Source organism: Nakamurella antarctica, from assembly GCF_003860405.1.
Classification (GTDB): domain Bacteria; phylum Actinomycetota; class Actinomycetes; order Mycobacteriales; family Nakamurellaceae; genus Nakamurella; species Nakamurella antarctica.
On the sequence record NZ_CP034170.1, the window covers coordinates 3280930 to 3338600 of the forward strand.

The window sequence follows — 57671 nt, forward strand, 5'->3', positions numbered from 1 at the left end:
TTCCCTCCTTGAGTTCATAACCTTAGCGCCCGATCATGCGGCTTGATGGCGGGCAGGGTAGAGGCACCACCGCTGCCCATGAACGCATCGACGCCAATGGTGGCGTGGGAGTGCCCGGTGGCCGCCCTGTGTGTGTGATTAAGTGGGGCGTCAGCTAGAAAGGTGGATCAACCCGGCTGGTGTTGCACGAAATCCGCACGCCGCAATGTAGAACGCGGTCAGTGACGGCTCGAAATCGACGAATAGCCACTCGCATCCTGCCGCACTTGCTTCTTCAGCTGCTCGGGCGACGATGGCCACTCCGAGACCTTGTCGTCGGTGGGTTGGTCGAGTCCTCGTGTCGATGAGGAACGCATGCCCCCACCGTCCCAGGCAACGTTGACGAAGCCAACGAGTTGGTCGGCCGCAGTCCGAGCCGTCACCCACCCCAACGAATGTTCTCGCACCTGATCCCACCAACCAGCCTTAGGGGAGCCGCCGTGTGAGCGGGTTAGCTCACCAACTTCGCCGTCCGACACGGGCGCCCGCCACTCGATCTTTAGGTCTTTGTTCGACATCTCTCGAAGGTGTCGCGCGATGAGTCGCGGCGCAAGCTGAACATTTCCCGGGACTCACCTCACCACCGGGGAATGCGAGCGACCTGCGGTACACGATCGCCGTTGCCGTTCCTTAGCGGGCAAACAAGCAGCCTATTGTTCAGCTCCTCCCCATCCAGAGATTGCCTTGACTTCGGTCGCAATGGCGCAGACTTCGCGTCGGTCGGTGGATATACGGTGCACCGCCGACGACGCGTTGAGCTGAAGTTTCGCCGCAGCTGCCTTACTGCGCTTGATTGCATCTTCTAACCCTGACCCGATTTCGCGTTGCGCCAACCGATCGGCAGCGGTGGAATCGTTCGCCGTGAGGAGCGCACCTATTGCGCTGACATCCGCACCGAGGGCTGCGGACAGACTCGGCATCTCCAGCACGCTCACAGTGTTTGTGAAGATCAAGCGCGAGTAACCTGCAGCTCGGTAGTTTCTCCACATCGCGGCAAGGTTTTGTTCGGCGAGATCGATGCCGTCCCGCCAGGGCTCGGGATGCGCCTGATCAAGGTTGTCGCCCTCGATCAGAGCATGGACGATGTCCTCAATCGCAAACAACCGCGAGAGTTCCGCAGCTACTGAGGTTTTCCCAACTCCAGAGCGCCCACTGATGAAAATCACCTCGGTCGTTTTCGCTGGTTGCATTCCCTTAGCGTGACACGGTGCGGCGCAAATGGTCCTGATCAATATGAACGAGCAGCGCCCAAGCCCATCGCCACGTAACCGGGCGCCCTCAGGTCCTGAGTAAAAGGTGCTCATCGGTGATAGTTACGACAACGCGTTGGCCGAAACCGTGAACGGTCTTACAAAGCTGAGTTGGTGTACTGGGAAGGGCTGTGGCGCAACGCATCTGACCTAGAACTGTCGACCGTTGGATGAGTCGACTGGTTCAACAACACCAGCATCCACTCAGCCCTGGGCTACCGGACACCGCCCGAGGCCGAAGTTGAGTACTACAGTCAGCAAAATACTCCCGCCGAGCATCAGCTTGTTGGGTAAACCATCCTCCACAAAACCCGGGGTGAATCACATTGCGAACCAAAGCCACCCCGACCATCGACCGCACAGGTGACACCCACGACCGGGTCCGTGAGGACCGGGTCAACAAATCAGGCACCATCACCCTGCGCCACAACGGGAAGCTGCACCACATCGGAGTCGGCCGAACCTACGCCGGAACCTACGTCACAGTGCTCATCCAAGACCGAGACATCACCATCGCCGAAACCACCACCGGGCAGCTCATCCGAGAACTGATACTGGACCCCACCCGCGACTACCAACCCACCCGCCAAACAAAAAACTCCTGAACCTACAAAACGTAGGTTCAGGAGTTTCCGATGTCCTGAGACATCACAGTTCCGGTGGGACGGTCACCATCACCTACATTCGGGACACCGCAGACCGGGTCACCGCGAGGATCATCGCCGGTTCCGCCACCCCGGCGGAGAATGGCACTTTCCTGTACGGGTTCACCTCCACCGATGATTCCGCTGACCTGGACCTCGGCGCCGGCAACGTCATGATCACCCGAATCAATAGCCTCCCCGGGGGTGTGACATACACAAAGAACTACCAAACCGTCGCAGATAGCAGGTGGCATTACCCGAACATTCACGGCGACAACATCATCACCACCCTGCCCACCGGAACCATCGACGGGACGGTGAAGGTCTACGACCCCTACGGCGCCCCCATCACCACCGGCGGAACCCCAGACTTCGACGCTGTCCCGAACACCAACCCCTCCGCCTACGACACGGGGTGGCTCGGTCAGCACCAACGGATGGCCGAACACACCGCCAACCTCACCTACACCCACATGGGCGCCCGCGTTTACGACCCCACCACCGGCCGGTTCAACAGCATCGACCCCGTCGCCGGCGGCGGCGCCAACGACTACGCCTACCCCACCGACCCCATCAACATGACAGACCTCGACGGCCGCTTCTGGTGGTGGGTACCTATAGCAACGTATCGAGTGTATAAAGCAATCAAAGCCGGTCCGCCAAAGCCGACCGGAGTGATAACCAAAGGCAATGCGCTAGGTAAAGTCCTCAGTAAGATGGAAGTCGGTGGGGTGTATGTTTCCCGTCATTCAAACAAATGGCCAGGCATATCTTGGGGTTACCAAATAAACTACGCGGTAAATAAGAACGGGTTAGGAGGTATAGTATGGAAATATGGCATTACATCAGTGGATTCAGCACCGAATGAGAGGGCCGACTCTCAAAAGCCTACGTGTGAAAGGCGGACTGGCACAAAATGCAGAGTTGCTTACCAAATTACTTTTCCAAATAGGCAAGCTGCCAGAAATTGGGAGCTAGGTATTTGTGGCGCTTATCTGAGTAGATACGGCGGAGTTCCGCCAGGTTCTACTCGATGCTAATGGTTAAGAAAATTGCAAGGGGTTGTGTAAATGAAATACCCACGAAGGCTAAAATCAATAGACCTCTATCCCAACCCTTTCCCAGATGGAAACGCTCCCACTGCGAAGGAAGAACAATATAACTGGGTTTCGCATACGGTTGTGAATTTATACAATCGGCAACTTACCAAACTGGGGGGTGTTCCTGCCATGGCATCGCACCTGCGTGTATTTATCCGGGAGAACCAAGACAATTTACGATTAGGTGACCCTATCATTCGAACAGATCTGGGCGTCTTCGAAGCGGCCTTCTCCGGCATCGATGAAGAGGCGCGGACCTTGATCGGCTTCGAGCGGAATTTGTACCTGTTGAACTGGCTTCAAAACATTCTGCTGACCATGGCAAAGGCGCGAGATTGGGATAGAACAATCTTGGACAAAGCCTATCAAGGATGTATAGATGAGGGCCTCGAATTTACCTTGGAATCAAAACCCAAACTAAGCCCAGATCGAAAGTATAAATCCAGTTTCAAAATTGCTTTTGATGATTTAGATACAGTAGTCAGTCTAAGAGTTTTGACCAGGTCTGGCATTGAAGTCGCAGCGCAGCAAGCGCGGGATCGGAACTCAATAATGGCTCCCTGGGCGATGCGTGAACTGATTGCGAGAGCAACTTGGCGAAATACTGGTATCGAAGAGAAGCCATGGATTTTCTCGAGCGGTTGGTTGGGGTGGCACTTCAGTGTCGAGGTCGGATAACCCATGGTGGTCAAACTATTTTTAACTATTGATTTGAACTGCTTACTTGCATCTCTACTGAATTATCCACCAATAAGCGCCAACGTGAGGTTGGGGTTGCAGTCTGTTGCTGAGATGTTGGGTCGTTGTGAGGGGCGGTGTCATACCCTCGAAGCATCAGCCCAATGAAGGGCGGTGTAGAGCCAGTTGATCTGAAATGGGTGCTGGGTTGATGCGCAGGGCTGTGACTTTTAGCGCCCGCGCGAGGATGGGCGGCTGGTTTATATCTTGTCCCTCCCCTGCGCTCTGGTGGGTTTCGCGAGCCTGCCAGGAGTGATACTGGCTTGAAGTGGATGGCACCTCCACTCGGTCCTGAATCGGTGCCGAGACTCACCTTGGGTAATTACATGCCTACCCGTCGAGCGCTAGCCCACCTCGTCCAAATCGTTTAGGGATCCCTATCCGATACTGGTTTTCGGGGGTTCGACCTGCTGGTCGAGGTGTCGGTAGATGGTGGGTCTGGTGACGCCGAATTCGGCGGCGATTTGGGCGACCGTGTATTTGGTTTTGCCGTCTTCGGCGAGTTCGTCGTACATCTGTTGGGCCATTTTGATTTGGCGTGGTCCGAGTTTGGGTTTTTGGCCGCCGACCCGGCCGCGGGCCCTAGCCGCGGCGAGTCCGTCGCGGGTGCGTTCTGACATGAGGGCGTGCTCGAATTCGGCTATTGATCCGAGTATTTGGAAGAACATCCGGCCGACTGCGGTGGAGGTGTCGATGCCTTGGTCCAGAACGACAGGTCGATTCCGCAGTCCTGGAGTTGTTTGGACAGCTCGAGCAAATGGTCTAGGGATCTGCCGAGCCGGTCGAGTTTGGTGATGACGATCTGATCACCGGCGCGGTTGGCCGACAGCAATGCTGCTTTGTCCAACTGCGGGCGGCGGGCCAGTTTGGCGCTGGCTTTGTCGAGGTAAATCTCATCGCAGCCGGCGGCAGTGAGGGCGTCGTATTGGGCTTCTGGGTGTTGGTCCCGGGTGGAGACCCGTCCGTAGCCGATTCGCAGCTGTTTGATGTATCGCAAACGAGGGAGTGCGTGGCATAGGCGCGGACACGGGTTGGGTTACAACATCGACCTGCGGCGATGGCATGGCTTGATGTCGATGTTCGAACTGGTCTGCACGAATGTTCGAAGTCGACTGCACGGCACGCTCGTATCGGTATGTCTTGATTCCCATGGGTTTGGAGGCAGTTGGGTTTCGAGACACAACCGTGACGGGGGCGGGTATTCTTCCAGCGATCTGGTGGTTTCTACCTGACATACCGTCGGATTAGAAATGCAATAGACCCCCGATGGGGAGGGAAGGTTTAATAATGGGCCCCAGTCAACTTGACGACGTGTACAGCGCATTGCGAGGAATCATGCTGAAGCACGCTAAGGATCTTGTTGCGGCAACGGATTCTTCAGGGCATCTCTCGATAGAGGCCAAAGAACCTGGCGGCAATGGAATGAGGTCTTGGTACGGGGGCGTCCAGACGAAAAAAAACTATGTGAGCTATCACCTGATGGCCGTGTACGAGGACCCTGAGCTGCTGAACGATATCTCCACGAAACTTCGCGTACGCATGCAGGGAAAGTCTTGTTTTAACTTCAACGCGCTGAACGACGAGCTATTCGCTGAACTCGATGCGCTTACAGGGGTGGGATTCTGCGAGTTCGCATTGCGTCACAACCCGCCCACGGAGATTCAGTAGGCATCGGGCGCCGGTAGCTGGCGCCGCCCTCTTGAGGGCTAGCTCGCCGCCGTGTCGAAGTGCCTTCTACCTAACATTCCGAGCTGTCCGGTTACATCAATGTGTTCGCTTATTCTCGCATCTGCTCGTGGTACCCGGATTCGCGTAACCCTAGGGTTGCGAGACAGTAGTGAGCTGTTTCGCAGGAAGCCCCGGTCCTGGAATGAACCTGCGGTCGCCGACCTGTGACCTAAGGATTTGCCAGTTGGGTTCGGTTTGCAGGACGAGGGGTGCTGGCGGCCGGGGAACACAGGTGGGCCATCCAGAACAGAAGGTGCTAGTCCACAGAATTAACGTGGAAGTAGCCCACCACTCTGCGACCTTCAGCGATTGCCAGAAGAGTCCCAGGGCGGACGCGCTGTGCACCACGATTCTTCACGATCGACCATGACGCGTCCGCAACGGAAAGCCATGCAGTCGGATCCTCGGCTCGCACCACGAACCCGGCTAGCCCAGTCTCGAAGGAGTGCGGCGGTACGTACGCATTGGCGATGTACACCTCGCCGGTAGGTGTTGGAGGCGGCCCCGTGTCGCGACCGCCCTGCGAGGAAGTCAGCCAAACGACGCGGCCGTGAAAGGGTGTGGGGCCTGAGTAGTGCACGCCCGAAGTATCCCGCATCCCGCTTGGTGCATGGGTCTGCTGCACGATCCGGTGTCACCGCGGCTGGGGTCTCCAAATCAGTGCGTCGCGCCCCCGCAGGCAAGGCGTGGGGAGCTTTGCGCGATGGATGGCACATGTGTCTCATAACTGTTCTGTCTCGAATCTCATGGCTTGTGGGACTGGTGCGCCCGTTGCCGCTGCGGGTGGTGGCGTTTTCAATGTGCATCCGAGGAGAGACATGCGCGCTGGGTGAGTGGACTCTTGTCGGTGCCTATGCTTGACTCGTGGCAAATTCGGCGGAGTTCGCATACTCCCGGCGCGCGGAAGATTACATCAATCTTCTTGGTTCGATGAGTGCAGTGCATCCTTCGGATCAGCAACTCGTGGCCACCTGGGCGGATAGCCTTGAGGGCGACGCCATCGATGCCGGGTGCGGGCCGGGCCATTGGACGGACTTCCTCAGCGAGCGCGGGGTCGCCGCCCGTGGAATTGACCAAGTGCCCGAGTTCGTTGAAAGTGCTTGCTCCACGTATCCCAGCCGTGCGTTCCTAGTGGGAAACCTCGAGACTCTGGATGCCAGCACTTGCTCAGTAGGTGGGGTGCTCGCTTGGTACTCGCTCATTCACCATGAGCCGGACAAAATCCATATCCCATTGCACGAGTTTCATCGTGTGCTGCGGCCCGGTGGTGGACTGCTGGTCGGCTTCTTTGAGGGCGCCACCGTGGAGAAATTCGCGCACGCAGTCTTTCCTGCTTACCGGTGGCCGGTGAGTGCCTTTAGTGAGAAGTTAAGAGCGGTGGGGTTCGACGTAATCGAAACGCATGCACGATCGACAGCTGGTCAACGGCCCCACGGGGCCATCCAGGCGCGACGCAGAGGGCGCCCGTAACCGCATCGACTCAAATACGTAGTCGTCGTAGAGTGTCTCATAACCTAAATGCCTCGTAACCCATGGGTTACGAGGCATTTCGGTTATGAGACACATCGCCCGAAGCGGGATCGCTATACGGCGTCCGTGCCACACGCGAGTGCCCGTTTGACGATGCCCGTGACACTGAGAATCGTGGTCCCAACAAGTCGGACTGGCTTCGTGAGCGTTCAGAGGTAGGCCAGCGACGGTTCTCGTGAACGCGATCCCAGTAGGTGTGCAATAACTAAGTATGAGGACATCTGATGGGGTCTGAACAATTGTTGGATCCGCTGATTCCGGCGCCCGCGCCTAATGACGGCGTCTGGATTCAGGAGCTGTACGATTCGCAGGCAGCCGGATTACTCAAATATCTGAACCGCCGGGTGGGCGCAGCTGCCGAGGATCTATTGAGTGAAATATTCCTCGCGGTGATCGCAAGTGCTGTCAGCTTCGATCCGCAACGGGGATCACCAACTGCCTGGTTGTACGGAATCGCCTCGAATGTGCTTCGCGGTTATCACCGCCAGGAGCAACGACGCCTGGACACCGCTGCCCGACATAACGCTCACACCACCCCTATCGGCAACGGGCCGGACACCTTCGTGCCGGGAACCGTGGATGCCCAACGTCGGATAGCCGAACTGGCCGACCGGATCTCGGCGTTGAGCCCAGGTGATCGGGAGGTGCTGCTGCTCAGCGCCTGGACCGCCCTAGACACGAACGAAATTGCAACGGCGCTGGGCATTCCGGTGGGAACGGTGCGTTCACGACTCCACCGAGTACGCCGACAGTTACGAGAGCAAGGCGTTGGCCAGCTATTCAACTCCTCAAAGAATCGAGCCGATCAATGACCACAAACAGGCGAGGTACTACCTGGAGCGACTCAGAATTGGATGAGGCCCTCGCCGGGTTGAACAACGACAACCCCTCAGAAACCCGGATTCTGAACTCTGTACGGACAAAGCTGTTTACAAATAACGAAACCGCAGCCGATACCAAGACACCCAGAACGCTCGTGGCGTCGAACCGGGCCGACGCCTCATCCGAACTGTCATCGGTGCGACCAATCCGCACACGCGCACGATCGGTATCCGCCGCCGGCATCATCGCCGCCGGCATCCTTGTGTTCTTCATCCCAAGCCTGCTGAAAAGCGATCCAGACCGAGGTTCAGCCACCGCGGCCGCGTCCGGTGCGCTCAACCTAGCCGCATCCTTTGCGGTGACCACCATCGACAAACCGGTGGGACCGGGACAGTACCGGCTGATCCAAACCCACGACTGGCACTACGTTTTCGCAGGTGACCTACCGGATGTGGCGATGTTTGAGACAACTTACGACGTCTGGGCGCCAGCAGACCTATGGAGCGCCGACTCACAGTGGCTCCACACACGCACCAGAACCGGAAATCGAATCTGGGTGGTCGGCAACGAAGAACAAGCCAAAGCCAACGGCTACCTGGACCAGGTGTTGACCGATACCGGAACAGAAAACGGCACCTGGCAGGCACCTTGCGGAGACTTCTTCGGGCAGGAAGGATGCAACCGAGTGGGAAACTGGTCTGACCCCACCGAAGCCTTTCTCGCCTCGTTACCACGTGATCCCAGTGCCCTGTTCAACAGAATGGCACAGGACATCTACACCGACAAAGGACGGACCCTGGGCCCGCAGGTGTTCGACATGGCCTTAGACGCGTTGCAGTCCGGGCTCTACCCGGCCGACCTGCGCGCAGCGATCTATCAGGCACTCACTTTCGTGGACGGTCTGGATGTGACCAGCGACTCGGTCAACGTCGACGGCAGAGCCGGTCTGGGCCTCGCTCTGGACGGCGACGGCCCCACCCGCACCGAACTAGTCATCGACCCCAACACCGGCGACTTCATTGGCGAACGAGAAATCAATATCGACGAAACCACGAGCATCCCAATGGGAGCCACTATTGCATTCACCGCAGTCCGCACCGACGTAGTCGACGAAGCAGGGCAACTACCACCAAACTGAGAACCCCATCCCTAACTTGCCTGACATGCTGACCGGACAAATCAGGGCATCCACCGCCACCGACCACTGGAAACCGCTATCAGATAAGGATCCGTCGCTGGGACTGCTATTCGAGCGGGGGCGTCGTCGGGGTTGGATCCGTGGTCAGGCGCCCGTAGGTCAGGACGTCCACGCTGTTTCCTGCGATGAGGAATTTCCCGCGCTCCGCGCCCTCGCGCATGAACCCGGCGGCTTTAGCCACGACCCCGGACGCGGGATTGGTGGCCCGGTGTCCTAGCTCGAGTCGATAGAGCCGGCCTGGACCCAAAGCCCAGTTCGCGACGGTGGCGGCCGCTCGCGATGCAGTCCCGCGGCCGCGATGCTCACGGTGCAACCAATACCAGAACCAGCCGGTCAAATTTTCCCGGTCGATCGAGGTGACACCGACCGCGCCGATCGCCGTTCCGTCCAGGTCGATGGCGAAGACGTGACGGTGGCGGGTTCCTGACGCCATGGCGTTGATCCATGCTCCGCCTTGGTCGAGGTCGGCGACGCTTCCTTGCCGAGCCATGTCCGGATCGGCGAACGCATCCACTACGGCCCCGGAATCGGCGGAGCGGAACTGCCGGAGGATAGGTGGCACAGGATCGAGGTAACTCGTTTGCGGCGGCTCGACTGCGCTCTCCCGCCATCGAGCGGTTGAGCTTATTCCGAGAGCATTCAGGCTTCCGCCCTTGTGCAGTCCTCTGCTTGAGGGATCGAGAGCGTAATGGCTCTGTCTCGTAACCCTAGGGATACGAGGTGACTCATCGACTCCGCCAAGCTATTGGACCGACGACGACTGTGTCGCAACCTATGAGTTACGAGGCACTTCGGTTACGAGACACCGGGTACCTTGCGAAAGCAAGTCAGCTGAACAGATCAAGCGGGGCGGAACCGGCGAGATCGTTGTCGATCTCGTCGGGCTCATCCCAGGGCCAGGTGTGCTCCCCATACTTCCGAAAGAACAAGAACGCCCGATCCACTAATTGCACGCGCTTTCCAGCACGATGGTAGGTCAAGACTGGAGGACTGATCTGGATCTTGACCTGTAGCTGGTCGACTCGCTCCAATGCTTGGGTCAAGTCGCTTCCCCGAAGGGATATGCCTTCATCCTGGATTGCCTTTAGGAGGTCACGCGAATCCACCCCTTTGGCCAGCAAGTCCGCATCATCGGACGCGGTGAAGGCTCGAAGTAAGTGAAGATAAACGACCAATCCCTCGGGCATTCGGCGCATCCCGCGAACGAAATTGGCAGCGAAGGTTTCGAATCTTCCTGACATCTGCGCCGCCACATCACGGCGAGCGTCGGTCAACGATGCGTTACGGCCAATTTCAAAACCGGCTTGGGCGTCGTCAACCTTCTCCAGGATGCAAATTTCGTGCGCCAGACGATGCAATAGGCCAACGTTCCCGTAAGCGTCGCTGATAAGTGCGTTCGAAAGTGTTTCACTGAAGGAGATTGCTAGAGCCTCAGCGCCCTGAGTTAGCACAGCGTGGAGGTCTTCATTCGACCATTCAAGATGGATATCATCGACCCGTCCTTCTAAATCACCGTTGAAGTAACTCAGCAAGTGGCTCTGGGCCCAGACGCCGATGATTACGAGGTGGCAACCATATTCGCCGAGCGCCTTCATCCACGAGGCGAAGATGCGTTGTTCTTCTTCAGGAAGATAGTGAAAATCCTCAATGACGAAGCGTTTCTGCGATCTAGTGACAGCCTCAGCGACCCAGTGCAGGTTCGCTGCTGTCTGCGCAAAAAATTGCTCTTGAGTTTCGGACTCAGAGGCTTTCGTGGCCTTTGCCGTTGCGCCGGCTTCCCCAGAAGCCTGTCCTAGAAACGGCACGGAGAACCTTGCTTTGACCGCACTGCTCAGGCCAACCTCGCCGGTGAGGCTGCCGGTCTGAGTTCTCCCTAGCTTTGCGGTCACTCCAAGCTGCGCCAGCGCTTCTTCAAGAATTGACACAGAAGTCGAAGTGGTTGTGCATTGGACGACAACGGACTCCTCGGGCTTCAGGCCCCGCTTTCGAAGCCAAGTCTTCCCCTGCTTGCTGCCACCATGAACGCTCACGTGACGGCTGGCCTCAAGGCCTCTTTTGAAAACGGAGTCAAGGTTGCCTCGGTCGACGTAGGCCGGCGTACTGTTGCCCACGCCGACTCCGAAGACTTCATCGACTTTGTATTTGCGCGTCATTAGACCTCCATGTTGGATCCACCTTATCCAGTGAGACGCGCCCACCTTCGTCGCCCACCGGTATCTGACCTATTACCCCGGCGTTTCGGACTGTCTCGAAACCCTAGGGATACGAGGTGTCTCATCGACCGCTCCAGGGCGGTGGTGCTGACAGTCCAGTTTTCGCTCTGTTGAGCGTGCTTTCCACAGGCAGCGATTCTCGTAACTATGTCTCGCAACCTTCTGGTTGAATCTGTCGACACACCATCACTTATGAGACACCCCGGAGGAGACCATGTCGAAGCTGATCGGCTACGCGCGTGTTTCGACGAAACAGCAGTCAACTGACCGCCAGGAAGCGGACCTCCTATCCGCTGGGGTTCGGCGCGATGACCTCTACGTTGATCACGGAGTCTCCGGGGCGCAAGCATCGCGTCCCCAGTTCGCTCGAGCACTCGATGCGCTAATCCACGGCGACACCCTCGTGATCACGACGCTTGACCGGCTCGGCCGATCTACGCAAAATATGCTCGCGTTCGCTAACAAGCTGCGAAGCCGCGGTGCCGGGCTGCGTGTACTGAACCTGGGCGGAGGTGATGTTGATACGTCATCACCGATGGGGTCGATGCTGTTCACAATCATGGCCGCACTGGCGCAGATGGAACACGAGATTAAAAGTGAACGCATCACCGACTCAATCAGCAAACGCAAAGCGGCCGGCAAGAACCTCGGCGGTCGGCCTCGACGCATCACTGACAGCCAGATCGGCAGCGCCCTCAGCCTCATCCAAAGTGGCACACCAGCCGCCCAAGTAACGCGCGACCTCGGGATGTCCCGCGCGACGTTCTACCGAAGGTCACGAGCACTCAACAACGAACCGATGACCTCATCGTCTTCGACCTTGTTGCCGCAAGCTTCATCATAAAACAGCACTAGCGCAGAGAACTTCGACCATTCAGATATCCGCACTGGCCTGCACAGCACCGACCATGACACGGCAGACCTTGCAGGCCACTTCGGACATCGACATGAACGAAGAGGTCCGCACACCGTCTCGGTAGATGATCGACTACCGAACGGATGCGTCAGTCGTAGACGCTGCTGCGATTTCCCACGTCGAGGGCGATGATGACCAGCTCTTCTCGCTGGATGTCGAGGATCACGCGGTAGTCGCCGACCCGTAGCCGCCACAGGCCCGTGTAAGGGCCCGATAGGGCCTTGCACCGTTTCGTGGGGTCGTCCAGGCTCTCCAGCGTGATGAGTGTTTTCAATACTCGCGTGGCGACCTGCCGGTCCAGCTTCTTCAACGCTCGGTCAAAGTCGCGATCCGTGCGGATGACCCACGTCATGCAGTCTGATCAGGCATCGCGTTCAGTTCCGCGCGGCTGATGTCCATCTCTGACATTAGGTCTTCAAGCGGCCGGGTCTCGCGTCGACCGGCCCGGATGGCCTCGGCGTGCGTGATCAGCCCGTAGGCGTACTCCAGGTCGTCAATCCCGGCGGTGACCAGCTCGCGCAGGTAGTAGCTCTTCGACCGTCCGGTGGCAGCTGCCAGCCTTGAGAGCCGTTCGTCGACCTCCACGGGGAGACGAAGGGATCGGGGAACCTCTTTTACCGCCACGTGAACCTCCTGACTACATGTAGTCACAACTATACGTCACCCAGATTGCGCCCACACAACAACCGTCCCGCTGATCCATCCTCTGCCGGGACTGCTAAACGAGCGCGCCAAACGATACCGATATGCCGAGTGGGGATACCGAGCGCATGAGACGCTCCGTCACGGCGCGACTAACCTTTTCCCGGTGGGCGGGAACGGACAGCGGCTACCTTGCCCTCAGTCGGCTTGCTGGAAGTGACTATCTTGATGTGGTACGTCAAAGCTGGGCAGCGCCAAGTGAGGCCTTGGGTACGCATCACGGGACCGGGTCTGGCCAGCCTCGGGGAATCGCGGTTAGGACTCTCAGCCCACGGTCACTTGGCGCGTTCCACCTGCTCGGGCTCCCGCGAAATGGACTTGGTAGCCGTGCGGTCGGCGTGGCCGCCCTTGCGAGCGAAATCGCGCTCCAAAATTGGCCGCACTGGGTCCGCGGTGGCTGGCCCCGCGATGGCTTCGAGGCACCGGATGGCGTCGTTGAGCAGGTATCGGTGCCCGGGGGTGAACAGGTGGTCAAAAGCGTCCGCAAGATGCCCTCGGCCGCCCAGGAGCGCCTCGAAACACGCCAGTTCCGCAGTCTGCAGGGTCTCGCGGGCGACTGCAGGTTTGGCGCAGCTTCTGCACCAAGTCGAGGTATCGGGGCACCCAGTCGGGTGGCTGGGTGACGATCTCGTTTAAGGACGGGATGTCGACCTGGACTCGCTTTGCACCGGCTTTTTCGTAGAAAGTGTGGACGCTCTTGGGCATGTACGCCAGGAGATCATCGGCGCGCGCAAGGACGTTGAGCATCTGAGTGCTGTCGGAGCTGCCGGTGGTGAGTGCTCGCTCAGTTCGTTCCTGCAGTTCCCCGGGAGAGCTTGTCGAGGCGGGCAGCGTCGCCGGTTGCTGCCAGTAGCAGCGCGAAGATGGCGTGGGCGGCCAGCACCTCGCGGGTGGGGCTCGGAAGGACTCCTCCACGGTTGGTTACCAGGCCGACGTTCGCGACCGCACGGAGTGTTTTGTTTGGGTAGGTCGTCATGGATCGGCGGCTGCGGTTCTAGTTCGCGCTGGGTGTTAGCAACAAGTTCCTTCGTTTGGGCGGAGATTTCTCTCGCGGCTCAGCCATCGTGCGCGCGAACGCGTTCTCGGATGACACCGACCCGACTGCGACCGGGTCACCTGGTAATAACCGGTAGCGGCGTCGAATTACAGTTGCAACAACCCATTCGGCTTTGACGGCATCGGTTCAGAATTCCAATAGCGGCGCTACGGGAGAAATCCCAATCTGACCGGTTCCACCGGAGAGGTCGAGGTCATAGGTGAAATGCGGCAACAATCCGGCAACGAATTTGTGGTCAGATTCCCACTTTAACCCCTTCTCCAGGTCGCGCGCAAAGCCAACATCAAACATATTGAGGTCGGTAAACACTGTTGAGGCAATCACTAACTTGTCCTTGCGACGGGTGGAAATCAACTCTATTGTCCGGTACCCGTCGGTTTTAATAGAGAAAACCATTTTGCCGGTAAACAGCTTATTCGGACTGATAACTGATCGGGATGATCGAGAAAAGGACAGCGGCGCGTCAAGGCAGGCGGAATATGCCTCCTGAAAAACGGATGGATCCCAAGATCTGGCCTGACATAAATCAAGCATTCGGTCCTTGATCCATCCCAGAATTTCAATAGTCTTCTGATCTCCTTTCAGCTGAGAAATACCTGGGGGCCTCATAGCGAAAATGGTTTCAAAATCATTCGAAGTAGTTGGCTCCGGAATAATTCTCACTCGAGATGGGGAGTCAATAAGCATGATGCTGACCCAAGACGCCATCGCAAGCATGCCACGCAATTTCTTCAGCTGGTATGAGTACAGTGTGGCGGCCAGGCCGGATTCGCAAGCGAAAATGAAATCTTCATCCCGGTCGAAGGCGCAAATATCAACGGTGACGAGCCTGCGTATTGGTTTCATTGTTTCTTTCTCAGCATCGTTGAGACCCTTTTGGTCTATAACCGTTAGCTGTCCTGTATGCGTTGCAGCTCCCAGATTCCCATGCCCGGGCCGCGCCCCTGTTCGGAAATACTTTGATGCTTGAAATATAGCACCCTCTGAATCGCGCCTGGCATTTCGCCATTCCGTCCGCGGGCCGTTGGTTACTGGGCAAAACCGAAGTAATACCGTATTTAAAAACATCTTGCTTTTTTGAGATTGGATCTCGGTAGAGAATGGTGTATCCATAGGATTTGAATTCGTATTTATTAGAATTTTTACTAGTCGAAGTGCGGCCCTGAATTGTACCGACCAACGCTTTGCCTGCCTCCAACGTCACGTAGGTGACGACCGCAGCTCCGACCACTGCTGTCCCAACTGCGCCAGCTACGGCTCCAGCGGACGCACCTCCTCCTATCAGCCAGGGAAGTATCGGTATGACAAACCAAAATCGGCCGTCGAGGTCGGTCATGTTGATGGGGTCGGTGGGGTAGGCGTAGTCGTTTGCGCCGCCGCCGGCGACGGGGTCGATGCTGTTGAACCGGCCGGTGGTGGGGTCGTAAACCCTCGCGCCCATTTGGGTGTAGGTGAGGTTGGCGGTGTGTTCAGCCATCCGTTGGTGCTGCCCGAGCCACCCGGCGTCGTACGCGGACGGGTTGGTGTTCGGGACAGCGTCGAAGTCCGGGGCCCCGCCGGTGGTGATGGGGGCGCCGTAGGGGTCGTAGACCTTCACCGTCCCGTCGATGGTTCCGGTGGGCAGGGTGGTGATGACGTTGTCGCCGTGAATGTTCGGGTAATGCCACCTGCTATCTGCGACGGTTTGGTAGTTCTTGGTGTACGTCACACCCCCGGGGAGGCTGTTAATTCGGGTGATCATGACGTTGCCAGCGCCGAGGTCCAGGTCTGCGGAATCATCGGTGGAGGTGAACCCGTACAGGAAAGTGCCATTCTCCGCCGGGGTGGCGGAGCCGGTGATGATCCTCGCGGTGACCCGGTCTGCGGTGTCCCGAATGTAGGTGATCGTGACCGTCCCGCCGGCACCATTAGGGGCAATGGTTCGCACGTGCCGGTTGGAGGAGTCATACACAAACGTGGTGACCCCGGCGGTGTCGGTGACGGTGGAAACATTCCCGCGGGTGTCATAGGTGTAGGTGGTCGGTTTCGCACCTGTGACGGCGAGGATCCGGTCGGCGGCGTCGTAACAAAAACGCGACGTTTCCCCGACCGTGCCTAGTTGGTAGGTGGACACCGTCCGGTTGGTGTTCGCCGCCGCCCCCACACTGGTCCCAATCGGGCATATCGAGGGCGCCGATCCGGAAAAACCGTAGGAGTATTCAACTCTCGGGCGGGACGTGTTCGCGGCCAGCACCGCCGAACCCAAATTACCGGCGGGGTCGTAGGTGTAGGACCACACGTTGTTGGCAGCGGGGGTGAGGGTGCTGGTTTGGGTGGAACCGGTAACCCGACCCGACTGCGACCTCGTTACGGTGTCACCGATGGTGGCCCCGTTCAACGTCCACGTCAGGGACTGCAACGCCCCATTACCAAACCTACCGATCGCGCCGGCGGTGCTGTTTCCGTAGGCGGCGCCGGTGACCTCACCAGTTCCCGCATCGAAGGTGGTGTCGGAGAGCAACGCCCCGTCGAGGGTGATGGTGTCCACCGCCCCCGCGTCGGTGTAGGTGTAAGCCCTCGTTGATGTTCCCCCGCCGGCGGCTGTGGTCGTTTCGGAGGTGACCCGGGCTGCTTGGTCGTAGGTGGGGATGGTGACAACACCGTTGTATCCTTCGTATTTCACCTGACGACCGAACAGGTCCACGGTGGAAGTAAGGGTTCCGGAGGTGTCGCTGATCTGGTTTCTCAGCGGGTTCCCGGCCACCGCGTAGTTGGTAGTGACCGTCCGCGAAGGCGACGACTCATTGACCCCCACTGTGGCGGGGTTGTCCGGCATCGCCGGCAGCGCTGCCACCGTCGCCCGCGAGCGGACATCGTAGGTGGTGCACGCCCACGGTTCGGCATTGACCTTCGAGGCAACTACCCGTCCGACGACGTCATAGACCTGCTCGGTGGTTTGCCGTGCACCCGACGAGTTCAGCGGCCCAGCAACAGTTTTCAGCCGCCCGGCTTGGTTCACCGCGGGTGACCCCGTGACGCAGGGGTTCACGGCGGTTTCGGTGTTGCCGTAATAGGTGTAGTTGGTGCGTTTGTTGCTGTCGTTGATATCCCCGGCAGGCAACGATGTTGCTGTGGTTCGCCGGAGGGTGTCGTAAGTGCTGCGGGAAGTTAACCCGGCGCCGCCGTTGCTGACAGTGGTCGCTGCGGCTAACCCTTCCCACGGCCTGTCGCCATAGGTGGTAGTGGTGGTTGATGAGGGGGTGGCGCCGCCGGTGTCCGCCCTGGTGGTGGTGGTGGCTAGGCCGTATCCGGGGTTGATGTTCCCCGCGGGGATGGCGGTGAAGCCCTGCCCGGGGGTTTGCCACGTCAGCGACAACCTGGCGGCGCCGCCAAGTTCGCTAGCTTCGATGCGGATCGGCCACGTCACCCCGCCAGGGACACCATCGAGGTAAAAGGCGCGTTCCACCGCGTAGGCGCCGGCATACCAGTGGTCAGCGACGAGGACGTTGTTAATGAACACCCTCGCGCTGTCATCGACGTTGAGTTTGAAGTTATACGTTCCCGCCGCGGGGAAGGTGAGGTAGCCGGTGGCGCGCAACGAGAAGTCGTCGGCGTTCACTCCCGCCGTCGGCGCGTTCAAACCCCAATCCGCGGCGGCCGGTCCGGTCGCGGCAGCGCCGAGCCCGAGGGTCCGGGCGATGGGGGCGCCGGTGAGGGTTTGGTTATTGAACCACTCCACATGCAACCCGGTCAGCCCCTGGTCATATGCGGTCGTGGTGGTGGGCACAGTAGCTGCGCACCCCGGAGTGGGAACCAGGGAGGCGGTGAAGCAACTTTCCGGGGCGGGACCGTAGGAGGCGATGGGGCGGTCGGCGTAGTCGAAGATGGTGGTCGAAACCCGGCCCGCCGGGTCTTTGGATTTGGTGAGTTGGTCTTTGGCGTTGAACCAGGTGGAAGAGGTTTTCCCTTCCGCATCTTTGGTGGCAGTTCCCTGCAGCAGCGTGTTGAAAAACGCTTGGGAGGCATACCCGGATGCTGGGGTGAGCCCGTCGACGGTGACAGTTGTTTTCCCGTCCGCCCCTGGGGTGGCCCCATTGTTGTAGACGTATCGGTGGCCGGGTCTTGCCACCCCAGCCGCAGGGACCGGGCCGACGACGGCTGTTACTTTGCTGCTGCCGTCGTAGGTGATAAGGGAATTTGAGGTGTCATCATTGGCAGCTACCCCAGCGGCAACAGCATCAAAGGCCAACGGGTCGCGCAGTTTCGACAGCCTGCCGTTGGTGTCGTAGGCGAAGTCGGTGGTTTCCCCGCCCGGGTCAACTAGGCGCGCGAGTTGGCCGTTGGTGTTGTACCACAGCAACGACATCGCCCCATCGGGAAACGTGATGCGGCACAACACGTTTGGAGTTGGTGACAAAACCATCCCCGCCGGGATGGGGAACACCCCGCCAGCCGAACCTGGGTCGCCGTAGCAGTTGTCGCCCAACCCGAACCGTTGATAATCCAGTTTCACCTGCAACCCGGAGATGGGGTCTGTTACTTTCGCTAACCTGGCCGGCGACCCATTCCAGGTGTATTGCAGCGCCGTTGCCACACCGGTGACGTCGGCGGCTTGGTATTCGATGAGGTTGCCGTCGACGGCGAACACCGACCGTGACCCGTCCGGGTCTAGCACTGTGATGCGGCCAGCGTTGGGTTCAGCGGCGGCCGCGACGGTGAGGACGCCGTGTTCCCCGGTCGGCGGCGCCCACCCTGTTTTGCCGTCCTTTTCCGTTTTCGCGTAGATATGCGGCGCCCCAGACGAATCGAACAAGGTGATGGAGGAATCAGACACCAACGCCCGGGAGTAGGCGGCGGCGCCGTCGACGTCGGTGGACAACGTCCAGCCCTGCGGCAGGGCTGGCGGGTCGGTGACAGCGAGCCACTGCGCCGGGATGGGCATCATCACCGGGCCACCGGAGTACAGGGCGGCGCCGTCGGCGCGTTTCACCCACACCGAAAAGTAGGTTTGGCCGACGAATTCGGTTAACTCCGCGGTGATCGGAACTGATTGGCCCCCGGTCAAGGTGACGGGTTTGTTTTGCCATTGCAGTTCGGTGACGTAGTTGGCGTTTTCGTAGACGGTGGTTGAGTTGACGACAACTTTCGCCGCGTCGTCATTCAACGCACCGAACAGGTATGTGCCGGACGCGGGGACGGTGAGCCTGCCGTTCCACCGCCCGAGGAAGTAGTCCCCTTCCAACGCCGCCGGATACGGCGACGACCACCCCCAATCATTGTTCAGTTGAGATTCGGTGCGTTGCAACACCTGCGGGTCGCCAGCATCCAGCACCAAGTTTTTGTTTTTGTCCTGGTAATACGTTGCGGTCACACCACTTTCGATGGTGCTGCCCTGGGAGTTGTAGGTGTAATTGAAACCGACACTGGAATTGGCGAATGACGTGGTTGGGGAACCGGTTGCGGCGATGAGGTTGCCGTTCACCAAGTTCACCGTCAGGCCGCCCAACGAGTCAACGGGCGAGGTTTTCGGGTCGCCGGTGCGGATATCGATGGTGAGTTTGTTAGCCCAAACCCCCTGATCGTAGGAGGCACCATCGAAAGCCCGCACCGTCCAAAAGTAGGTGACACCATTTTTGAGATACCCCGCCGGAACAGTCCACGAAGTACCGCTGAGCTTCCCCGACGACACCACCGTCCCGGACCTGCCGTCGGCGCCGGTACCGACCGAAAATTCGTACTGTAATCCCGCTGGCCCACCATCAGGGTCAGTTGTTGCTGTTGTCGACAACGTGGGGGTCAGCGTCGCTTGCGTCCCCGGGACGGGGGTGGACCCGGCGGCTGTTTTAGCCGCCGGCGGATAGTTGGTGGTGAACCACCAGAACGCGCTTTCCGCGGTGGTCCCCGGGTTGTAACCGCAAGGATTGGCATCCTGGGAGCAAAAGTCCTTGGTGTAAACCCGCCAAAAGTACGACGTACCCCCCGAAAGTACATTCGCCGGGAGTTGCACCTGGGAGTTGCCTTGCCACCCCGATTCCCACACCACCACGCCGGGGCTACTACCCACCATCGTCCACACCCGGAAGAAGTAGAAAACCGGGTCGCCGTCAGGGTCGGTGGCCGAAGCGTTCAACACCGGCGACACCGACTGCTGGGCGGCGCCATACCCGGGGGACACCATCGTCGCCGCGGGGGCGGGCCGGTTCACGGTGACATAAATTTCGCCGACAAACGACTTGTAGGTATAAAGGCTCGTATTCACCTCCTGCCCGGTGAAAATGAACCACTGACCACCGACGCCGCCGGTGAACGCCGACCGCAGCAAATCCACCAACCCCTGGCCCTGAAGGTGCGCTTCGTTATCGACGTAGGCATCACTGGCCACCCACGACCCGATGCCGTTATAACCAAACGAACTCGCCCACCACTGGTTCATCCCATACCCGTTGGCGGTTCCATTAACTTTGTAAAGACCCGTCTCGGCGGCCACCACCTGCAGGCCCTGACCGAAGTACTGCTCAAAGTTGAAATGCGCCATCCCCCGCCACACGGTGCCGTTATCGTTCGGGGACCCCGTTTTGATCGCCCCACCAATCTCCAACACCCCATTGGACTTATAAGACCGAATACCGTCCAAGTTCGCCAGCACCGTGGGGTCGACGTTAATCGGGAACACCCGCGCCGGGTCGTTCATCCACTCCCGATCTACCGACACCGTCAACAACCACCTACCGTCCACCTCGGTGAGGGTGTAAGCGCCGTTGATATCCGCCGGTTCCTTTTTGCCATCAATTCCGGACGAATCGAACACGTAGGGGACTGGCAAACCAAACGGCACAGCGCCGCTGGTATCGCGGATCTGGATTGAGCCGGTGTCATCCAGTACCGGGGTGCCGCCCTTGACGTCGAGGTAAAACGACCACTGAACCGGCCCGTCCGCGCCGGGGGCGGTGTCCACGATGATGGTTTCCTTCACCCCATCCGAGGTCACCTCGAACACCAAATCAGCCCCATCCACGGCGCCGTCGTACACCACTTCTTTCCCCACCTGTTGCGGCGCAACAGAACTCGTCGCATCAACCGGGGACAACGCAGCCGAAACATCACCCACCACCACGGAAAGCGCACCAGCGCCAGCTGATTCGCCGAACACCGGCGACAACGGATGCGCCACCGCCGTCAAAGCCGCTTCCTGCACCACCTGCGCACCTGGGCCAGCAGCGACCCCCGGAACGTCAGCGGCAACAGCGGCAACCAGATCGGTGTCCACCGAAACGAACTCACCCGCTGCGTCCTGCACATTCAAAGTGGTCGGAGACATCCGGATGGTGTGCGTGCCGTCAGGGTTAGCGTAAATATCTTCCATCACGGTCTGATCAACCAACACCGAAACACCAGGCTCATACCCCGAAACCTCACCCTGCTCTGCTGGGAGCGGCGGGGCCAGCGGCGCATCCGGGCCCGCATCCTCGAAAGACCCAAACACCGGTGCGTCAGGTTCCTTCGGCGCCAACGGCTCAGACCCCAACCCCCCAGGCACCACCGGGACCGGCTCCACAACAGCACCCCTGGGACCAGCCACCGCAGGGTTCAGGGAATCATCCAGCTCCGCGCGGGCCACCGAAGTGAACCCCGACAACAGCAACGCCGAAGAAACCAAAACCCCCACAGAACGCACAAACCGTCGACGAATACGCACAGCAAAACCCCCCAAGGGTCACAAACAGGAATGGCAGACACGGAAGGTGCGCTCACAGCCCGGGCAGGCACAGCAGTGCACCCACCCGTACGCCGCGGAGAAAGGTAAAGAAAACGTAAGCACATCGGCCCACCAGCCGAAAGACGACACGATGCGGACCGAGCAATCCAGCAGGACCACCGAATTAAGGTAAAGCTAATGCAAAACTAAGGTGTAAGGGAACAGCGATCGGACACCACCACCCACACAGCCCACCACCGACAGGGGAATGCGCGGCCAGTCACGAACCACAACCGCCGACCAATAGGCCATTCGGGTCAACCGGAGGTAAAATCGCAGATACTGCGCACAACCGTAACGAGGCAGCGACCGGTTCTGACCATGCGCCACTTCCAATAGAACCGGCGCCGCCCCGGACTCAAAACACACCCACCCCGGACACCTTCACGATCCTTACCCTCGGGCCGCACCCATAGGACCTAAGAGCACCTCATCAAGCTCGAGCGAGGCGGCGGCAGTACTGATACTCGTAGAAGGAGCCCGTATGGCGATTGGCTCACGGACCGATGGTGTTGCGGTCGACGTTCCCGCTATAGGCGGCGGCGAACAATCGCCGTTGTCGGCGGCGGCGAACAATCGCCGTTGTCGGCGGCGGGTGAGAGAGTCGGACCCATGACCAAAGAAGTGCAGATCACGTTCGACTGCGCCGATCCCGCCGGGTTGGCGTTTTTCTGGGCCGAGGCGCTCGGGTATCAGCTGCAACCGCCGCCCGATGGATTCGATTCCTGGGATGCCGCCCTCGAAGAATTCGGTGTACCCCGAAACCAGTGGAACTCGCGCTCGGCCATCCTCCCCATCGAAGGTCATCATCCGCGCGTGCTCTTCCAGCGCGTGCCCGAGGCCAAGGCCGGCAAGAACCGGGTCCACCTCGATGTACGTGCAGCGCCGGGCCTTGAAGGAAACGAACGGATGAACGCTCTAGAGACCGAGGCGAACCGCCTGGAAGCGCTCGGTGCCGCGCGCGCCTATCGGGTTGAGCCCAACAAGGCCATGATGGAAACCGGCTTCATCACGATGCGCGATCCGGAGGGCAACGAATTCTGTCTCGACTAGCTTCTTCGCCCCCTGAAAAACCCACGCGGCTGAATTCGGGGGTTAGCGGCGGTGACCGATCGCCTTACGGACACCGCACCCTTGAGGCAGCGACCGCCGCCAAGCGGCGCACAATTCCGGAATAGACGGCTCACCAGCGTCTACATCCAGACCACTACATCACTCGTACGGCTCGTCTCTATGCACCTCGAGGTGATCTGCGAAGATAGGGCAATGGTGACGCCAGCTCCGACCGTGGGACACCTGCGAGCTGGCTCAGCTTCGTATATCCCGCGCTTTGCAATGCTCGCGCCGCTGGCGCACCGATTTTCGGGAGTGCATCAAGTGAGGAGGTCATACCCTGAACATACGACGGACCGTCAACAGCATCTAAACATCGACGGTCTAGTCGTGCAGCATCACTGCGGGGATCCGGTCAGTCCTGCTTACTGAAATTCCCCACCTGCGTGGCTCCCTCCCATCGAGGTTGCGAGATGGTCGAGGGCAAACACAAGCTGGGTGAAGCCAAGGCCGCCCGCATTGGGAACCTTCACCGTCTATCGAATCGCTCGATGTCTGTGCGAGCATCTGATCGATTCACGCGCCCTCGTTGCCGTCTTGCAATGCATGGCTCATGCGCCGGAGGGTCTTGAGCGCACTGGCCGTCTCGTCCTCCGACATGCCGGCCAGCATCCTGGTTTCAACGGATCGCACCGCAACGGTCGCCTTCCCTAGGCTCTGTCGCCCGAGTGGGGTAAGCCGCGTCGGTAATATTCGGCCTGCGGGTGCCTCTGCCGGGCGAGTCACGTAGCCGTGCCGCTCCAAGCCCTTGAGCAGAACATTCATAGACTGCCGAGTGACGAAGGTTCCCCGCGCGAGCTCCGAGTTCGACAGGCCCGGGCGTTGCGCAAGCAACTCAAGGCAGGAGTAGTGCGTCACGGTCATCCCGAGCGGCCGCAGCACGGACTCCATGGCCAAGCGAAGGGCACTCGATGTCTCTTTCAGCAGATACCCCAGTGATGTTTCAAGGTTAATGCCGATCTCGTCTTGACGCATGTCAGAAGTCTGACATAGATTGTTCTATGTCAGAAGACTGACACAACAAGAAGGAACAACACCATGCCTGCCACAGGTCCCGACTTTATTTCCCTTCAGGCTCGCGACCTCGACGCGTCGCAGGCGTTCTATGAGAAGTACCTCGGCCTTGTCCGATCACCGGCAGGCCCTCCCCATGCGGTCGTCTTTGAGACCACACCCATCGCGTTCGCGCTTCGAGAGATCGTGCCAGGCACTGATCTTACATCGATTGCTCATCCCGGCATCGGTGCCGCAATCTGGCTCCACGCCACCGACGTGCAGAACCTTCACGATGCACTTGTCGCCGATGGTCACACGATTGTCTCGGCTCCGACTGACGGCCCATTCGGACGCACGTTCACCTTTGCCGACCCCGACGGCTACCAGATCACCCTGCACGACCGCGCCTAAGACGCCCGTCCCGGACGCACAGACCGTATCGAAACCTATGCGATCCAACACGGCGAGAGCGCGGATAGGACGCCGGGCTCACCGGTGACGGCGTGCTCGCCCCGCCGTCGCGGCGCGCGGGAGATTGCCCGGTCGTTAGCTCAATTCGCTACTGTCTAGCCCGCCGCGTGAAAAAGTATTGCACCACCCCGCTGGGTGATCCGGTCGTTTCGATGTTGAAACGCTCCTCCAAGCCTTCCTGTGCGTCCCATGGGCGCACCCCCCCGCCCCAGAAGAACCGGGACGACCACGATGTGTAGCTGGTCGACGAGGTCGGCTTCGAGAAATTGTCGGGCGATCGTCGCACCCGCGCCAAACGCACGTCGAGACCTCCCGCACGTTCGGCGGCGAGATGAAGTTCCTCCTGAGGTGGTGCGATCCGGAAGCGGAAGGTGGTCTCGCCGATCTTGAGGTCGGGCCGCGCGTGGTGGGTGAGTACGATCACCGGCGTGTGGAACGGCCGCTCCTCGCCCCACCATCCGCGCCACGACTCGTCCTCTCACGGACCGGTCTGCGGGCCGAACTTGCGGCTACCCATGATTTCGGCACCGATCCGCACCGAGGTAGCCGCCGCGAACGCATCATTCACACCCGTCGTGCCGGCGCCGCGGCCGCTGCTGCCGCTCGGCTCTTGTTCTTCATTTGCGCGAGGCGTAACGTACAACCACATGGTTGTAGGACACGACGTGAGTGATGCCGATGTGGACCGGATGTTCCGGGCCCTCGCCGACGCGACCCGACGTGACATCGTGGGCCGCACGCTCGTTGCCGAAGTCTCGATAACCCAGCTTGCGTACTCGTACGCCATGTCGTTTGCGGCCGTGCAAAAGCACGTCGCGGTTCTGGAGGAGGCGAGGCTCGTGACGAAAGAACCTCGAGGGCGGGAGCGGATGGTGAGGGGCAACCCGGAGTGCATCCGCCTGGCGCAGCAACTCCTCGACCAGTTTGAACAGCTCTGGCGATCGAGACTCGACCGCCTTGACGTGCTTCTCGAAGAAGAAAACAGCTAGAAAGGCTCACCATGCCCGTCATCTCAGTTCAGAAGAATCTCGACGAACTCACCATCACCTTCGTCGCCGACTTCGGCGCACCCCTGACGCGGCTATGGAATGCGTATGCCGACCCGCGTCAGCTGGAGCGGTTCTGGGGCCCGCCCACCTACCCGGCCACGTTCATCCGGCATGACGTCGCCGTCGGCGGTCGAAGCATTTATCGGATGACTGGACCGACCGGGAACCAACATTACGGCTGCTGGCTCTGGACCAGCCTTGAAGCGCCCCGTTCGTTCGCGATCGTCGACTGGTTCGCCGACGAGACCGGCGCACCGAACACGGACCTCCCGGCGATGCACGCGAGGTTCCAGTTCGACGCGACCGATACTGGATCCCGGCTTACCACCGTCTCCCTCTGCGACACCCTGGAGCAGCTGGAGCAGCTGCTGTTGATGGGCGTACTAGAGGGCACATGCGAGGCAATGTCACAGATCGACTCCGTGCTCGCCGACCTGGCCGCGTTCGCCTCTGACCGAGCGGTAGAGGCGCAGATCCTGAGCGACACGCAGGTGCGGGTGGCACGCGTCATCCGCGGGTCTGCCGACCAGGTGTGGCGCGCACACAACGATGCCGACCTGATGAAGCGGTGGTTACTTGGCCCCGACGGCTGGACCATGCCGGTGTGCGAGATCGCGGCGAACGTGGGCGACAGCTACCGCTACGAGTGGGCACCCGAGGATGGTGGCGAAGGCTTCGGTTTCACCGGTGAACTGCTCGAGAGCGAGGCGCCACACCGCGCCGTCACAACCGAGGCGATGATCGGGATGGACTATCCGAGCACCCTCAACGAGCTCACACTCACCCCCGTCGAGGGCGGCACACTGCTTTCGCTCGTCATTATCTACGCCAGCGCTGAAATTCGCGACGCCGCGCTGGCCACCGGCATGACCGACGGGATGGAGACTAGCTACGAGCGACTCGAGCAGATGCTGGACGAAGCCGCCCCGGTGTGACTCAAGACCTGCCAACCTGCATTCAGACCAACGAGACGTACGTCGAACCAGTAATATTTTATGGAAAGGTCAGTTTTGAAAATGCGACTCGAACTCGTGCCCCTGCCAGTTACCGACATCGAGCAGAGCAAGTATTTCTATACCGATGTCATCGGCTTCCACCTGGACCACGACGTTCAGCCGGGCAACGGGATGCGCATCGTGCAGCTCACTCCTCCCGGTTCGGCGTGCTCGATCGTTATCGGCACCGGCATGGGCGGCGACCCGTCAGGCGGCACCGTGCACGGGATCCATCTGGTGGTAGATGACATTGCTGCCGCCCGCAATGAGTTGCTCGCGAGAGGCGCCGACGTCGGCCCCGTCCAAGACATGGGCGGTGGGCAGTACGCGTACTTCAGCGACCCCGACGGCAACGTGGGCGCTGCAACAAATCGGCAACACCGCATAGCGAGGATGCCCGCCGCGATCGGTGGTGGCTGACTCCACCGTGCCCTATAGGCCGGGCCATTGGCCGTCGAACCTCTTGTTGCATTTAGATGATTGAACCGATTCGGATGTTGTTGCCGAACGGGTCCCTAATGGCGAAGTCCGTGCCATACGGTTGCTCCATCGGCGTCTGGGTAATCTCTACGCCGGCCGCTTCGACCTTTCCAAATGTGGCTGGCACATCATCGGTAGTGAATGCGAGCCATCCGCCTCCCGCGCCCTTCCTAACCAGATCGCGGACCTGAGCCGCGGTGTCCTCATCGTGTGCAGGAGCGCCAGGTAGCTCCAACAGAATCTCTTTCTGATCGCCAGGCACCCGTACCGCGAGCCAACGCATCGGCCCGAAGTTCATGTCCGCACTGACCTCCAGACCGAGTACCTCGGTGTAGAACCTCAGGGCTTCGTCCTGATCCAGCACGTAGATCGACGACAAGTTGTTGCATTTAAGCATGATCGGCTCCTATTAGCAGTCGGTTGTTCTCGTATTCAGACTATGGAATCTGGAGCGCGCTTTCTGATTTCGTTTGGTGCACTTGGCTGTAGCAAGCTGGGGTCGCCTCACTTGTGTGTTTCCGCGCGTCCCTGAGTTGGAAACCGGTCCCAGGACCGATGGGATCTCAGAAAGTCAACAATGTCCTCCGCTACCGAGGGTGCTGCACCGTGCGCTATGCCGGGTGCTTCAGCTGGTATTTGGGCAGCTGAGTTTGAAGATTTGCCAGGTACGGACCCAATGGCCTTGGCGTGGCGCCAAGCTTCGCCGACAAGTTTGCTGACCCTCGGGTCGGTCGGCATTTCCGGTCCGTGACCGGACGCACTTTTGGCATCCAATGAAGGCAGCGCATCAGGTGCTGGTGGGGTGTCACCGACGATAATGATGGCGTCAAATTCTGTTGATGCAGCGTTGGAGTAGGTGCGCTGCACGGTGATCGAGCCAATCTTGCCGCCATGCGGGCCCACTATCAGTGGTATGACGTTGGCATTGAAAAGTGTGCTCCGAATCGCCTCCACATCCGTGGGGTCACTGTCTGGGCCAATGATGACCCCGACGGTGCGGCCAGCGACTGGCCAGGTGTTGCCGAGTTGAGAGACAGCCGGGGTGGTTGGTGTTTGTGAATGGTTGACGGTGGGTGCCGGGGCTTCTAAACCTAAGCCAGTTGCGACCCGCTGGCAGAGATCAGCGTCAATATTTGCTAGGGCCAGCAGCTGCCGTTCCCTGATTACCTGCTCGTAGCATTTGGAAAGCTCGAAGGTGTAGGCGGCCACAACGTGGTCCTGTTCCAGTGGCGTTAGTGATCGGTAAAACATCCGCGCCTGCGAAAAGTGATCTTCGAAGCTGACCGGGTTTTGCCGGACCTTTGCTGATGCTTCAACCGGCACCGGAATATCGATGAATGGGTGGTCATTGGGTCCGGCCAGGAATGGGCAGCCGCCATCTAACGAATTTGGGCGATATGGAGCGACCCCGGAGTGCACCGCGTTTTGGTGCTGGCCATCGCGCAACATGTCGTTGATCGGGGCGTGAGCGCGGTTGATTGGGAGCTGATTCCAGTTCGGGCCGCCTAAGCGCGTAATTTGGGTGTCCAAGTAGGAGAACAGCCGTGCCTGCAGTAACGGATCATTGGTGAGATCAATGCCGGGCACTAGATTCGACGGGTTGAACGCAACCTGTTCGGTTTCGGCAAAGTAGTTCACCGGGTTCGCATTCAAAGTCATGGTGCCAAGTACCTGGACCGGTGCCAGCTCTTCAGGGACGAATTTTGTTGGGTCAAGCAGGTCGATGCCCTCGAAGGTTTGGTCGTTGGTATCCGGGAAGACCTGCACACCCAGGTCCCATTCCGGGTAGGCACCCGATTCGATGGCATCGGCCAGGTCGCGTCGGTGAAAGTCTGGGTCGTTTCCGTTGGTGAGCTGCGCTTCTTCCCACGTCACTGAATGCACGCCTTGTTTCGGTTTCCAGTGAAACTTCACCAGGCAAGTCTGGTCGGAGGCGTCGATCATTCGGAAGGTGTGTATGCCGAAGCCTTCCATGGTGCGAAAAGAACGCGGCACTCCGCGGTCGGACATGTTCCATATCGTGTGGGCCTGCGCTTCGGTGTGTAAAGACACCCAGTCCCAGAACGTGTCGTGCGCGCTCTGGGCCTGCGGGATTTCCCGGTCTGGGTGCGGCTTTGCAGCGTGCACTACGTCTGGGAATTTGATGCCGTCCTGGATGAAGAACACCGGGATGTTGTTACCTACCAAGTCGTAATTGCCTTCGCCGGTGTAGAACCGGGTTGCGAAGCCGCGCGTATCACGCACCAAATCTGCCGATCCCCTCGATCCCAGCACCGTGGAGAATCTCACGAACACTGGAGTCTGTACACCACTTTTCAGGAAACCGGACCGGCAGATGTTTTGCCCCGCTCCGTTTGCTACAAAGACACCGTGGGCTCCGGCTCCACGGGCATGCACTGCACGCTCCGGAATCCGTTCGTGGTCGAAGTGACTTATCTTCTCTCGCAGGTGGTGATCCTGCAGCAAGGTTGGCCCGCGCGGACCAGCCTTCAACGAGTGATCGGTATCGACCAGCCGGACGCCGTGCGCCGTGGTGAGGAAAGAACCCTGTTGGGCAACATCGGCCGCGGCAACTTTTGTGGACGCCCCAGTCGCGGTACGCGTATCCGGACCCTGCTGGTCAGGTTTGGCGGGTAACGGGCTCTGCGGTTTTGTCGGTTCAACCAACATAGGAGGCTCAACGCCCGGCTCTCCCGGCGCCGGCTGCTCGGACTCATCTGTCACACGCCTTTTCGATGCCACACTGCTTCCTTCCCTCGAACCCAATTCCTGACCGGAGATGACGTTGAACGCCTTTATCTCCCGAAGCGGGTGCGGTCAAACACTTTCAACGTCGTCAAAAGCGAAGGGCCTGCAACAACTGAAAACCCTTCCGGTGCGGCCCGGAAACTGCCATCGTCCATGTTCGGCCCATCATCAGAGGATGGGCTATCCGGGCAGCGACACACAGATTGTCGCGTCTACTGAGCGTCTAGTCGATGAGGGTGATGGAGCGGCCGTCAGGGTTGTCATTGATTTCGGCCCCAGCTTTGATCTGCGCGTTATGGGTGGCGCAGACCCAATACTCCCAGGCTCCCCAAGGGGTGGGTTTGCCGGCGATGACCACTGATTCGTGGTCGCAATCTACAACTGCACATGTCTTCATAGAAGGCCTCCGGAGCAAATTCGAAAGGAACTGATGTCCCGCCCCCACCTGGGAGAAGATTCGAGAAGTACCCAGTTGCGCTGCATCTCACGCGAACCCTAGGGCGGCGAACGCGGCAGCTTTCGTGGTGCTTGGGTTCAGCGCTGCGCTTTTGCGTGCGCAGCATTAACCGGCGCCGCCGCCTTGTTCGTTTCTTTTCATTTCTGCCTCCCAGACGTGGGGTTTGCCGTCGCTGAGTTGTTCGCGAACTTTGGCATCTACTGCTTGGAAGGTGCTGTAGTAGCCGTCGTCGTAGTTTTCGACGATCTGGAAGGTCCACATATCGCGTACTACGTCCCGTCCGACTAGGACCTCGTCGATTTCATCGGCTAGTTCTGGGTGGCCGGCTTTTCGCAGCATCTCTAGGCCATCTTGTAGTTGCAGGTCGGCCATGCCGCTCATCCGGTGGAATTGGTAGAGCATCCCTCGGGCGTTCTCAACGACTTCGAAAGCCGCCGAAATTTTTCCTACTGCTTCCACTAGGGCATCGGAATCACCCCGGGGGCGGGGGTGCTCGACTGGGCGTTCGGGATGTTTGGCTGACCCGAACAAGGCCACCAAATCATGGTCTCTGCTCCCACTGGAAGATGTTTCTTTTGCCATTTGTTCTTTCCTCATCTGTGGTGTAGCCGTTGTTCTGCAGTCCGGCGGTGCATCGTCGATGCGCGCGACTAGCCGTTGTTTAGGTGAGCTGGGATCAAGGAATCATGCGCTCGTGAATCGGTTCGGAATATTGCAGCAAGCCGTTAGTTGCGCTGCAGTGAACCTTTGAGGACCTGAACTGGTCGCTGTTGCTCCCCTTGCTGGCTGGCAAGGATGATCAGTCCAGCGGTGGCAGCGGGGGTCACCCATTGCGCGACGCGAAGCTGTTGCTGAGCTGCTGCGACGCCTTTCGGGGTTTCGTCGACGGGAATGACGCCGCCTTCGGCTGAGACCGCTCCGGCGTCGGCGACAATTTTTCCCTGCATCCCGCTGTAGATGGTGCTTGCTATAGCTGCCAGGGTGAGTGCGCTTTTGATGACCGTGTTAGCAGCTACACCCTTTTGGCTGGCCACCCGGCCGCGGTTTGCCAAGATCAAACCAATGCCGCCGACGGCATGGATTCCGATGGCGACAGCGTTTACTGGTGCCCACCGCGCCCACCCGGCGGAGGCGACAACTGTGCGGTCGGATTTGTCCTTGACGACGTTGGCGGCTCCGTTCAGGCCGATTGCGCCCATCAAAGAACCGCCGAACCACCCGGCCAAGCCGAGGTCGTGCATGCTGCGGGTCACAGTGTTACGCGTACTCATAATCGTCTCCAAATAGGTAGTCCCGCATCGACTGCGGGGATGCGATGAAAAGGGTTTTGCCTTGAAGAACACCGAATGGATACCCGGTTTTTTTCGCGACCTAACAGGTGCTCGTTGATCTTTCACGTAATTCGGTTTGTGCTGATCCGACACGCCCTCACTAAGGCACTCGAACCGCCCCGCCGGCTATAAGTGGGCCGGGAGCCGTTGCGGCGCGGCCGATATCGGTATCTGCTGTTGCAAGTTGTTAAGGTAGGCCGCGAAGCCACGTGGTGCCCGGCTGATACGCCTAGCTGAGGTAGTCACCGGCATATCCGTGGCCCACGCCGCTGGGAGGCCAGCTGCAGCGAATGCGGTCACTAAAGCCACATCTTCGGAAGAGGCCAAGGTGGCGAACCCACCCACCTGCTGGTAGGCGACGGCAGTGAAGGAAAGGTTCGTGCCGTGAATGTGGCGATGTGGGCCGCGGTCGTACAGCTTTTCAGCTAGATTTTGCACTTCGGGTGACCGCCCCGACCAGTCAGCAACCGTGACTGTACCCATCACGATTGCGGCCCCGAGGTGCGCATGCCGAAGCTGCGCCGCGAACCAATGGGATGGCACCTGGGAGTCGGCGTCAGTGGTCGCCAACCACAAACCATCTGCATTCTTCTTTGCTAAAGCGCTGTCAAAACCAGCTTTACGTGCCGCCCCCACATTGCTTACCTGCACCGTAAGCATTTCAACTCCGATGGTGGGAAGCGCCGCGGCCTCTCGCACTACAGTCTCTGAGCTATCAGTACAGTCGTCGAGCACCACGATCACAGACACAGGGATGACCACCTCGGCAGCAGCTGCAGAAAGAGCTCGGAGGCAACTTGGCAGCGAAGCGGCTTCGTTTTTAGCTGGCACCACCACCACGACCCGGTCGAACATGGACACCGTCGTCGACGGCCTAGCCAGGCATCGGTGGTGAGCAGAAGGTGTGGCAGCGTCGAGGCTGCGGCGGCCATCTGACTGGTTTCCGCTGCCAGTAACTCTTTCCGTTGTGGAAGGGGCCGAAGGGTGTGGGTCGGCGCAGAATTGCATCACCTGCACTCCTTGTCTTGCCATGGCCCGTGGCATCGTCGGGTTATCGATACCCCTATTGGTCTAGCTGCAATCCACAGCCGGATCCGTAAAAGAATTCGCTCCTGGGTGGTACGGCATGCCTTGATGAGGGGTATGTGAAGGCTCATGACCGTATTGAGCAGATTCACAACCCACTTCAACGATCTGCTGTGCTGCTCTCCCGAATCCCCGGAGACACTTGGCCAGTTGGTAGTCGCAGCAGTAGCTGCGGCGCTGCCGGGTACTGGGGTGTGTTTAAGTGCGGCCAGTGGGTCGCTGGTGAATTTGCTCGGCGCGAGCGACGAAATGGCCGCGCACGCGGATCGATTGCTCTTCACCATCGGCGCAGGACCCACCGAGCGGGCTCGCAGGAACGGAGCGATTGTCATCGCCGGGCCCGGCGCATTAAACGAGTGGCCCGTTTTGAAACAAGAGCTGCTCAGCCAAACTGATTATCAAACTATCATCTCCTGCTCACTCGCACCCGAGCTTGCGTTTTGCACACTCGACTTCTACTTCTCCCGCAAAGAAGATGCCCCACAACTGCCACATCATGAACTCGCGCCGCTGCGTGACCGCGTTGCCCAGATCTTCGCTGGCCAAGCAACCCCAGCCGACCTTCGCCCGCGGACCATTTCTGTCCGTGGTGACCAATTAGCGGCAATTGATGACATTGCGGTGGCTACCGGCTTACTCAGCGTCACCTGCGACATTGACATGTCAGATGCTGTGGCGCTTTTGCGGGCCAAAGCGTTCGTCACCAGCACCACAATCGACGTCATCGCCGAACAAGTCGTCGATGGCGTTGTGCCGCTCGGGCGCACGTACTGGACGTGACGCGACCAGGACGTTAGCTAGGCCTCTGTCTGGGGCAGTTTGCGGGCGGGGATGAAGACTGGCAGTTGCCCGGTAAGCAAAACTTCCTCCGCTACCTCCCGAAGTTTGCGATTGCTGTCCTGCGACACCTTTGTCAGCTCAGCGAATGCTGCATCGATTGAGGTCTTTTTCACTGCCATCAGGACGCCGGTCGCGGCACCGATAAGTCGGTTACTCAACAACGCCGCATGAAGCATCTGAGCTTGATACCGAAGTTCCGCACGTTCCATCGCAAGGCAGGTTTGCTCTGCATAGGCTTGGGCCAAAGAAGCGCGGTCTTGGTCCCACCGATCTTGCTCGACAAGATTAAATCGGAGCATCCCAAACCGGTAAGTGCCTCGCTGTAGATCAAACTCTAGAACGGTCGCTCGCGATTCGCGAGCGCATGGGGTTCTACTCAGCTCCACGTGGGTTTCCGGGAAAGCTACCTGCATTAACTCTCGCGCCCGGCTTTCTACCGAGAGCCGATCTGGTTGGTCAGCCAAATCCAGGGCGAAGCCTGACAGCTCGGTGGCGCGAGTATGAATCTGCAACGGCAACATCAGCTTCTCCGGGCAAAAATTAGGAAAACCGCTCATGGAGATAGTGTGCCACTTACCGGTTTCGGCAATCAGTATCCGACCGGCGCTCAGCAAACATCCCGATCCACGCATGACCGCTCACGCAACAAAAAGGCCTGCACTGACAACCCATTGCTCTGACCTGTGGGAGCACAGTATCGGTCCCGACCAGAATCGGACAGCATGGCCATCACGCCCAATGGGCTCCTGCACTCTCCCCCGATTTGGCATTCCGCTCAGCGGCCAGGCCCATACCTGTTGGATCTCGGTGACGATCTGTGGTGAAGACCTGAACCTTCGACGCTGCCATGTTCGGCCCGGTCAAATATTATCCACCCGAACTTTCGCGACGCACGAGGACATTCGACATGTCCCGCGTCAGTACATGAGCGAGCAACGCTCGATGCTCACGCTATTCTCGCCGCTTGTCGCTACCGATCGCAGTGTCGCCCTCGAGTTACTTGCCAACCCAGCAAACTGGCAGCGTAAAGTCGGCGCGAATAAGTCACCGGACCGAACGGGGGCCGGACCTAAAGAAATGAGCACGTGGTGAACGAACCGCATCACTCGCCGTCCGTCATCAAGACGACCAGACAAATGCGTTGCGAACCCTCAGACGTATTCGCGGTCCTTTCGGACGGATGGTCATACGCTCTCTGGGTGGTCGGAGCGTCCCGCATTCGCGATGTGGACCAGAACTGGCCCGCAACTGGCGCGAGCATTCACCACTCAGTCGGCTCGTGGCCTCTCCTGACCGATGACACCACCACCGTGCTGGACTGTTCCACCAATTCGCGCCTCGTTCTCAGCGCCAAAGCGTGGCCAGCCGGCGAAGCCAAAGTGGAACTAGCTATCGCCCCACACCTGAAGGGCTGCACAGTAACCATCAGCGAAGACGCTGTCAGTGGCCCTGCTCTGCTCATCCCCAAACCTCTTCGACAAGCGATTCTGCGTGCGCGCAATAACGAAGCCCTACAACGCCTTCAATACCTGGCTGAAAACCGAGAACGACCAAAAACAGCGAACGAGTAGCAAGAAACGCAATTACCTGGAAACGACGCTGCGGGCGTTCAACCCAAAGCCGACCCGGCATCCCCTCTTCGACACAATCTGGATCCGGAGGGCGCTGTCAACCCGTGGCATCACTTCGCAAGCTTCACTCCGTGCCCGGGCGGCGGATCACCCTCTTCACATCACCCGAGGGAAACCAGCCCGACGTGGAACTGGCCTGCTCCCCCGGCTCGGCCTGCCAAATCAGGAAAACAACACTGTCAGTCCACTTCGACGCAATTGCAGGAAACCATTCTTCACCGCCTGCGGAAACGACAAAGCGAGCGATCACCGGGATTCGCTGCCCCCCAGCTTGGTGACCGTCAGGTGGGGGTTGCTCGTTCACATACTGCGCCGGCCGTTCGGAGCGGCCGGTGGTCAAAGCGTTTCCTTCCACGTAAGGCCGTGCTCCCACGGGCTCGGACTCCCGCTGTACAAGGTCGCGAGCAGTTGGCCGCGAGACTCCAAAACAGCCGGACCACTGATAGGCATCCGAACAAGGTCCTGATCGGCCAAAAACCGCACCACGGACGTGACAACCACTCCGCGCCAAAAGTGCGGAGCCGTGAAAGACGTATCCCCACCAACCCCGCGCACCACCTCACCGGCAGCTACAGCGACAAGCAGATCCATCCAATCCGCCCGAGCCAACAGGGCAGCATCCGACCTCATCGCTGCTACCCGTCTTCTCGTACCCATGTTCGAATCATAGTGTTCGGCCTGGCACCGTTCGCAGCAGGCGAGTGCGCCGTTTCCTGATTTAATGTCAGGCCAGGGCGGCATAATGGTGACAGCAACCAATAAAGGAGCAGCTATGAGTCTCGCAGTGAAAAAAGAGCCGGTAACCATTGAGCAGCTCCGCGACATTTTCCGCCTCACGGACGTATCGGGTGTCCACGACGTTTTCGCGGAGGCTTACTCCAACCTCCAGGCAACCTACATGCGGGCACAGCGAACCGCTGCGGAGTCATCTGAGAAGGAGCTGTGGGCAGATCGAATCCAGGCGCTCCGCAGATTCCGACGCAACCTCGGGGCCGCCGACAGTGAAAGTCTGATGTCAGCGATTGTCATGATTCAGACCGAACGAATCGCTTTCGAGCAACTCCTCGACTAACGCGCCGCGCAACGAGCAACCGTCGAAACATCAAGCGGCGACCTGCACGGCCTTCGGCGAGAGGGGCCCTGCTCTGGCTGGACAGTCAGCTGACATTTTGGTCCGCAACGCCTGTAATTAGCTTGCTCTTTCGCCCATTGCGCTTAGCAACGGGCCCGATGCGGACCATAGTTTTGAACTCTGCCTAAGTTGACGCCATCACTCTTCCTAGTTACCGCTTGTTGATTAATCCAGGTAGAGGCAAATCGCCGCTGCTGTCACCTTGGATCGGTTGCTGTCGAATTTCAGTGCTAGCCCATCTATGGCGTCGAGCTGGGCATCTGTGACTCTTATCGTGGTTTGAATAGACGGTTCTGACTCCGTCGTGCGCTGTGGAATCTCGAACAGGTCCCCCTTGGGGCTTGCCGAATCCCTGTTCAACAGTTCAGCGAGCCTTGAATGAGTGACGTTGATAGCCAGCAGCATAAGCGCGGTATGCGTCAATTTACGATCAGCGGCTACGCGAGCGAGTGTTTCGTGTGCTGAGCGTGGAAGGTAAACCGACATTGGTCGTGCGTAGTTCCTCGCAACGGCTTGGCTCTCTCCGCGCGCTGTCACCGTGTTGGGCAATGAGCTTTGCTTCGCGAACCCTCCGCCTTCGGCTGTCTCGTCATCTAGGCGGGGGTCAGGCTCGGGGATGGCCTCGATAGTTGGTGTCTCGCGTTGCGGTTTTGTCGGCTTCTGGATTGCGTCGACCCCTGCCGTGGGCGACCTTTTCGCGAGCGCCGTCGCTAGGTTCGGGATACTCATTGGCTGCGCTTTGGCTGTCCTCATACTGTTTCCTCAACTGGTTCATCTGCTAGCTCGAGCTCGTTGATGCGTTGCAATATCTCCTGCGCTAGTGCTCCGTAGTCGCCTGCCAATGTGGGGGCAGATCCGGCTGACGTTGGTCGCCTACCTTCGCGTAGTGCCTGCCAGAATGGTTCTCCTTCTAGCGTTGCCGCATGTTCGTACACGAGGAGTCCGCGGCGGCGGGAATCCATCGCTGCAACGCTGTGTCTGATCGTGCTTTCAAACAGCGGCGCGACTCCCCCGAGCGCTTCGTTGATCTCGGCGGTGATCTCACGACGAACCCTTGTGGCGGATATGGCGAGGTCAAAAAGCACCACACCAAGAAGCTCAAGATCGGGGTTGCTCTCTCGCGCTTGTACGAGGCGTTGCGCGATGCGTGCCATGCCTTTGAGGCTGGCCGCGTCTCCCCTTGTTGGTATGACAAGCCACCTTGCGGCGCCTAGCGCGAGGAGTTGTAGGTTGGGTCCCCTGGTGGGCAGTCGATGATGACCAGGTCGTAGTTGGCTTCTTCGAGTAATTCGGCCAATGGCTGTGCCAGCACATCAGCTATCGCGCCGCCGCGAGTATGACGAGACAACAGGATGCCGGCAAGGTCGTCTAGCGCTTCGCCGCCGCTGATGACATCGAGTCCCGGTCTGATTTGCGGTACTGAGATCGTCAGTGGCGTTCCTGCGGCTAGTGATGCCACAAGGCCCCGGCCTTCATCCCCCGCACCTGCTCGCCGGTCAGGTTCCATAAACTAGCCCACCACGACCTAACCGAGCTCATCAAGCCGACAGAAAGTGGTCGGATCAGGGTCAACTAAAGTAGCGCCAGCCGTCCCTGACCCAGGAACCGACGCGCCAACCTAACTACACCGTGCTTTGCGCAGAGCCGCTTTTCCGTTGACGGCGCCAGGCGACTGTAGCGAGAATCATCATAGGGAGACTAAACGGTACAATCCAGTACCCCACCGTCTCGATACGATCTGGGTGTTCTGTCCACCATCCAGTGCGCGAAAAGACGAGAAAAATTACCGGGAAAAATGCGAGAGCCAAATACACCTTCCATCCCATAAGCTTCAAAGATTTAGTCACCTCAAATTCCCTTCCATATAGACATCGGGTCCCAACTCTTAAAATTCTACCTATTTGAAGGCTGCCGCGACGGCCCTGACGCCTTTACCTAAATAGAAGGAGCTAACACCAGCCGCCACCCCAACGCCAGCTGCCTCTGCCCAGTCGCCACCATCTAGGTCACCGTCCTCTTCGTAGCTTCCGATAAGATTGGCAGTCCCGGTGGCTGGTAACCAGACACGCAGCCAACGTGAACGACCAAGTCCTCGCTACGTCCTAACGAGGAACTGCCTCAGTCACAGTGGACTGCTCAGCGTGCTTGTCGCAGAAGCGCATATCCGTCGATTATCTGGACCGTTTTAAAGCGGTGCGTCGAGGTCAGCTCTGTCACGAGGTCAGCTGCCCACGTTTTGTCAACCCCGTGTCTTGTTGAGGTGAACCGCCCCGGTGTGTGCGGAGACTCCGATTGTTGAGAAAGTTGGAGTTATGCCAGGGAACACTACGAGGCGGTATCCGGCTGAGTTGAAGGCTCGGGCGGTGGAGATGGTTGCCGAGCGGGAACCGAAGGAGTCATCAATGGGCGGCGATGCAGCGGATCGCGCCGTTATTGGGGGTTCCGGTCGCGGAGACGTTGCGTAAGTGGGTGCGTCAGGCGCAGGTCGATGCTGGCGCCCGGGATGGGACTACGAGCACGGAGTCGGAGGAATTGCGTCGATTGCGCCGGGAGAACGCTGATTTGAAGCGGGCGAACGGGATTCTGCGGGCGGCGTCGGCTTTCTTCGCGGCCGAGCTCGACCGGCCACACGGCTGATCGTGGACTTCATCCGGGTTCACGCCGACCGGCGTGAACCCGGTGGTCTTCGATGGGGTGTCGAGCCGATCTGCGCTGTGCTCAGCGAGCGGTTGGCGGATCGCCCCGTCGACCTATTACGAACACGTCAATCGTGATGCGTGGGAGTGGGAGCGGCGGGATGCTTTGCTGATCAACGAAATCCGCAGGGTCCACGCAGCGCACCACGGGGTGTATGGGGCGCGGAAGGTTTGGTTGACCCTGAACAGGGAACGCACACCTGTCGCCAGGTGCACGGTGGAGCGGCTGATGCGCGGTGAAGGCCTCACCGGTGCTGTCCGCGGAAAGGTCAAACGCACCACTATCGCCGATCCGCTGGCGCAGCGCCGCGATGATTTGGTCAACCGGAGCTTCACGCCCACCGCCCACGCGGATAACCTAGGGAAACCTCCAATGTCATGCGCACACGAATGTCCTTACAACACAACGTGAATTGAGCGGTGGCTATCTTGGTCTCAACCGGTCAATGCACCACACTCATTTTCGACAACCACATCGGGGTCGAGTGTGGACGGGTCAAGCATCGCTGGCGGCTGACGAGATCGGTGCAACGGCCGAGATGGACGTGGTGCCACTGCCAGGGGTCGAGCCGCTGTCTGGCAGGCAACTGGCAGGCTTTCTGGCAGTCTGGCGTACTGCTGCGATGCGTGTGAAGCTGTGCGAGTGAAAACGTATCCCTCGCCGGCGCGGTCTCCGTTACAGAAATGGGCGGATCATTGGAACGGCCCCATCTTCGTCGCGCTCGGAACGATCTGGCTTGCTATCACCCCATTGACTGACGGCGCGAAAACCATCCGCTGGGTTATTGGGGTATTGCAAGTCGCACTCGGGGCGACGATGTGGATCATGGCTTGGCGGCACAAGTCCGAAGATTGAGTGTTCGCACGGTAGCGGGCTAAGACCGATGTCAGGAGGGGCTGATTACAGTGAGTCGCCGGCGTGGCCGTGGATCTCGTTCTTGGTCTTCCTTCTGCATTCATCCAACGCATCGCCAGCTAACCACACCACATGAAATGGGTCCAGCACGGCGGTTGCTTTCGGAAGTCCTTCGGTGGCAACGGTTTTGAAGCCGGTAAATCCATCCATAGCAACAATTCCAACCCGGTCTCGCCATACCTAGTCCTGTTCGACGAGCCACCCTTTGAATACTCGTTTGGATCTGCCCTCGACCATGTCCATCAGCCTGGACGGACCGCTTTTGTCACGGGCCGGGTCAAGTCGATGATCACACTGACATATTTGTCGCCTTTGCTGGTGTGCCGCCACACGTGCTCATCCACCCCAACGACTTTCACCCCATCCAAGCGGGTGAGGTCGTCGAACAGCAACTGTTTCCCCACAATCAGAACAGCGGTATTCGCGGTGTTCCACGACACGCCTAGCCCTCAGCGACCCTGGACACCGTCGCTCCTTTACGCCGCGTCGTCGCACCCTGTATGTCGCACGCTCGCGATAGTCTCAGCCATCAAGCAGTCCCACTAGGGGCGACGCTATCTGTGTGGAATAGCTATGCTGCAGGTCGTGTCCAGCAGCCCAGTATCTAGCGGTTGCCCTAATCGCGTGAGACCGTCGGCGGGCTGCTGTGCCCCCTCCGCTTGAGAACCGTACGCCCGACCACCACGCCAACAGCTCCGAACGCCACGTACATACTCAACAGCCCCCCGAATCTGGGAAGAAACCCTCTATCCGAGAACAGCGCGGTCGACAGTATCAAAGCACTAACCCAGGGAACCATCACAAGAAGCTTGTAACGGATCGACCTAGGCTGCTCAGATCTGGCTCTTATCGACAGCCGAAAGCCCCGCGGCCAAGCAGCAAACGCCCAAAAAACGACGCCGACTAAGCCACTCACAATTAAAACCGTTGCGTCTCGGGTGGTCTCAGCTGCAAAAGCGCAGAGCCCACCTGCAGCCGCCACAGATACGCCAAGCCACCAAAGCCACCAAGTTCTCTTCAGGGCAGCCGGGTTGACTTCAGCAGTCGATGTAGGAGGCAGACCATGGGTGAGCCCCCGCCTAGCCAGTTCTGCCTTATAACCAAGCCATCGTGAGCGCGCCATCATCAGAACCACGAGGATGTACCCAACAACCACCACCAAGAAAAGGATCGCGATCCAGCGTCGCGCCGGATCACCAGGTGACAAAACCATTATCGGCACGGCGCCTGCAGCGACTATCAGACAAAGTCCGCAAATCCACCACCACATGGGTCCGGGCGCCATAAAGATTCGCCCGCGCCGGTCGTGCCGGACGAGTGTGCGCGGTTTCTCGACCATGGTCCAAGTAGACCAGACAAGACACTCGTTTGATTGACGCTCAACCGACAACTTCTCCCCAACATCGGAAATCGACCCAGGCCGACAAACGGGCGTTGCCCGTCAGATCCATGCTGTCATCTGTGCCGAATTATCTTCCCCGGAGTACCCCTTCTGTTCCATGCCCAACCACACAGGAGTCCAGTTGGCGTTGATTATTTGACTATCGTCCACTCGAGACTCAACTATCCATAACCGGTGTGGTCTAGCTGCGCCCTCTTGTTGTTGTCTCACAACCCGTGTCTGCATGAAACCGGAGGTTCCTTTTCAGTGTCCTCATCACACGACTTCCCTTACACTGACTCCCCCGGTAGGGGGCTGGGTCGAGGATGCAATAATCTGGAAGTCGACCACAGACACCGATTATCAAACTATCCCTACCGTCCTGTCCTGACGGTTGCGGATCGAATGACCGAATCGAGTTTCGGAGATACGCCGTCGAACCCAACACCGCGACGGCGCACTTTCCCGCGAATGGTACTTGGTGGCATCACTGTTGCGATCCCATCGCTGGCGCACCTGCTGAATCCGCCTGATGCGAGCGCTGCCGCCTGCTACAACCCGGTTCACTGGGTCGCACCCATAATTGGGCGCTACAAGAGTGTTGGTGGACTTATGTGTATGGAGGCGCCATTAGACACAGGTACATGTGCCGCTGGAGCATTCGCTGCCGCAGATGTGGCGCGCTCTGCAGAACAGTGATCACGGATGAGACCGGTGGTGAGGTCTGAGATGTGTCGTTCGTCGAACTTTTCGCGGAATGTACGGAGGTTTTAAGATGGCAGTAGTCAGACCAATTGCTGAAATCGTCGGACAGGAAGAAATATTGCGGCCAATTGCCCAGGCTCGGATCGATAAGAGCGCCGCTTCCGGTCGGAGGCCAGGTCGAACATATGACGAACTAGTTGCTGCAGCTGGTGGGAGGACAGAACTGGAGATTGAGATCGCGCCCAAGGAGCGCGAGACGCTCAATCAGCTCACCAAGCTAACTGGTGATCCTAGCTACGCGCGCATCGCGGAACGGGGCTCAATAGCAGTACCGTTTGGTCACCTGTGTTCCGCGCCTGCGGGAAGTCTCTTGATATGCGGGTACTCAATCGATTTTACCCTTGAGGAGGCCGTGGCCTTAGAAGGCAGATAGGCGTGACAATACCGGCAGCTGTAAATGTCATGCTGGGATCAGTTGTGTGCTTGACCCTCAGTTCGACCGCGTTGGTCAAACTAGTCTCCGCAACTTCGACCGCTGCCAACTTGGTGAGGCAGGGAATTTTTCACCATTCGATTGCCAAAATCGTAGTGGTACTGACTAGCCTGGCCGAGCTCGCTACTGCATTTGAGATGATCTCGTGGCTTTTAATCGGCGGTATCGCGGCAACGGCCTTGCTCAGTGGATTCGCAGTTGATTCTGCCCTGGTGTTGCTGCGAGGGGACAACCAAGGGCCATGCCGGTGTGGTGGGCAGCGAGCGGCGGAAACAGTGGTCGGTCATTCCGCTGGTGCTCGGGCCGTTTCAACGCTCCTTCTAGCGGTTACCGCGCTCGTCTGAAGTTTGGGCGCGCCGCCAATAGGATCAAACCGGGGCCTTTTAGCGGCCTCTGTTGCGCTCCCCTTCGTCGTGTGGATCGTCGGACGGGTGCGCAGACACCAACGAGCGACCGCAACAGCTCACCGCCCATCTGCATTGCAATTTCCAAGTCTTTAGTCTCCGGCTCATAGTTTGACTGCGCTTCCCAATAAAATTGGATCTGCGTCCGTTTTCATCCCTGCCCGCCCCCGCGGCGTCCGAACAGGGGGCTCTGCACCTGTCGCCTCTAGTCACCCTGCCGCCGATGACAGAGATGGCCCGTCGGGCGTGCGCAGACAACGGCTACAAGCTGTCGAGATTCAGGACCGTGTACGGCCTGTGCTGCCATCACCTCCGACCCGTGTGGCGCGGGCGCAGTTCCACACGTGCACGTTATGCAGAAAGCGGAAACAAGCAAAACGATCAGTATTTTGTAGGCTTTCACTGTGCTACTAGCTCCTCATATGGGTAGGGCCTCTCTACCGGGGTTGCCGACAAGAGGATCTCATGAGCCCATCGGCAAACGGACGACCGTTCAACACCGTTTAGTCTTAGGCATGTATTCTGTGTAAACATGTCTTACACCGATGGCGAAGGTGCCCCATGACGATCTCGATTCGGCTGACCAAGGACGAGGAAGAACGACTCGACAGCCTTGCCCGCCGCACCGGGCGCTCGAAGAGCTTCTACGTCAAGACGGCCCTTCATGAATACCTGACTGACCTCGAAGACGCCTACGCCGCCGATGAAGCGATTGATGCCTTCGAGGCCGGGGGGCGCCGCAGCCGTCCGCTCGCCGCGCTTGAGGCCGAGATCGACAGGTGACATCCCGGTGGAGCGTTGAGACTACCGACCAGTTCGACCGCGAGTTCAACAAGCTCGATCGCGCCGTGCAGCGGCGCGTACTCGCGTACCTGCACGAGGTCGAAAGTCTCGACGACCCCCGGCGGCGCGGGAAGGGATTGACGGCAAACCACGCCGGCATCTGGCGCTGCGTGTTGGCGATCGACGTGACGTGTACTGAGCCGTCCGGCGGCAGATTGCGTTCCGGTCACCGATCCCCAAGTGAGACACCAAACCCCCCACCGGCGGCTGCAGCACCGCCTCTGGATGCTCAAACACCGCGGCCCCGGACGGAACCCCTTGCGGGGAACCGGCCGGGGCCGCGGTGTTGCAAGACGAGGTGCAGTCCTGGACTACCAGATCAGGACGTGACGACCTGAATGTGGAACTTGGCAGTGACGCCAGGGTGCAACTTGACGGCAATAGCATGCGTGCCGACAGTCTTGATGTGCCCATCGGTCTCGACGGTGCGCTTGTCCAGAGCCGGTCCACCAGCTGCCTTGATGGCGTCTGCGATTTCGGCGTTGGTGACGGAACCGAAGAGCTTGCTGCCGTCGGCGTTGGCGCGAGCCTTGACGACAACCTTCATCTGCTCGAGGTGGTTCTTGACTTCGGCGGCGTGTTCGGTGCCACGAATTTCGCGTGCCAACTGAATGCGCTTGATAACTTCGATCTGCTTCTCGGCGCCCTTGGTGGCGACGATGGCCTTGCCCTGGGGGAGAAGGAAGTTCCGGCCATAACCGTCACGAACTTCGACGATTTCGCCAGGAGCACCCAAGCCGGGTACGTCAGTGGTGAGAATGAGTTTCACGTCTTGAGCCTTTCTTAGCGGCCGGTCGAAACATACGGAAGCATCGCAACTTCGCGCGCGTTTTTGACGGCGATAGCGATATCCCGCTGGTGGATGGTGCAGTTACCGGTGACGCGGCGAGCGCGGATCTTGCCGCGGTCGGAGATGTAGCTGCGCAGCAACGGGATGTTCTTGTAGTCGATTGCCTGGGCCTTCTTTTTGTTGCAGAAGGCACACGGCTTGGTGCTGGCGACCTTGAGGTTCTTGGAACTGCGGGGTGGGGGCTTTGCCATAACGGTTCAAACTCCAGAATTTAAGTGAAGAAAGTAAGTGGGGGTGTTTAGAACGGTGGCTCGTCGGAGTAGCCACCCTGGCCTGCCGGCGGAGCCGAGGCCCAAGGATCCTCAGCGGGTGCGCCGCCTCCGGATCCGCCACCGGCGCCATAACCGCCGCCGCCGCCAGCGCCACTGGCACCGTCGGAGCCGCGATTGACCCGGTTGACCTTTGCGGTGGCGTAGCGCAGCGAGGGGCCGATTTCGTCGACCTCCAGCTCGATAACCGTGCGCTTCTCGCCTTCCTTGGTGTCGAAGGACCGCTGCTTGAGCCTGCCCGTGACAACCACTCGGCTGCCTCGGGTGAGGGACTCGGCAACGTTCTCCGCAGCCTGGCGCCAGATGTTGCAGCGCAGGAACAAAGCTTCGCCGTCCTTCCACTCGCCGCTTGCGCGGTCAAATGTGCGCGGCGTCGAAGCCACGGTGAAGTTAGCAACGGCAGCACCGGATGCGGTGAAGCGCAGTTCGGGGTCGGCAGTTAAGTTGCCCACCACGGTGATGATCGTGTCGCCAGCCATATTCAAAAGTCCTTACTTGGCGTCGGGACGGATGATCTTGGTGCGGAGGATGGATTCGTTCAGGTTGAGCTGACGATCCAATTCGGTGACGGAAGCAGAAGGAGCCGTGACGTTGATGATGGCGTAAATGCCTTCCGCGTTCTTGCGGATTTCGAAAGCCAGGCGGCGCTTTCCCCAGATTTCGACACTGTCAACAGTTCCGCCGCCTTGGCGAATCACGTTGAGGAAGGTGTCGATCGAGGGAGCAACAGTGCGCTCGTCGAGGTTCGGGTCGAGAATGAGCAGTAGCTCGTAGTGACGCAAAGCGGTGGATACGCTCACGTACACCTCCTATGGACTAGTGGGCCACGGTCGTTCCGCAGCAGGAGGGTGTTGCTTGAATCGGCTCACCGGCACTCTTGGCCGGCACTGCCATGGGTGAAACAGACAACCGTTCCATACTACCAGCGCAAATGGGCTGAGATGAACCGCTTTATTCGCTCAACTCATTCCGGCTCAGGCGCTCCAGCTCAGGCGCTCCAGCTCAGGCGTTCCAGCTCAGGCGTTCCAGCTCAGGCGTCCCAGCTCAGGACTCGGGGCTCAGGTCATTTCAGGATCAGGCGTCGGGGATGAAGCTGAAGTCGACCATCGAGTTCTCGCGGGTGTTGGTATCCGTGCAGCGAGCGGTGAAACTTAGGTGCAGGCCAGAGGTTTCGTTGTTCACGACGCTCCCTTCCATCACCGTGTAGACGATGGGGCGCTCGAACCGGCGCACCACGGTCATGACACCGCCGCGACTGAACTCCCCGTCGGCCCGTGTGTCCGACTTGATGGCCAGTATTTCGCTCGCCGCCGCCGCGCCCGCATCGGTGCGACACAAGGTGACTCGTCCCGTGACGGTGAAACGCAAATAACTCGCGTCGTCCGCACCCGACCCGACGTACATTCCGTCGGTCCGCGGCTTAAACCACTCGACGTCTTCGGGCCCCTCCGAGTCGCCTACGGCGGGACTCTGAGTTGGCTTGCTGCCCAGTTTCGAACGCACGGAATCTAGGAAACCCATCTCACGCCTCTCGCCGTCATCGACCACGCTACTTTCATTCGGAGATCACGGTACCTGGCGCGCGCCTCGGCGTGGCCCAGCTGGCGCCGGGGGCCGCGGTTAACCAAATTTCGCCCGGTGGGTGGCACGCAGCTCGGTGTATTCAGCCACCTGCTCCACGGCGTCCCAGGCCGCTTTGAAGATCGCCGCCGCTTGCGCCTTGACGGGATCCTCTTCCTGTCGGGGTAATTCGGTGCGTCCGTGGGCGCCGCTTCGACCGCGTTGATCGCTGGGAATTGGACCGTCATACTTCTTGCCGCCCCGGTGGTTGGCATACCGACGGGCGCGGGTGAAGCCCATCTGCAGGAACTTGCGTGCCATGTCCATTCCGACGAAATCGCCGCTGGCCAAGAACGCATCGAACATCTCTCGGATTGCATCCGCACTTTCGCGGGCGAGCTCTGCGTCTTTAAAACGCCAGTGGGGCAGGATTTCCGACTTGTAGGGCTGGACGAGCAACACGCCCTGTTCGCCGCGGCCGACTCGATAAAGCTCCGGATGTTGACGTAGGTCCAGGCTGTCGTAATCGAGTTCGTAATCGAAACCAGGCACCAGGTCAGCATACTTTTGGGCGGGCCCTTCCCCGGTGGCGCCTCTTCCTCCCCGGGTGGGCGCCGCCCAGAAATCAGGTGATGAGCCTGGTGCTGTCGGCCGCCTGCAAGCGCCCGAGGTTGTCGTTGATGTGATCCCTGATCAACACGGTGGTGAGGCGCTCGACGTGATCGGTCAGCGCCGCCAGATACGCCTGCGCACCGTCTGCAACCGAACCGGTGTCAACGCGACCGGAGTAGCTCAAACCGTCCGGAGTCATCAACAGCCAACCGACGTGTGAAGTTCCGTGGGCTTGCTCCAGGTGTCGGGTGAGAGCCTGCACCGTCTGCTCCACCGAAGTGCGCGAGATCGACAGGCCAGCCGTGCTGGTGACGGTGAATTGCGGCCCGGCGAATGGCACAGCCTTCTGGGACCGACTGATCCGCTCGGGATTTAACTGCATCTCTGCGGTGGCTTGCGCGGCGTCGGAAGCCGTCACGATGGTCACGGTGGTTGCTTGCGGCGTGGCCTGGGCCGACTCGGCCTTCGCCTTCGGGCGACGAAAAAGCCCGCCCGCGCGCGCAGCAACAGCCGTGCACCACCCGCTGTGTGCGGGCGCTGCGGCACTCATCGTCATCTTGTCAACCCTCATTCGCTTCTTTCGTCCGGATGAGAGACGCGCGAACCCCACGATCATCACGCCGTAACGGAATTTAGTTGAGAAACTTTTTCCGCGCGGAACTCAGGGGGCCTGGGATCGGTTTCCCGCGAGCCGAACAGCGCCACCCCTCGGCGCTGGGCCTGCGATAATCGTCTTATGACCTCGCCCGCGATCATCGCCGATCTGACCGCCATCGTTGGCGCCGACCACGTGCTGACCGATCAAGACGTCACTGCCGCCTACGTGACGGACTGGACCGGTAGGTTCTCGGCTGCGAGCGGAACGGTGGTACGGCCGTCCTGCACGGCAGAGGTGGCAGCGGTCGTGGGGTTATGCGCTAGCACGGGTACCGCAGTGGTTCCGCAGGGCGGAAACACCGGACTTGTCGGGGGCGGCGTTCCGCACCGGGGCGAAGTGGTGCTGAGCTTGCGGCGACTAGCCGCGCCTCCCGAGGTCGACGTGGACTCTTCGCAGGTCCTGGCGCAAGCCGGCGTCACGATTGCGGCGCTTCGCACTGCGGCGAATGCCCACGGAATGACGTACGGGGTCGACCTGGCGAGCCGCGACTCGGCGACCGTCGGAGGCACCATCGGCACCAATGCGGGCGGTCTGCGCGTATTGCGACATGGGGATACCCGGCGGCAAGTAATCGGCGTCGAAGCAGTGCTGGGCGACGGCACCATTATCTCCCACCTGGACGGGTTGACCAGGGACAACACCGGGTACCACCTGCCCTCGCTCCTCACCGGGAGCGAAGGAACCCTGGCCATCGTGACGGCAGCCAGGCTGCGGTTAGTCCCCGCATTTCGTCAAACGGCCGTGGCGTTGCTGGCGATGACGGACGTGGAAGCCGCGGTCAAAGCTGCCGGTACCTTTCGGCGCGAGCTGGCGGGCGTCAGCGCGGTTGAATTGGTGCTGCCGGCGGGGATGGAGCTCGTCACCGCGGCGCTCGGACTGCGACCCGCCTTTTCAGGATCCGGCGATGAGCATGGCGCCTACTTGCTCGTCGAGTGCGATGGCTCCGAGCCGCTGGCCGAACTTATGAGAGTGGTCGAAACCGTAGCCGGCGTCCAGGACGCGGCCGCCGCGGATGACGCCGCCGGGCGCGCCGCACTCTGGGCCTACCGGGAACGTCAGGCGGAAGCCATCGCCACCGTGGGCTCCCCGATCAAGTTGGACGTCACCCTGCCGATGCATTCAATGCCCCAATTTTTGCGCGAATCGCCCGCCGCGGTCTCCGCGATCTCCCCCGACGCTCGAGTATGGACATTCGGCCACATTGCCGATGGGAACGCCCACGTCAACGTCACCGGCGGGCTCGGCCACGCGCATGCGGTGGAGGACGCGGTACTACAGCTCGTCGCGCGGCTTGGCGGCAGCATCGCCTCCGAGCACGGCGTGGGTGTGGCGAAGAAGGACTGGCTCCGGCTCAACCGCTCCCCCGCCGAGTTGGCCTTATTCCGGGCGATCAAGGCAGCGTTCGACCCCGCGGGCATTCTGAACCCCAACGCGGTGCTGCCTCACTAGAATCTTTCTGGCACCGAAATTCCTGCACCGAAGCTCATTCCCGAAGGGCACTACTGTGACTGCGCACGTCGAAGAACTCGAATTCCAAGCCGAAACCCGGCAGCTGCTGGATCTGATGATCCACTCCATCTACTCCAACAAGGATTCGTTCCTGCGGGAACTGATCTCCAACTCCTCCGATGCACTCGACAAGCTCCGGCTCGAGGCGTATCGCGACAAGGACTTGGCGGTCGACACCTCCGACCTACACATCGATATCGCCGTCGACCACGAAGCCCGCACCGTCACCATCTCCGATAACGGCATCGGAATGACCCGCGCCGAGGTGATCGATTTGATCGGCACTCTCGCCAAGTCCGGGACCGCCGAGGTACGGGCGAAGTTGAAGGAAGCGCAGAAGAGTGCCGCCGCCGAATCCGCGTCCGGGGAATTGATCGGCCAGTTCGGCATTGGCTTCTACTCGACGTTCATGGTGGCTGAAACCGTCACCCTGCTGACTCGCAAAGCGGGCGAAAGCACCGCCACCCGTTGGGTTTCCAGCGGTAGCGGCACCTACACGATCGAAGAGGTAGCCGACGCACCACAGGGCAGCGCTGTCACGTTGACGCTCAAGCCCGCCGATGACGACGATCACCTCTTTGATTACACCTCCGAGCGCAAGCTCAAGGAACTCATCAAGCGATACTCCGATTTCATTGCCTGGCCCATCCGAGTGGAAACCGTCACCGAAACCGACGGCGAGGTAAGCACTTCGGTCGAAACCGTCAACTCGATGAAGGCACTCTGGACCCGGTCAAAAGATGATGTGTCGACCGAGGAATACACCGAGTTCTACCGGCACGTCAGCCACGCCTGGGACGAGCCGCTCGAGGTAATCAGCCTCAAAGCCGAAGGCACGTTCGAATACCAAGCGCTGCTGTTCATCCCATCGCGTGCCCCGTTCGACCTTTTCCAGCGCGAGAGCAAGGTTGGTATCGCGTTGTACGTCAAGCGCGTCTTCATCATGGACGACTGCGACGACCTGATCCCCGAGTACCTTCGCTTCGTCAAGGGAGTTGTTGATGCGCAGGATCTTTCGCTCAATGTTTCCCGTGAGATCCTGCAGCAGGACCGGCAGATCGGCGCGATCCGCCGGCGCCTGACCAAAAAGGTGCTGTCCACCATCAAGGACCTGCAGACCAGTGATACCGAAAAGTTCGGCACCATCTGGACCGAGTTCGGCCGCGCACTCAAAGAGGGCCTGCTCTCCGACCACGACAACCAGGAAACCCTCTTGGGGATATCGCTTTTCGCCTCGACTGCCAATGACGAGGACCTCACGAGTTTGGCCAGCTACGTCGAGCGGATGCCGGAGTCGCAGGACAAGATTTACTACGTCACCGGCGATTCCCGGCAGCAGATCGAAAGCTCGCCGCACATGGAGGCTTTCAAGGCTAAAGGCCTCGAGGTGCTCCTGCTCACCGACCCGGTTGATGAGGTGTGGGTCGACGCGGTTCCGGGCTTTGACGGGAAGATGTTCCAGTCCATCGCCAAGGGCGAGGTCGATCTCGACAGCGAGGATTCCGCCGAGAAGGAAGAGCGCGGCAAGGATTTCGCCTCCCTCCTGACCTGGCTCACCGAGAAATTAAGCGAGAACGTCAGCCAGGTAAGGCTTTCCACGCGTTTGACGACCTCCCCGGCATGCATCGTCGGGGACGCCGGTAGCCTCACCCCAGCATTGGAGCGAATGTATCGCGCGATGGGCCAGCAGATTCCGCCCACCAAGCGCATCCTGGAAGTGAACCCCGACCATCCGCTGATCACCGGTCTGCGCACGGCCCAGTCCGAACGCGCTGACGACCCGAACTTGGCTGAAACAGCCGAGTTGCTGTACGGCACGGCGCTTTTGGCGGAGGGCGGCGATCTGCTGGACCCGGCGAAGTTCGCCAAGCTGCTGGCAGATCGGTTGACCCGCACGGTCTGAGCGTTGATCATTCGCCGAACCTTCGCTGAGCCCCGTCGTTTATTACAACCACGGGGCTCAGCGAAGGTTCGAAACACTAGCGGCTAGCCACCAACGCCCTGCACGAGATCAGCCCGTGATCTCGTGCATCGCAGCGACGAAAACTTCACCGCGCTCCTTGTAGTCCCGGAAGATACCGAAGCTGGGCGCCGCTGGCGAAAGCAGCACCACCCCGCCAGGGCCCACCCACTCGTAGCCCGCCCGGACCGCAGCTCGCAGCCCCGCCGTGTCCACGATTTCTACCTGATCCCCAGCGCCGACCGCCTCGACTTGCGCGCGAATGGCGGTCCCGTTGTCCGGCACCGTGAGCATCAGCAGCTTCTCGGTGCGAGCGCGCAAACCCGTTGCCAGCGAACCGTATTCGATACCCCGACTCTGCCCGCCGACGATCAACGCTACCCGCTGGGCGGGGAAGGAATCCACCGCTGCCAGCGTCGGCAGCACATTGGTCGACAAGTTGTCGTCGATGAAGGTCACGCCGTTGATGACGCCCACCACCTTCAGCCTGCTGTCCAGCCCCGCGAAACCCTGGGCGGCTGCTGCCAACAATTCATCATCCGAAGCCTCCGGCACCCCCAACGCGACCAGGCAGGCACGGGCGATAAGTGCGTTCCGGCGGTTGTGCGCACCGAGCAGCCCGAGGCCATCCATCCAGTGGGCATCTGGATCGTCATCGGCGTGGATCCACTGCACTCGGGGACCAAGTAGTTGCTGCCGGGCGGCGATCAGGTCGCTGTCACCATTGGCCACCGTCAGCTGCGCGCCGGGCTGGGCTGCCGCGGAAAGCTTGTCTCGGTAGTACAGCTCGGGATCTCCCGCATGCCACGGCAGGTGGTCCGGGTGCAGAGACGTCACGGCAACCACCGCCGGGGAACAACTCAAGTCAGTGGCCTGATAGCTGGACGCTTCGATGACCCAGAAGTCCACGTCGCCGGAAGGCAGGGCTGGGTCCCATGGCGGGACTCCGATGTTGCCGCCGATCAGGCAGCGATAGCCGAGGCGCTCCAGCAGGTGGCCGGTGATCGCGGTCGTGGTCGACTTACCTTTCGTGCCAGTGATCACCACAACCTTGCTGCGGTCGGCGTCCTGCAGCCACAATCCTAGGCCGCCCACCACCTGTACCCCCGCGGCTTCCAACTCTCGGACGCCGGCGCTGTACCGGGAGATTCCCGGCGACTTGATGACGGTGTCGCAACCGAGCAAGGCGCCGCTAGAAAATGCTAAAACTGCACGTCCGTCCAGCTCCGGGTCTTCCGTTTGCGGGGCGGTGTCGGCGACGAGCACCGGCTCTACGCCCAGGGCTAGACATGCCCGCACGTTGGCCTTTCCCTCAGTGCCGAGTCCGTAAATCCCGACGCGGCGGCCGGGGAGGTCAGCGAAGGAGATCTGCGGGCGCATAACGCTCCGGGATGAAGTGGCGGCCGACGGGGCTGAGCAGACTGTCCGGAGCCATCTCATCCGCACCCTCGCCCATTTCGGCAACCAACGCCTGAAGGATCGGTGAGCCCGCGCGGTCGGGCCGGGAGACGGCAATGCGAGTGGCGACCTGGCATTCATGGATGTCGCCGACGCACTCCCACGGCTTGGTGTCCGGCGAGAGGCCCAGCAACGTGCGGAATTTCGGCAGCAAAATCGGATTATCCAAGGGCTCCTGGCGATCCAGGTGTCCCGCGTCAAAGACCCGTCGCAGCACGGTTGCGTCCACAAATGGCGACAGGATCAGGTCGATAAAGCAACACTTGTCACATACCCCGCACCAGTGGTCGAGCCGGTGCGCCTTGTCGATGTGGAACGAACGGTTGCAGCTGCGGAAGGTGGGGAAGTACTGCTCGAGGCTGGCGAAGTTACGCGCAATCCACAACTCGGTATACGGGCGGAGCAGCGAGAAGTAGTCGGGCTCACCTCCGATGGCGTCCGCGATCAGAGAGCGGAAGCCGGCCTCGAAAGATTCGCTCTTGGAGTATTGGTGGTTAATCGACTTGCCGTCGACCTCCACGGTTCCGACGGAGGCCGACCATTCGTTGCTCATCACGACGGCATCGTGCCCGCCAAGCGTTGCTGCCATGACACCGATTGCCGAGATAATTCCCGTCACGGGCACGTGGCCGTTGAAGAAACCCAGCTCACGCGATCGCAGAATTTGCTCGTCCAACAGCCGTTCGGCGCGCACCACCGGCAAGCCTGTGACCAGTGCGGGCTTTTCGATCGCCTCGAAGGTGTCGCCGGGCCGGTTCACCACGAACAGGGATGCGCCGGGTGCCAGCGGCTTAATAATCTCGACGCTGACGATCGAATCCACGCCGCCGCCGAAGGGCAGCAGCGGTGTGCGATCGCGCGGGGTAAAGCCCACCGGCCTGGTGCGCTCCAGTGCGGGGGCAACAATGCGCACATCGGAGAGGTCAAGCGGCGGGTTGTTGCGGAAGGCAAACTCGCCAAGACCTTCCACGAAGAACTCGTAGAGGAAGGCGCGTTCGTTGTCAGTGATGGCGGTCTTGCCGAGGTCGATGATGGGCGGCGCCGACGCCTTGTAATAGGACACGGCTGTCAGCAAGAACACGAGACGCGCCGCTTCAGCCACAGCGGGGTGGGTCCAGTCGCCACCACCCGGGAACACCACCACCTCGGTGAAATCGCGACCGTCCAAGCGGTAGCGGCAGGTGAGCTGGTTCTGCTCGGGGGCCATCTCGTACCCCACGTACTCGAATTTCTCGCCCCTGCTCATGCTCGGACCCATCGCTTCCGGTGTCGCTGCAGTCATCACTGCCACAGTCTGCCCGTCCCAGCCGGGCTCGGTCGAATTAGGAAAATCTTGTTCCGCGTCCAACGGATCGCGAGCTCCGGCTGCCCGCGCCCGTCGGGCGGCCCATCCGCGAAACATCGACGGGAGCGAAACCATAGTGCGGGTATCAGGCGCGTTCGCCAGAACGCCTCCGGTGGGATCATCGTCGCCAGCTTGCCGAACAAGGTCAGATGCAGGTCGCAGAATCTCACGAACCACCATGACGACCATCATGATTACGAGCACGTCACGGATTAATGCCATCACTTGGAACGGGTATTGCGGAAGCAGTGCGTACCGATTCCCGTCGCTGCCCTTGGTGGCGTAGCTCAGCATCAGCAGGAACCACATCGCTGCTTCGGACAACTGCCACAACAGCGCGATCCGCCACCGCGGCAACGCCAACACCACCAACGGCAACAGCCACAACGAGAACTGCGGGTTCCACAGCTTGCTCGTCAGTAAGAAGGCAGCCACAACCAAGAACATCAGCTGCGCGACACGGGGTCTGCGTGCGGCAGACAGGCCAAGCCACCCAATGCCGATGCACGCCGCCAAGAACAGGAGTGCGGAGACCGCGTTCAACGCGGTTGGAGCTTGGCCGGTAGCCAACTCCGGATTGAAAATGTTAAACCCGGACCAGTCGCTGTAAATGGAATACCAGCTGGTGGAACCGTCTTTGCGATCGATGTTAGCGACAAAAAACTCCCGCCACGCATCCGGGTAGGACAGCGCCACCGGCACGTTGATCACCGCAAAGGTGATCACCGCCGCGGTCGCCGTTACCACCCACGACCGCAATTTCCCGGCCCGAAAGCACAGAATGAAGAGCGCCAGGAGAAGCAGCACCGGATAGAGCTTGGCGGCAATAGCCACCCCCAGCAACACCCCCGCGACGAGCGGCCGACTTCGAGACCACGCGAGCATGGCGGCGGCGAGCAAAGCGACCGGGATGATGTCCCAGTTGCTAAACGCCTGCACTACCAAAAGCGGCGACAAGCACATGATCGCTACGTCCCACGGGCGGCGCCGGGAGATTTTGAGGGTACTGGCTACGGCCCAGAGATACAGCAGCGCCAAGGCGATCGCGCCTAGGGTGAAGTACACGGCGACATCGAGCGATTTCGGAAGGAGCCCGGAACTGTCCGCGAGTGCCTGGTAGCCGTTGGTCGCCTGCGACACCGCCCACATAAAGCTGGCCACCACCACGGGGTATTTGATCGGCTCAAGCGCTGTGCCGTCATCCGCGTAGTGCGGGGCGTAGGGGAAGTCCGACGACGCCAACCCGTTTATTTGGTACGTCGGAACGATGTCGTTGTAGCAGCCGGTAATCCACTGCCGGTTGCCACTCGAATCCAACACCTGGGTGCCGTTCGGACCGCCGGTCTGCTGGATGCACGGGGATTTCGCGAGCCATCCGAAGATCAGGAACAGGATGGCCATCAGCAGCGCAACTCGGAGCGGCGTCAAAATGGGCGAGCGACCGACCAACGCATGGCGTCCGAGTGGTCCACCGATAGCATCGGCGGCTCGGCGAACAGTCGCGTCCGTCCAAGTTGGGATCACTCGCTCGAAGGGCGTCAAACCCGCGCTGTGTGAGGTTGTGGGTGCTGCAGGTGTGCTGCCCGCGCTAGGGGCCGCTCCGGCTTCCGCTACTGCGGCAGGTGCACCCACCGAAACAAGTACGTCTGCATCTTCCTCGCCACCCGATAGCCTTTCACCGAAAGCGGGATCACCACATTGGGAATCACCCACAGTGCGCTCCAGCTTCGGTCGCTCTGCGTCGTTCGGGCCGGGGAACGCTGGTTCGACCGCGGTATCGGAATCGGGTTCCGGGGCGTTGCTCACTGCCCAGATGTTACGGGCTGGGTGTTGCCCATCAGGCTCCTACTGCAAGATCCCCGGCGTCAGCGAAGGGGAAGCTCGTAGCACAGCGAGAACGGAATGGCCTCGATGTAGGGCTCGTAGACCGGGATCGATTGATAGCCGAGCCGCTCGTACAACGCCACTGCGTCGGGTTGTCTGTTACCTGTCTGCAGTATCAGCCGGCGCGCACCGCGCGCACGGGCGATATCGGCGAGGCTATTCATTAGCAATCGCCCGACACCGCGACCACGAACCGAAGCATCGACGATGACGCGCTTCACCTCCCACTCCCCGGCAAGGTCGCGGAGCACCGCGTGCGCAACCGCGTGGGCTTCGCTGTCGACTACCAAGACAGTCGCAAGCACCTTTTCGGTCGGGATATGCAAAGCCGCGTCCACCGCCGCGCGCTTTTCGGGATCGTCGGATCTATGGGACGAGTATCGCTCATCCATTTCCACCGCCATCGCCTGTCGCAGGGCCACGGCGCGCGCGTCATACCACTCAACCTGTTCAACCACCAGTTCATTCACTTCCGTGATTCTGCCACCCTGGGAGACCGCCCCCGTCAGGTGCAAAAGCCGCTCCCATCGCTGACCTTGCCCGCCTCGACAGGCACGCACCGGGACGCCCCTCGTCGGCGTCAGGTGAGCGCCGGTAAGGTCCTTAGGTGCCGGTTATCACACGGCAGCGCGCACGACAAGCGAAAAAGGTGAGCCATGTCAGTGGTTGTCGGCGTCGATGGGTCTTCGCACAGCTGGGCCGCACTGACTTGGGCGCGACAGGAAGCTGCGCTCCGGGGTATGACCGTAGAAGTGATCATCGCGGAGGAGGAACCCGACGTGCCCGAAGATGGCCCCGAGGCGCCGTCGGCCACCGTCGAATCCATTGCTCACCAGGCCCGCGAGCGCGACCCTGAAGCGATAGTGCAAATCGTCGAGGGTAATCCCACTCGAGCATTGATTGCGGCCGGGCGCGACGCGGACCTGGTGGTGGTAGGTAGCGCCGGCCTCTCGCGTCTGCACGCTTTCGTCCACGACTCCGTCGCCCCAGAGCTGATGGGGCACACTCACGCACCGCTCGCGTTGGTCCGCGACCCGGCGAGCCCCGGCACCGGCCGCATCGTCGTCGGCGTGGACGAGCACACGGGGGACCAGGTGTTGGGGTTTGCCTTCACGGAAGCTGCATTGCGCGGTTGCGAATTACGTGTGGTGTCAACCTGGGAAAGCCAGATCTTGACCACTTTCGGCGCCGCTGCAGTGGCCACGGCCGACATCACCGCACAGGTCGAATCCGCTGTGCACGCTATGGTCGCGCCGTTTCAGGAGGAGTACCCGCAGGTTCGAGTTTCGACGTTGGTCGAATTCGGTGCACCCGCAGCGGCTCTGGTGGATGAAGCTGCGGCGGCGGATCTGGTGATTGTGGGCGCGGACGGCTCCGGGGCGTTCGCCCGCTTCGTGGTGGGCTCGGTCGCACAGCAGGTAGTGCATGAAGTGTCGGTGCCGGTCATCGTTATCAGCACGGTGCGCGACGGCGAATAGACACCACACACCGGCTACTTAATGACGCTCGCGACAAGGTTGATCGTCGTGGCCAAAATAATGGCGCCGAACACAAACGACAGCAACGCATGTCGCAGCGCGGTGGCCCGGATTGCTTTGGTGTTGAACGCGGTGTCCGACACTTGGTAGGTCATACCGATGGTGAACGAAAGGTACGCGAAGTCGCTGTACTGCGGAGGATCCTTCTCGTTGAAGTCGATGCCCCCGGGCGTATCGCTGTAATAGATCGCCGCGTATCTGGTGGCGTAGACGGTGTGCACCAAGGCCCACGCGAGGGCGACGCTGATCACCCCGATCGCAATGTCGGATCCGCTGGTCTGTTGCTCTGCCAAGAGGATTCCCACCGCACCGAGGCTTGCCACCGACGCGGCGACCACCACGACGTCGAGCTTGGCGCGGCCTGGATCTTCCCGCAGCGCGTGGTCGGAGGTAGCCTCGGCGTCCAACGGCCACAGCGTCAGCCAGGTCCACAGAATGAACGCGGCGGCGCCCACCATCCATCCCGAGAGCAACCCGTACTGCCACCGGGACAGCAGCCCCACTGTTAGTCCCCCTACCACCCCAAAGCTCGCACAGGCCAACAGCCGTTGCAGCGTCGACGTCGAATAGCCAAATGACGAATGACGCG

56 protein-coding genes and 3 pseudogenes (1 of these 59 running past the window's edge) are annotated in these 57671 nt (G+C 60.1%); 23 read left to right on the plus strand and 36 right to left on the minus strand.

Annotation, left to right across the window (positions count from 1 at the left end):
• Positions 1–150: 150 nt before the first annotated feature.
• Together EH165_RS14735 and EH165_RS14740 are read right to left on the minus strand one after the other, a co-directional pair.
• Positions 151–456 carry a GNAT family N-acetyltransferase gene (locus tag EH165_RS14735; RefSeq protein WP_206425997.1) on the minus strand — a complete coding sequence of 102 codons (306 nt, stop codon included), beginning with the start codon at positions 454–456 and terminating at the stop codon, positions 151–153.
• Positions 457–689: 233 nt separating this feature from the next.
• Positions 690–1229, minus strand: coding sequence for a DEAD/DEAH box helicase family protein (locus EH165_RS14740; protein WP_124800113.1), 540 nt, complete (start codon positions 1227–1229; stop codon positions 690–692).
• A gap of 386 nt (positions 1230–1615) precedes the next feature.
• Here EH165_RS14740 and EH165_RS14745 point away from each other — a divergent pair, with 386 nt between their 5' ends.
• The 3 genes from EH165_RS14745 to EH165_RS14755 all read left to right on the plus strand — a co-directional run bounded on the left by EH165_RS14745 (position 1616) and on the right by EH165_RS14755 (position 3711).
• Positions 1616–1894 (plus strand): hypothetical protein, encoded by a 279-nt coding sequence (locus tag EH165_RS14745; RefSeq protein WP_124800114.1) that lies wholly within the window; start codon positions 1616–1618, stop codon positions 1892–1894.
• A gap of 245 nt (positions 1895–2139) precedes the next feature.
• Entirely contained in the window at positions 2140–2973 is an 834-nt protein-coding gene (locus EH165_RS14750) for an RHS repeat-associated core domain-containing protein (protein WP_206425998.1), read from the plus strand.
• Positions 2974–3003: 30 nt separating this feature from the next.
• Positions 3004–3711: a hypothetical protein gene (locus tag EH165_RS14755; RefSeq protein ID WP_124800116.1), complete on the plus strand. Its 708-nt coding sequence runs from the start codon at positions 3004–3006 to the stop codon at positions 3709–3711.
• 437 nt (positions 3712–4148) lie between these two features.
• Here EH165_RS14755 and EH165_RS16955 read toward each other — a convergent pair.
• A pseudogene (locus EH165_RS16955) lies at positions 4149–4750 on the minus strand (recombinase family protein).
• A gap of 308 nt (positions 4751–5058) precedes the next feature.
• Here EH165_RS16955 and EH165_RS14765 point away from each other — a divergent pair.
• On the plus strand, positions 5059–5439 hold the full coding sequence (locus EH165_RS14765) for a hypothetical protein (RefSeq protein WP_124800117.1): 381 nt from the start codon (positions 5059–5061) through the stop codon (positions 5437–5439).
• A gap of 316 nt (positions 5440–5755) precedes the next feature.
• Here EH165_RS14765 and EH165_RS14770 read toward each other — a convergent pair whose 3' ends face one another.
• Positions 5756–6097 (minus strand): hypothetical protein, encoded by a 342-nt coding sequence (locus EH165_RS14770; RefSeq protein WP_124800118.1) that lies wholly within the window; start codon positions 6095–6097, stop codon positions 5756–5758.
• Between the two features lie 266 nt (positions 6098–6363).
• On the opposite strand from EH165_RS14770, the gene EH165_RS14775 reads away from it, so the two are divergent.
• The 3 genes from EH165_RS14775 (at position 6364) to EH165_RS14785 (ending at position 8989) form a co-directional block, all read left to right on the plus strand.
• Positions 6364–6969, plus strand: a complete 606-nt coding sequence (locus tag EH165_RS14775) for a class I SAM-dependent methyltransferase (RefSeq protein WP_206425999.1) — start codon at positions 6364–6366, stop codon at positions 6967–6969.
• Positions 6970–7253: 284 nt separating this feature from the next.
• Positions 7254–7841, plus strand: a complete 588-nt coding sequence (locus tag EH165_RS14780; RefSeq protein ID WP_124800119.1) for an RNA polymerase sigma factor — start codon at positions 7254–7256, stop codon at positions 7839–7841.
• Positions 7838–8989 (plus strand): CU044_5270 family protein, encoded by a 1152-nt coding sequence (locus EH165_RS14785; RefSeq protein WP_124800120.1) that lies wholly within the window; start codon positions 7838–7840, stop codon positions 8987–8989. The genes EH165_RS14780 and EH165_RS14785 overlap by 4 nt, the downstream gene beginning before the upstream one ends.
• A gap of 106 nt (positions 8990–9095) precedes the next feature.
• Here EH165_RS14785 and EH165_RS14790 read toward each other — a convergent pair whose 3' ends face one another.
• Positions 9096–9611, minus strand: coding sequence for a GNAT family N-acetyltransferase (locus tag EH165_RS14790; RefSeq protein WP_124800121.1), 516 nt, complete (start codon positions 9609–9611; stop codon positions 9096–9098).
• A 265-nt stretch (positions 9612–9876) separates the two neighbouring features.
• Entirely contained in the window at positions 9877–11202 is a 1326-nt protein-coding gene (locus EH165_RS14795) for a hypothetical protein (protein ID WP_124800122.1), read from the minus strand.
• Positions 11203–11476: 274 nt separating this feature from the next.
• Between EH165_RS14795 and EH165_RS14800 the strand changes: the two genes are divergently transcribed.
• Complete coding sequence (locus EH165_RS14800; protein WP_124800123.1) at positions 11477–12106, plus strand: recombinase family protein; 630 nt, start codon at positions 11477–11479, stop codon at positions 12104–12106.
• Between the two features lie 160 nt (positions 12107–12266).
• On the opposite strand, the gene EH165_RS14805 is transcribed toward EH165_RS14800, so the two are convergent.
• The 5 genes from EH165_RS14805 to EH165_RS14825 form a co-directional block, all read right to left on the minus strand.
• Positions 12267–12530: a type II toxin-antitoxin system RelE family toxin gene (locus tag EH165_RS14805; protein ID WP_124800124.1), complete on the minus strand. Its 264-nt coding sequence runs from the start codon at positions 12528–12530 to the stop codon at positions 12267–12269.
• The gene (gene relB, locus EH165_RS14810) at positions 12527–12802 is read right to left on the minus strand and encodes a type II toxin-antitoxin system RelB family antitoxin (RefSeq protein ID WP_124800125.1); all 276 of its coding nucleotides are present in this window, start codon (positions 12800–12802) and stop codon (positions 12527–12529) included. Before relB (EH165_RS14810) ends, EH165_RS14805 begins: the two co-directional genes overlap by 4 nt.
• Positions 12803–13664: 862 nt before the next feature.
• On the minus strand, positions 13665–13856 hold the full coding sequence (locus tag EH165_RS14815; protein ID WP_124800126.1) for a hypothetical protein: 192 nt from the start codon (positions 13854–13856) through the stop codon (positions 13665–13667).
• Between the two features lie 207 nt (positions 13857–14063).
• On the minus strand, positions 14064–14783 hold the full coding sequence (locus EH165_RS14820; protein WP_124800127.1) for a hypothetical protein: 720 nt from the start codon (positions 14781–14783) through the stop codon (positions 14064–14066).
• Between the two features lie 10 nt (positions 14784–14793).
• Positions 14794–21612: a PA14 domain-containing protein gene (locus EH165_RS14825; RefSeq protein ID WP_124800128.1), complete on the minus strand. Its 6819-nt coding sequence runs from the start codon at positions 21610–21612 to the stop codon at positions 14794–14796.
• Positions 21613–22284: 672 nt separating this feature from the next.
• Between EH165_RS14825 and EH165_RS14830 the strand changes: the two genes are divergently transcribed.
• Complete coding sequence (locus EH165_RS14830) at positions 22285–22725, plus strand: VOC family protein (protein WP_124800129.1); 441 nt, start codon at positions 22285–22287, stop codon at positions 22723–22725.
• Between the two features lie 576 nt (positions 22726–23301).
• Here EH165_RS14830 and EH165_RS14835 read toward each other — a convergent pair.
• Positions 23302–23760 (minus strand): MarR family winged helix-turn-helix transcriptional regulator, encoded by a 459-nt coding sequence (locus tag EH165_RS14835; protein WP_124800130.1) that lies wholly within the window; start codon positions 23758–23760, stop codon positions 23302–23304.
• A 63-nt stretch (positions 23761–23823) separates the two neighbouring features.
• Here EH165_RS14835 and EH165_RS14840 point away from each other — a divergent pair, with 63 nt between their 5' ends.
• Entirely contained in the window at positions 23824–24192 is a 369-nt protein-coding gene (locus EH165_RS14840) for a VOC family protein (protein WP_124800131.1), read from the plus strand.
• A 155-nt stretch (positions 24193–24347) separates the two neighbouring features.
• Here the strand turns inward: EH165_RS14840 and EH165_RS15910 are convergent, their stop codons facing one another.
• A complete protein-coding gene (locus EH165_RS15910) occupies positions 24348–24710 on the minus strand; it encodes a dihydrofolate reductase family protein (RefSeq protein WP_422392162.1) in 363 nt (120 codons plus the stop codon).
• A gap of 189 nt (positions 24711–24899) precedes the next feature.
• On the opposite strand from EH165_RS15910, the gene EH165_RS14850 reads away from it, so the two are divergent.
• The 3 genes from EH165_RS14850 to EH165_RS14860 all read left to right on the plus strand — a co-directional run bounded on the left by EH165_RS14850 (position 24900) and on the right by EH165_RS14860 (position 26716).
• Positions 24900–25241: an ArsR/SmtB family transcription factor gene (locus EH165_RS14850; protein WP_124800132.1), complete on the plus strand. Its 342-nt coding sequence runs from the start codon at positions 24900–24902 to the stop codon at positions 25239–25241.
• Positions 25242–25252: 11 nt separating this feature from the next.
• Complete coding sequence (locus tag EH165_RS14855; RefSeq protein WP_124800133.1) at positions 25253–26236, plus strand: SRPBCC family protein; 984 nt, start codon at positions 25253–25255, stop codon at positions 26234–26236.
• Between the two features lie 81 nt (positions 26237–26317).
• Complete coding sequence (locus EH165_RS14860; protein ID WP_124800134.1) at positions 26318–26716, plus strand: VOC family protein; 399 nt, start codon at positions 26318–26320, stop codon at positions 26714–26716.
• Between the two features lie 52 nt (positions 26717–26768).
• On the opposite strand, the gene EH165_RS14865 is transcribed toward EH165_RS14860, so the two are convergent.
• From EH165_RS14865 to EH165_RS14885, 6 genes are all read right to left on the minus strand, one after another.
• Positions 26769–27173, minus strand: a complete 405-nt coding sequence (locus EH165_RS14865; RefSeq protein ID WP_124800135.1) for a VOC family protein — start codon at positions 27171–27173, stop codon at positions 26769–26771.
• A gap of 107 nt (positions 27174–27280) precedes the next feature.
• Positions 27281–29446 (minus strand): catalase, encoded by a 2166-nt coding sequence (locus tag EH165_RS14870; protein ID WP_124800136.1) that lies wholly within the window; start codon positions 29444–29446, stop codon positions 27281–27283.
• A gap of 301 nt (positions 29447–29747) precedes the next feature.
• Positions 29748–29921, minus strand: coding sequence for a hypothetical protein (locus EH165_RS15560; protein WP_164479267.1), 174 nt, complete (start codon positions 29919–29921; stop codon positions 29748–29750).
• 165 nt (positions 29922–30086) lie between these two features.
• On the minus strand, positions 30087–30563 hold the full coding sequence (locus EH165_RS14875; protein WP_206426002.1) for a hypothetical protein: 477 nt from the start codon (positions 30561–30563) through the stop codon (positions 30087–30089).
• Positions 30564–30706: 143 nt separating this feature from the next.
• Positions 30707–31252: a hypothetical protein gene (locus EH165_RS14880; RefSeq protein WP_124800137.1), complete on the minus strand. Its 546-nt coding sequence runs from the start codon at positions 31250–31252 to the stop codon at positions 30707–30709.
• Between the two features lie 186 nt (positions 31253–31438).
• The gene (locus tag EH165_RS14885) at positions 31439–32320 is read right to left on the minus strand and encodes a glycosyltransferase family 2 protein (protein ID WP_239020799.1); all 882 of its coding nucleotides are present in this window, start codon (positions 32318–32320) and stop codon (positions 31439–31441) included.
• Positions 32321–32476: 156 nt separating this feature from the next.
• Between EH165_RS14885 and EH165_RS14890 the strand changes: the two genes are divergently transcribed.
• Complete coding sequence (locus tag EH165_RS14890; RefSeq protein WP_124800138.1) at positions 32477–33178, plus strand: ANTAR domain-containing protein; 702 nt, start codon at positions 32477–32479, stop codon at positions 33176–33178.
• Positions 33179–33195: 17 nt separating this feature from the next.
• Here EH165_RS14890 and EH165_RS14895 read toward each other — a convergent pair whose 3' ends face one another.
• Positions 33196–33795, minus strand: coding sequence for an ANTAR domain-containing protein (locus EH165_RS14895; protein WP_164479268.1), 600 nt, complete (start codon positions 33793–33795; stop codon positions 33196–33198).
• 642 nt (positions 33796–34437) lie between these two features.
• On the opposite strand from EH165_RS14895, the gene EH165_RS14900 reads away from it, so the two are divergent.
• Positions 34438–34809 (plus strand): SRPBCC family protein, encoded by a 372-nt coding sequence (locus EH165_RS14900; protein ID WP_239020621.1) that lies wholly within the window; start codon positions 34438–34440, stop codon positions 34807–34809.
• 396 nt (positions 34810–35205) lie between these two features.
• Here the strand turns inward: EH165_RS14900 and EH165_RS14905 are convergent, their stop codons facing one another.
• Complete coding sequence (locus EH165_RS14905; protein WP_124800140.1) at positions 35206–35526, minus strand: hypothetical protein; 321 nt, start codon at positions 35524–35526, stop codon at positions 35206–35208.
• Between the two features lie 115 nt (positions 35527–35641).
• Between EH165_RS14905 and EH165_RS14910 the strand changes: the two genes are divergently transcribed.
• Entirely contained in the window at positions 35642–35941 is a 300-nt protein-coding gene (locus EH165_RS14910; RefSeq protein ID WP_124800141.1) for a hypothetical protein, read from the plus strand.
• A 225-nt stretch (positions 35942–36166) separates the two neighbouring features.
• On the opposite strand, the gene EH165_RS14915 is transcribed toward EH165_RS14910, so the two are convergent.
• From EH165_RS14915 to EH165_RS14925, 3 genes are read right to left on the minus strand one after another with little or no spacing between them, the layout of a single operon-like run.
• Positions 36167–36754: a hypothetical protein gene (locus tag EH165_RS14915; RefSeq protein WP_164479269.1), complete on the minus strand. Its 588-nt coding sequence runs from the start codon at positions 36752–36754 to the stop codon at positions 36167–36169.
• Positions 36751–37155, minus strand: a complete 405-nt coding sequence (locus tag EH165_RS14920; protein ID WP_124800143.1) for a ParA family protein — start codon at positions 37153–37155, stop codon at positions 36751–36753. The genes EH165_RS14915 and EH165_RS14920 overlap by 4 nt, the downstream gene beginning before the upstream one ends.
• Positions 37156–37211: 56 nt before the next feature.
• Complete coding sequence (locus EH165_RS14925; RefSeq protein WP_124800144.1) at positions 37212–37508, minus strand: hypothetical protein; 297 nt, start codon at positions 37506–37508, stop codon at positions 37212–37214.
• Positions 37509–38313: 805 nt separating this feature from the next.
• Between EH165_RS14925 and EH165_RS16335 the strand changes: the two are divergent.
• Both EH165_RS16335 and EH165_RS14940 read left to right on the plus strand, forming a co-directional pair.
• Positions 38314–39043 (plus strand): annotated as a pseudogene (locus EH165_RS16335) (IS3 family transposase); the annotation flags it as partial.
• 297 nt (positions 39044–39340) lie between these two features.
• Entirely contained in the window at positions 39341–39553 is a 213-nt protein-coding gene (locus EH165_RS14940) for a hypothetical protein (RefSeq protein ID WP_124800147.1), read from the plus strand.
• Positions 39554–39610: 57 nt separating this feature from the next.
• Here the strand turns inward: EH165_RS14940 and EH165_RS16340 are convergent.
• Positions 39611–40062 (minus strand): annotated as a pseudogene (locus EH165_RS16340) (ISL3 family transposase); the annotation flags it as partial.
• 2072 nt (positions 40063–42134) lie between these two features.
• Between EH165_RS16340 and EH165_RS14955 the strand changes: the two are divergent.
• Both EH165_RS14955 and relB (EH165_RS14960) read left to right on the plus strand, forming a co-directional pair.
• The gene (locus EH165_RS14955; RefSeq protein WP_124800148.1) at positions 42135–42536 is read left to right on the plus strand and encodes a MauE/DoxX family redox-associated membrane protein; all 402 of its coding nucleotides are present in this window, start codon (positions 42135–42137) and stop codon (positions 42534–42536) included.
• Between the two features lie 621 nt (positions 42537–43157).
• Entirely contained in the window at positions 43158–43379 is a 222-nt protein-coding gene (relB, locus tag EH165_RS14960) for a type II toxin-antitoxin system RelB family antitoxin (RefSeq protein WP_124800149.1), read from the plus strand.
• 379 nt (positions 43380–43758) lie between these two features.
• Here relB (EH165_RS14960) and rplI read toward each other — a convergent pair whose 3' ends face one another.
• The 7 genes from rplI to EH165_RS14995 all read right to left on the minus strand — a co-directional run bounded on the left by rplI (position 43759) and on the right by EH165_RS14995 (position 47301).
• Positions 43759–44208: a 50S ribosomal protein L9 gene (gene rplI / locus EH165_RS14965; protein ID WP_124800150.1), complete on the minus strand. Its 450-nt coding sequence runs from the start codon at positions 44206–44208 to the stop codon at positions 43759–43761.
• A gap of 14 nt (positions 44209–44222) precedes the next feature.
• Positions 44223–44480, minus strand: a complete 258-nt coding sequence (gene rpsR, locus EH165_RS14970) for a 30S ribosomal protein S18 (RefSeq protein ID WP_124800151.1) — start codon at positions 44478–44480, stop codon at positions 44223–44225.
• A gap of 47 nt (positions 44481–44527) precedes the next feature.
• Complete coding sequence (locus tag EH165_RS14975; RefSeq protein ID WP_124800152.1) at positions 44528–45037, minus strand: single-stranded DNA-binding protein; 510 nt, start codon at positions 45035–45037, stop codon at positions 44528–44530.
• Between the two features lie 12 nt (positions 45038–45049).
• Positions 45050–45340 carry a 30S ribosomal protein S6 gene (gene rpsF, locus EH165_RS14980; protein WP_124800565.1) on the minus strand — a complete coding sequence of 97 codons (291 nt, stop codon included), beginning with the start codon at positions 45338–45340 and terminating at the stop codon, positions 45050–45052.
• A 292-nt stretch (positions 45341–45632) separates the two neighbouring features.
• Positions 45633–46106 carry a hypothetical protein gene (locus tag EH165_RS14985; protein WP_124800153.1) on the minus strand — a complete coding sequence of 158 codons (474 nt, stop codon included), beginning with the start codon at positions 46104–46106 and terminating at the stop codon, positions 45633–45635.
• A gap of 72 nt (positions 46107–46178) precedes the next feature.
• Entirely contained in the window at positions 46179–46670 is a 492-nt protein-coding gene (locus EH165_RS14990) for a DUF4385 domain-containing protein (RefSeq protein WP_124800154.1), read from the minus strand.
• A 73-nt stretch (positions 46671–46743) separates the two neighbouring features.
• On the minus strand, positions 46744–47301 hold the full coding sequence (locus EH165_RS14995; protein ID WP_124800155.1) for a hypothetical protein: 558 nt from the start codon (positions 47299–47301) through the stop codon (positions 46744–46746).
• 165 nt (positions 47302–47466) lie between these two features.
• On the opposite strand from EH165_RS14995, the gene EH165_RS15000 reads away from it, so the two are divergent.
• Both EH165_RS15000 and htpG read left to right on the plus strand, forming a co-directional pair.
• A complete protein-coding gene (locus EH165_RS15000; protein WP_124800156.1) occupies positions 47467–48837 on the plus strand; it encodes an FAD-binding oxidoreductase in 1371 nt (456 codons plus the stop codon).
• A 55-nt stretch (positions 48838–48892) separates the two neighbouring features.
• The gene (htpG, locus tag EH165_RS15005) at positions 48893–50800 is read left to right on the plus strand and encodes a molecular chaperone HtpG (protein ID WP_124800157.1); all 1908 of its coding nucleotides are present in this window, start codon (positions 48893–48895) and stop codon (positions 50798–50800) included.
• A 108-nt stretch (positions 50801–50908) separates the two neighbouring features.
• Here htpG and murD read toward each other — a convergent pair whose 3' ends face one another.
• Genes murD through EH165_RS15020 form a run of 3 tightly spaced genes read right to left on the minus strand, consistent with a single transcriptional unit; the run spans position 50909 to position 56014 of the window.
• The gene (murD, locus tag EH165_RS15010) at positions 50909–52237 is read right to left on the minus strand and encodes a UDP-N-acetylmuramoyl-L-alanine--D-glutamate ligase (RefSeq protein ID WP_164479270.1); all 1329 of its coding nucleotides are present in this window, start codon (positions 52235–52237) and stop codon (positions 50909–50911) included.
• Positions 52212–55466, minus strand: a complete 3255-nt coding sequence (locus EH165_RS15015; RefSeq protein WP_124800159.1) for a MurL-like N-terminal domain-containing — start codon at positions 55464–55466, stop codon at positions 52212–52214. Before EH165_RS15015 ends, murD begins: the two co-directional genes overlap by 26 nt.
• Positions 55467–55525: 59 nt before the next feature.
• Positions 55526–56014 (minus strand): GNAT family N-acetyltransferase, encoded by a 489-nt coding sequence (locus EH165_RS15020; protein WP_206426006.1) that lies wholly within the window; start codon positions 56012–56014, stop codon positions 55526–55528.
• Positions 56015–56200: 186 nt separating this feature from the next.
• On the opposite strand from EH165_RS15020, the gene EH165_RS15025 reads away from it, so the two are divergent.
• A complete protein-coding gene (locus tag EH165_RS15025; RefSeq protein WP_124800160.1) occupies positions 56201–57022 on the plus strand; it encodes a universal stress protein in 822 nt (273 codons plus the stop codon).
• A 14-nt stretch (positions 57023–57036) separates the two neighbouring features.
• Here the strand turns inward: EH165_RS15025 and EH165_RS15030 are convergent, their stop codons facing one another.
• On the minus strand, positions 57037–57671 hold the 3' portion of the coding sequence (locus tag EH165_RS15030; RefSeq protein ID WP_124800161.1) for a DUF1345 domain-containing protein. It continues 31 nt past the right edge of the window; the window shows 635 of its 666 coding nt (coding positions 32–666); the start codon falls outside the window, past its right edge; its stop codon occupies positions 57037–57039.

Bases quoted from the DNA above. Each gene is read 5' to 3' on its own strand.
- EH165_RS14740 (WP_124800113.1), bottom strand. From the start codon at position 1,229: ATGCAACCAGCGAAAACGACCGAGGTGATTTTCATCAGTGGGCGCTCT.
- EH165_RS14755 (WP_124800116.1), top strand. From the start codon at position 3,004: ATGAAATACCCACGAAGGCTAAAATCAATAGACCTCTATCCCAACCCT.
- EH165_RS14765 (WP_124800117.1), top strand. From the start codon at position 5,059: ATGGGCCCCAGTCAACTTGACGACGTGTACAGCGCATTGCGAGGAATC.
- EH165_RS14770 (WP_124800118.1), bottom strand. From the start codon at position 6,097: ATGCGGGATACTTCGGGCGTGCACTACTCAGGCCCCACACCCTTTCAC.
- EH165_RS14780 (WP_124800119.1), top strand. From the start codon at position 7,254: ATGGGGTCTGAACAATTGTTGGATCCGCTGATTCCGGCGCCCGCGCCT.
- EH165_RS14785 (WP_124800120.1), top strand. From the start codon at position 7,838: ATGACCACAAACAGGCGAGGTACTACCTGGAGCGACTCAGAATTGGAT.
- EH165_RS14795 (WP_124800122.1), bottom strand. From the start codon at position 11,202: ATGACGCGCAAATACAAAGTCGATGAAGTCTTCGGAGTCGGCGTGGGC.
- EH165_RS14800 (WP_124800123.1), top strand. From the start codon at position 11,477: ATGTCGAAGCTGATCGGCTACGCGCGTGTTTCGACGAAACAGCAGTCA.
- EH165_RS14805 (WP_124800124.1), bottom strand. From the start codon at position 12,530: ATGACGTGGGTCATCCGCACGGATCGCGACTTTGACCGAGCGTTGAAG.
- EH165_RS14815 (WP_124800126.1), bottom strand. From the start codon at position 13,856: ATGACGACCTACCCAAACAAAACACTCCGTGCGGTCGCGAACGTCGGC.
- EH165_RS14820 (WP_124800127.1), bottom strand. From the start codon at position 14,783: ATGAAACCAATACGCAGGCTCGTCACCGTTGATATTTGCGCCTTCGAC.
- EH165_RS14830 (WP_124800129.1), top strand. From the start codon at position 22,285: ATGACCAAAGAAGTGCAGATCACGTTCGACTGCGCCGATCCCGCCGGG.
- EH165_RS14835 (WP_124800130.1), bottom strand. From the start codon at position 23,760: ATGCGTCAAGACGAGATCGGCATTAACCTTGAAACATCACTGGGGTAT.
- EH165_RS14840 (WP_124800131.1), top strand. From the start codon at position 23,824: ATGCCTGCCACAGGTCCCGACTTTATTTCCCTTCAGGCTCGCGACCTC.
- EH165_RS15910 (WP_422392162.1), bottom strand. From the start codon at position 24,710: ATGGTGGGGCGAGGAGCGGCCGTTCCACACGCCGGTGATCGTACTCAC.
- EH165_RS14850 (WP_124800132.1), top strand. From the start codon at position 24,900: ATGGTTGTAGGACACGACGTGAGTGATGCCGATGTGGACCGGATGTTC.
- EH165_RS14855 (WP_124800133.1), top strand. From the start codon at position 25,253: ATGCCCGTCATCTCAGTTCAGAAGAATCTCGACGAACTCACCATCACC.
- EH165_RS14860 (WP_124800134.1), top strand. From the start codon at position 26,318: ATGCGACTCGAACTCGTGCCCCTGCCAGTTACCGACATCGAGCAGAGC.
- EH165_RS14865 (WP_124800135.1), bottom strand. From the start codon at position 27,173: ATGCTTAAATGCAACAACTTGTCGTCGATCTACGTGCTGGATCAGGAC.
- EH165_RS14870 (WP_124800136.1), bottom strand. From the start codon at position 29,446: ATGTTGGTTGAACCGACAAAACCGCAGAGCCCGTTACCCGCCAAACCT.
- EH165_RS15560 (WP_164479267.1), bottom strand. From the start codon at position 29,921: ATGAAGACATGTGCAGTTGTAGATTGCGACCACGAATCAGTGGTCATC.
- EH165_RS14875 (WP_206426002.1), bottom strand. From the start codon at position 30,563: ATGGCAAAAGAAACATCTTCCAGTGGGAGCAGAGACCATGATTTGGTG.
- EH165_RS14880 (WP_124800137.1), bottom strand. From the start codon at position 31,252: ATGAGTACGCGTAACACTGTGACCCGCAGCATGCACGACCTCGGCTTG.
- EH165_RS14885 (WP_239020799.1), bottom strand. From the start codon at position 32,320: ATGCAATTCTGCGCCGACCCACACCCTTCGGCCCCTTCCACAACGGAA.
- EH165_RS14895 (WP_164479268.1), bottom strand. From the start codon at position 33,795: ATGAGCGGTTTTCCTAATTTTTGCCCGGAGAAGCTGATGTTGCCGTTG.
- EH165_RS14905 (WP_124800140.1), bottom strand. From the start codon at position 35,526: ATGGGTACGAGAAGACGGGTAGCAGCGATGAGGTCGGATGCTGCCCTG.
- EH165_RS14910 (WP_124800141.1), top strand. From the start codon at position 35,642: ATGAGTCTCGCAGTGAAAAAAGAGCCGGTAACCATTGAGCAGCTCCGC.
- EH165_RS14915 (WP_164479269.1), bottom strand. From the start codon at position 36,754: ATGAGGACAGCCAAAGCGCAGCCAATGAGTATCCCGAACCTAGCGACG.
- EH165_RS14920 (WP_124800143.1), bottom strand. From the start codon at position 37,155: ATGGCACGCATCGCGCAACGCCTCGTACAAGCGCGAGAGAGCAACCCC.
- EH165_RS14925 (WP_124800144.1), bottom strand. From the start codon at position 37,508: ATGGAACCTGACCGGCGAGCAGGTGCGGGGGATGAAGGCCGGGGCCTT.
- relB (WP_124800149.1), top strand. From the start codon at position 43,158: ATGACGATCTCGATTCGGCTGACCAAGGACGAGGAAGAACGACTCGAC.
- rpsR (WP_124800151.1), bottom strand. From the start codon at position 44,480: ATGGCAAAGCCCCCACCCCGCAGTTCCAAGAACCTCAAGGTCGCCAGC.
- EH165_RS14975 (WP_124800152.1), bottom strand. From the start codon at position 45,037: ATGGCTGGCGACACGATCATCACCGTGGTGGGCAACTTAACTGCCGAC.
- EH165_RS14995 (WP_124800155.1), bottom strand. From the start codon at position 47,301: ATGAGGGTTGACAAGATGACGATGAGTGCCGCAGCGCCCGCACACAGC.
- EH165_RS15000 (WP_124800156.1), top strand. From the start codon at position 47,467: ATGACCTCGCCCGCGATCATCGCCGATCTGACCGCCATCGTTGGCGCC.
- murD (WP_164479270.1), bottom strand. From the start codon at position 52,237: ATGCGCCCGCAGATCTCCTTCGCTGACCTCCCCGGCCGCCGCGTCGGG.
- EH165_RS15025 (WP_124800160.1), top strand. From the start codon at position 56,201: ATGTCAGTGGTTGTCGGCGTCGATGGGTCTTCGCACAGCTGGGCCGCA.